Source organism: Streptococcus sp. CF8_Ac1-9 (assembly GCF_024295565.1).
GTDB lineage: Bacteria > Bacillota > Bacilli > Lactobacillales > Streptococcaceae > Streptococcus > Streptococcus parasanguinis_X.
Map to the genome: position 1 here is coordinate 1 of NZ_JANCOY010000005.1, position 56,316 is coordinate 56,316.

Below are 56,316 nucleotides of genomic sequence, written 5' to 3' on the forward strand. Positions count from 1 at the left end.
TTTATTTTTTTGAAAGTTTTTTTTGAAAGTAATAAAGAAAAGCCTGTAAAAAGGCTTTTCTATTAGTCTAGTTCTTTGGTAATGATAAGAAATTTTTCTTCCTTGTAGCCTCTTTTCATTAAACCTGCTTCAGCTATGTCTAGAAGATCTTTTGAAAAGGATTGGATCGCTTCTTTTTCTTCTTTACTTAGAATTTTCTTTGAATATTTCTTTCTAAGTTTTCGATAGTCCTGTTCTTCATTTTTAAAAAATGAAGAATCTTCTAAATAGTTTTCCAGTTTTTCTAATTCTACAAACAAGCCCAACTCAAAGGCAATCGGGGCAAAGGTGATTTCTAACGGTTGCGTACAAACACTTCTAAATTCCACAGTCCCACGAGCAGTTAAATCTTGAAATTGGTAACTTCGATGTTGTTTTAGATCTTCTTTTACAGGCTTAATGATCTTCTCATTTCCATCAGCCGTATAGGCTGTAATTTCTTTTTGATCTAGATAGTCCTCCACTCGAATTGGTTTAAAATAATATGATTTGCCCTCTCTAGTTGCCGTAAAAATAGCCGTTCTAGCGAGATTATTAAAAAACTCTTCTTCGCTTTGGTAGTCCTTAGGATAAACCCCTACATTTTCCTTATAATAACCATGTAAGGATTCTTCCCAGAAAATATCTCTGGAAATTCTTGTATCCCAAACCTCTGCTGAAAATTCTGAGTTAGAAAACAAATATGCTTTTGCTGCTTCAATTTTATTAAATGCATTAATGATGCGAAGATAGTTATCGCGCCTTACATCCAATTGAACCTGGTTTCCGCATATAAATGCTCCGTACAAAGGATAGGAGTGTGTCTTCATCCCTGTACCATTCATTGCAAGGAAAGCCATTAACATCTTGTATCGTTCGATTTTCACTGGGCTATTATCATTTTCTTTCCACAAAGGATGGATTCCGTGCCCTTGAATTTCGTGATTATTTTCTTGTAAAATCGGTTGAATGATCTTCAAATAGTCCTCAAAACGTTTGGCCACCTCATTTATAGAACGAGCTCTCTCAAATGCAAATTCAATTGTATTGTAACTCAACTCGAATAGAATACGATCTTTAGAAGAGCAGTGAATCAATTGAATGGGATTTTGATTGTCATCTATTTTTTCAACTTCAAAATCTGATAAGTTTGCTAAGATTCGAAAAAGATTTTTCGTCACCTCTATATTTGTTTTGTTTCCATTTGTTTCTACAATCGGAAACTCTAATTCAACTCCGACAAAGAGTTCCGAATCCTCTTTCATATTACTAAGGTACTTCTCTTTTAGTAATTTAATTGCTTGTTGTTTTGTCATTGAATCCTTTTTCTTCTATTGGAGATATGGGTTCCATTATATCATTTTTTGCTATTCTCGACTACTCATGAAAAGCAAGACAAAACGCCTGCTTACGAAATTGTTTTAAATTAAAGCAATTTCGTAAACAAGCGTCTACCATTCATTCAATATGATGAGTGTTCCCGCTGGGGAAAATCCCCAGCGGTAGACCAGAGCTAGACTAAGAATAACAGTGTATTCCATCATCATAACACTCAACAAAATTGATGATATTATACCAATTCGATGATAGCCATTGGCGCAGCATCACCACGACGTGGTTCAGTTTTAAGGATACGAGTATATCCACCATTGCGCTCAGCATAACGAGGTGCTAATTCAGAGAACAATTTTTGAAGTGCAGTTGTTTCTGAGTATTTACCTGTTTCTTCATCAAAGTTTTGTGATGCAACTTCGTTACGTACGAATGCAGCAGCTTGACGACGTGCATGCAAATCACCACGTTTACCCAAAGTAATCATTTTTTCAACTGATTTACGGATTTCTTTCGCACGTGCTTCAGTTGTTACAATTGCTTCATTGATGATAAGATCTGTAGTCAAATCGCGAAGCATCGCTTTACGTTGTGAGCTAGTGCGTCCTAGTTTACGGTAAGCCATGTATTCCTCCTCTATTTATCGTTTTTTAACCCAAGGCCTAAGTCGGCAAGTTTGATTTTAACTTCTTCAAGACTCTTACGTCCTAAGTTACGAACTTTCATCATTTCTGCTTCTGATTTTTCAGTCAAATCGTAAACAGTATTGATGCCAGCACGTTTCAAACAGTTATATGAACGAACTGAAAGATCTAATTCTTCGATTGTACGTTCTAAAATGCGATCATCAGAAGTTGTATCTACTTCTTTCATAACATCTGTTGCAATAGCAATTTCAGTTAAGTTTGTAAATAGATTTAGGTGTTCTGTCAAAATACGGGCAGACAAACCTAAGGCATCTTCTGGAATAATAGTCCCATTTGTCAAAATTTCAAGGGTTAGCTTGTCAAATCCATCGTTGCTACCAACGCGAGCTGGTTCAACTTGGTAATTGACTTTAGTCACTGGCGTATAGATTGAATCTACAGCAAGTGTTCCCACTGGTGCATCATCTTTTTTGTTTTGATCAGCCGGAACATAGCCACGTCCACTGTTTACAGTAAGCGTCGCTTTCAAAGATGCTCCTTCTCCGATCGTAAATAGATAATGATCAGGGTTTACAATTTCGATGTCACTATCCGTAAGAATGTCACCGGCAGTTACTTCTGCTGGTCCTTCTACATCAAGTTCAATAATCTTTTCGTCTTGGACGTAAGATTTAACGGCGATTCCTTTAACGTTAAGAATAATTTGCATAACGTCTTCACGGACTCCTGGAACCGTATCAAATTCGTGGAGTACACCTTCAATATTGATTGAAGTAACAGCCGCACCTGGAAGTGAAGCTAGAAGTACACGACGAAGTGAGTTTCCAAGTGTTGTACCATAGCCACGTTCAAGTGGTTCTACGACAAACACGCCATAATCTTTGTTTTCATCAATTTTTGTTATATTTGGTTTTTCAAACTCAATCATTTGCTATACTCCCTCTTAAACGAAAAGCTGTGTAATTGTTGATGATTATACACGGCGACGTTTTGGAGGACGAGCACCATTGTGTGGTACAGGAGTTACATCGCGGATTGCAGTTACTTCAAGACCAGCAGCAGCAAGTGCACGAATAGCAGACTCACGACCTGAACCAGGACCTTTAACAGTTACTTCAACAGATTTAAGTCCGTGTTCTTGAGCAGCTTTTGCAGCAGCTTCTGATGCCATTTGAGCAGCAAATGGTGTAGATTTACGAGAACCTTTAAATCCAAGTGCACCTGCAGATGACCAAGCGATTGCGTTACCATGCACATCAGTAATCATAACAATTGTGTTGTTAAATGTAGCGTGAATATGAGCAATACCAGATTCGATATTCTTTTTCACACGACGTTTACGTGTTGGTTTAGCCAAGATTTTTACCTCCTTATTTTATTTTATTTTTTCTTACCTGCAATCGCAACAGCTTTACCTTTACGAGTGCGAGCATTGTTTTTAGTGTTTTGTCCACGAACTGGAAGTCCACGACGGTGACGGATACCACGGTATGAACCGATTTCCATCAAGCGTTTGATGTTCAAGTTTACTTCACGACGAAGGTCACCTTCAACTTTGATTGCGTCAACTTCACGACGGATAGCATCTTCTTGATCTGGTGTAAGATCGCGAACACGAATATCTTCAGAAACGCCTGCAGCAGCAAGGATTTTCTTAGATGTTGGAAGTCCGATACCGTACACATAAGTCAATGAAATTACTACACGTTTGTCATTTGGAATGTCAACTCCAGCAATACGAGCCATATTTTCTCCTTTCTATCTTATCCTTGACGTTGTTTGTGTTTTGGATTTGCTGGGCAAATTACCATAACACGACCATTACGACGAATTACTTTACAGTATTCGCAAATTGGTTTGACCGATGGTCTTACTTTCATTTTTATCCCTCCAAGTTTTTCGATTATTTAAAGCGGTATGTGATACGTCCACGTGTCAAATCGTACGGACTCATCTCCACTGTAACACGATCTCCCGCTAAAATACGAATATAGTTTTTACGAATTTTACCAGAAACTGTTGCTAAAATCTGATGTCCATTTTCAAGTTCAACCGTAAACATAGCATTCGGCATTGTATCGACTACTTTGCCTTCTACTTCAATCACATCGTCTTTTGCCACGCAAAAGTACCTCCATAAATTTCGATTCATTCCTCTGAGCACAGAGGTAACAATTATAAGTCAGACTAACTAATTGTAACACTAGTTGTCCAATATTGCAAGTGACTAAAACGTTTTTATTTCAAATTCTCCAAGACTTTTTGGATATCTTTGAAGACGTCGTTGATGTCTTGATTTCCTTCAATATCATGGACCAATCCTTTTGCACGGTAATGAGCAAGAATTGGCTCACCTTGAGCAATATTTACATCCAAACGGCGTTTCACTGTTTCTGGTTTGTCATCTTCACGTTGGTAATAGTCTTCTTCCTTGTAGTCAGCTGGTGGGTTAAATACTTTATGGAAGGTTTCACCTGTTTCACGATGGATGATACGACCACTTAAGCGCTCGAGGAGGCAGGATGGATCCACTTCAATATTGATCACTCCTTCAAGCTCCAAACCAAGGTCTACCAAGATTTGATCCAAGGCATGAGCTTGTTCAATCGTGCGAGGAAAACCGTCCAAAAGGAATCCTTTTTCCTTAATGTCGTCTTGAGCCAAACGTTCTTTTACAATCCCGTTTGTCACATCATCTGGCACCAATTCACCTTTGTCGATGAATGATTTTGCCAATACACCCATTTCAGTTTGGTTAGCCATTGCTGCGCGGAACATATCGCCGGTAGAGATATGCGCTACGTGAAACTCTTCAACGATTTTCGCCGCTTGGGTCCCCTTACCTGCTCCAGGCAATCCCATAATTAAAAGATTCATGATGAATCCTCCTTATTTTGTTTTTAAATGGAAGCAGGAGCGAATTCCTATTTCCATTTAAAAACAAAATAGAAGGCTGACAAAGTCAACCTTATTCTATTCTGTTGTTGTGTCCATAAATCCGACATACTTACGTTTTAATAAGTAGCCTTCTAATTGTTTCATTCCTTCAATACCTGTTGAAATAATGATTAACAAACTCGTTCCTCCAAGAGCAACTGCATCTGTCAAACCAAATAAATCTCGGGCTAAGATTGGAATGATAGTAATAAAGCCAAGGAATACTGATCCGACACTTGCTAAACGACGTAGCAAACGAGACATAAACTCTTCTGTTCCCTTACCAGGGCGAACACCTGGGATATAGGCACCACTCTTTTGAAGGTTTTCTGCTGTTTTTTCAGGATTGATCTGAACAAACGTGTAGAAGAACGTGAAGAGAATGATCAACAAGGCATACATAGCGACACCAGTTGGTGTGTTTGTAGCCAACATGGCTTGGGCTGTTTTCACCCATCCTGCATTGTAACCCATAGCGCTAATTACTTGGAAAATGGCAGCAGGTGCTGCTGTAATCGAACTAGCGAAGATGACAGGAATAACTCCTGCTGGGTTCACTTTTAAAGGAAGGTAAGAACTTGATGGAGCTCCTTGAGCAATCTTAGTATATTGGATTGGAATCTTGTATTGTGCTTGCTCTACAAAGGTTGTAAAGTAAACAATAACCAAGACAGCAAGGATTAATACCCCAACAAAAATAAGGGAATTGGTCATTTGACCAGAACGTACGTTCACAAATGCATTTTCATAGATTTCTTTAATCATCTCAGGAATTGATGACACAATTCCTGCAAAGATAATCATTGAAACACCATTTCCGTACCCTTTATCTGTGATTTGTTCTCCAAGCCAAGTCACAATCATGGAACCGGTTGTCAGAATTGCACCGATTAACAGATAGGTCTTGGTATTTGGAGTTGCGACTAATTTCGCCTGAGACAAGGTATGGAAGGTCGCTGTAATCCCAATGGATTGAACAAAAGCTAGAACCAAAGAAATATAGCGTGTTGCTTGGTTGAGCTTTCTTCGACCAACTTCTCCTTGTTTGCCCCATTCAACAAACTTAGGTAACAGATCCATTTGCAAAAGTTGCACGACGATCGAAGCTGTGATGTATGGGCTAACCCCTAATGCGAAAACTGAGAAGTTCCTCATAGCATTCCCAGATACTAAACTGAGCATGTTCAAGAAGGACACATCTTGAAGGTTGTTCAGAATTTTCGCATTTACACCAGGTACTGTAATCGTGGTTCCAATGCGGAAGACAAGAATGATGAAGATCGTAAACAAAATCTTCGACCGAACTTGTTTTACCTTAAATGCATCTTTTAATAATTTAAAAAACATAGGTCACCTCACTTAGATGACTTCAACTGAACCACCTTTAGCAGTGATAGCTTCTTCAGCTGATTTAGAGAATTTAGCTGCTTTAACAGTCAACTTCTTAGTCAATTCTCCGTTACCAAGAATTTTGATACCTGACTTTTCAGCTTTTACAATTCCTGATTCTACAAGTACTACTGGAGTTACTTCAGCACCATCTTCAAAGGCGTTCAATTGATCAAGGTTCACAATAGCATATTCTTTAGCGTTGATGTTTGTAAATCCACGTTTTGGAAGACGACGGAACAATGGAGTTTGTCCACCTTCAAAACCAAGACGTACACCGCCACCGCTACGAGCTTTTTGACCTTTTTGACCACGGCCAGAAGTTTTACCATTACCAGATGAAGTACCACGACCAACACGGTTGCGGACTTTACGTGAACCTGTAGCAGGTTGTAATTCATGAAGTTTCATTATTTATTTTCTCCTCTTTTGTAAATTGCTAACGCATGTAATCAGGAAAAGGTGTCCTAACTACAAACTCGCCTATACTTATATTTAGTTTTAGGGGATGAGAACTTCTCATACCCCTGAAAACTTTGTTTCTATTTTAAATAGATTATTTTACTTCTTCAACTGTTACCAAGTGAGATACAGCAGTGATCATACCACGTACTGCTGGGTTATCTTCTTTGATAACAGAGCTGTTCAATTTGCCAAGTCCAAGTGCTACAACAGTTTTACGTTGTGACGGGATGCGTCCGATTGGAGACTTAGTCAAAGTAATTTTAATTTGAGCCATTTGAATCTCCTTTCTTAAGCCAAGTCAGAAACTGAAATACCACGAAGGGCAGCAACTTCATCAGCGCGTTTCAATTGTGCCAAACCGTTAACAGTAGCACGAACGATGTTGATTGGAGTGTTTGATCCAAGTGATTTAGATGTAACATCTGCAATACCTGCCAATTCGACAACGGCACGAACTGCACCACCTGCAGCAACCCCAGCCCCTTCGATAGCTGGTTTCAACAATACACGAGCTCCACCAAATACGGATGTTACTTCGTGTGGAATTGTTGTTCCAACCATAGGAACTTCGATCAAGTTTTTCTTAGCATCTTCAACAGCCTTACGGATTGCTTCTGGAACTTCTTGAGCTTTACCAGTACCAAATCCAACACGGCCATTACGGTCACCAACAACTACAAGAGCTGCAAAACGAAGACGACGTCCACCTTTAACAACTTTTGTAACACGGTTGATGGCAACTACGCGTTCTTCAAGTTCAACTGCATTATCTTTAAATGCCATTTTCTAGTGTCCTCCTATTAGAATTTCAATCCGTTTTCACGAGCTGCATCAGCCAAAGCTTTAACACGTCCGTGATATAGATATCCACCGCGGTCGAACACCACTTCAGAAATACCTTTAGCAACTGCACGTTCAGCAACAAGTTTGCCGACAACAACGGCTTGTTCAGTTTTAGTTCCTTTTGAAACTTCTTTGTCAAGAGTTGAAGCGCTTGCGAGCGTTACACCCGCTACGTCATCAATTACTTGAGCGTAGATGCCTGTATTAGAACGGAATACGTTCAAACGTGGGCGATCAGCAGTTCCAGAGAGTTTTCCGCGAACGCGACGGTGGCGTTTTTGACGGATTTTGTTTTTATCTGGTTTCGAAATCACAATTTTCACCTCTTAATTTTAAAATCATGTGCTAAGCACTGAGTTGGTAAGATGAAGGTTGGTTGAAAAACAACCAAACTACATTATTTACCTGTTTTACCTTCTTTGCGGCGAACGTATTCACCAACATAACGGATCCCTTTACCTTTGTATGGTTCAGGTGAACGAAGGCTACGTACATAAGCAGCTGTTTGACCAACTACTTCTTTTGAAATTCCGCTAACAACGATTGTTGTTGGGTTTGGAAGTTCAAAAGTAATTCCTTCTGGAGCTTCAACTTCGTCTGGGTGTGATTTACCAACAGCCAAAACAAGTTTTGATCCTTGAAGTTGTGCACGGTATCCAACCCCGCGCATTTCAAGTTCTTTCTTGAATCCTTCTGATACACCAGTAACCATGTTGTTCAAAAGGGCACGAGTTGTTCCGTGGATTGTTTTCATTTCTTTTGAATCGTTTGGACGGTGAAGAGTTACTTCAGTACCTTCCACACGAATTTCAATATCTTTTGAGAACGTACGAGTAAGTTCTCCTTTAGGTCCTTTTACAGTTACAACGTTGTCATTGTTAGTGATTTCAACACCAGCAGGCAACACGATAACTTTATTACCAATACGTGACATGTTTTCTATTCTCCTGTTAAATTGTCAGGCCTTTACGGGCCAGTTTTCACGGGGTTTAAGATACTTATTTAGTTCTAGAGCTGAACTGAACACGCTCTAAGAACTTTGTATCTTGATTTGAGTTCGAGCTAAGAATTTGGTGAAAAAGATAAGTTTGTCTTGGAGCATCGCTCCTACTACAAACTTCCTATTTTCACTGCATTCTTTTAACGCTCTCACATCATCAATTACCAAACGTAAGCGATAACTTCTCCACCAACATTCTTTTGGCGTGCTTCTTTATCAGTAAGCAAACCTTCAGAAGTTGAAAGGATAGCAATTCCAAGTCCGTTAAGAACTTTTGGAAGATCTTCACGTTTTTTGTAAACACGCAAACCTGGTTTAGATACACGTTTCAAGTTTGTGATAACTTTTTCACCGTTTTGTCCGTATTTCAAGAATACACGGATGATGCCTTGTTTGTCATCTTCGATGAATTCAACGTTTTTTACAAAACCTTCGCGTTTAAGGATTTCAGCAATCCCTTTTTTGATGTTTGATGCAGGTACTTCAAGTACTTCGTGTTTTGCTTGGTTAGCGTTACGAATACGTGTAAGGAAGTCTGCGATTGGGTCAGTCATAACCATTATAATTTCTCCTCTTACTAGTAGTTTGCAAGTTGCACTTGCTAGTTAATACATGATACAGAGAGCGTAACAGCGAGAGCAAAAATAGGCAATTTGATGCAGGGAGCGATGCTCCAAAGAAAATTGGTCTTTTTTGCCAAAGCTGTAGCTCGTGTTCAAATTGGCAAGCCCAACTGAACCCGGGCTAAACTCTGTGTGAAAAAGATAAACTTTCCTAGAAACTAAAGTTTCTTCGTCAAGTTTCCTATTTCCACTTGGAGTTTTAACGCCCTTGATATCTTAAATTACCAAGATGCTTTTGTTACACCTGGGATTTGACCTTTGTATGCCAATTCACGGAAGCAAACACGGCAAAGTTTAAACTTGCGGTAAACTGAGTGTGGACGTCCACAACGTTCACAGCGAGTGTATGCTTGAGTAGAGAACTTCGCTGGGCGTTTGTTCTTAGCAATCATAGATTTTTTAGCCATTAGTTTTACCTCCTATATTATTTTGCAAACGGCATACCGAGGCCAGTAAGCAATGCACGTGATTCTTCGTCTGTGTTCGCTGTAGTTACGATTACGATATCCAAACCACGAGTTTTATCAACATCATCAAAGTTGATTTCTGGGAAGATCAATTGTTCTTTCACACCAAGTGTGTAGTTTCCGCGTCCATCAAATGATTTTGTTGGAACACCATGGAAGTCACGTACACGTGGAAGTGAAACTGTTACCAATTTATCCAAGAATTCGTACATACGTTCACCACGAAGGGTAACTTTTGCACCGATCGCAACACCTTCACGAAGACGGAAGCCGGCGATTGATTTTTTAGCCTTAGTGATCAATGGTTTTTGACCTGAGATCAAAGCAAGCTCTTCAGCAGCTTTTTCAAGGTTTTTAGCATTTGATACTGCGTCACCAACACCCATGTTCAAAACAATTTTATCAACTTTTGGCACAGCCATAACTGATGAATAGTTGAACTGTTCAGTCAATGATGGTACTACTTCATTAAGGTATTTTTCTTTTAAACGATTAGCCATTATACTTCTCCTTTCCTTCGTGATTAGTCAAGCACTTCGCCTGATTTTTTGTTGTAGCGAACTTTTTTGCCGTCTACAAATTTGTAGCCAACACGTCCAGCAACACCGTTTTTGTCCAAAACTTGAACGTTAGAAGCATGGATTGGAGCTTCTTTTTCAACGATTGCACCTTGAGGGTTTTCGTTATTTGGACGTTGGTGTTTCTTGATGATGTTTACACCTTCTACAACAACTTTATTTACTTTTGGAAGAGCAGTAAGAACAACAGCTTCTACGCCTTTGTCTTTACCAGCGATAACGCGAACTTTGTCGCCTTTTTTTACAAACATTTTATTCTCCTTTTATTCTTACGCCCGACGGGCACCCTGGCTGAGCCAGGGGACTGTGTTTGTTTTTTTATTGATTAAAGTACTTCTGGAGCAAGTGATACAATCTTCATGAATCCACCGTCACGCAATTCACGTGCAACTGGACCGAAGATACGAGTTCCGCGAGGAGTTTTGTCGTCACGGATGATCACTGCTGCATTTTCGTCGAACTTGATGTATGAACCATCTTTACGACGAGCACCTGATTTAGTACGAACGATAACAGCTTTTACAACGTCACCTTTCTTAACCGCACCACCAGGAGTAGCTTGTTTTACAGATGCAACGATTACATCACCGATGCTCGCGAATTTACGTTTTGAACCACCAAGAACTTTGATTGTCAAGATTTCGCGTGCGCCACTGTTGTCAGCGACTTTCAAACGAGTTTCTGTTTGAATCATTTACGTTTTCTCCTTTCAGGTATGATTAGATGATGACCGCTTTTTCAACGACTTCTACAAGACGGAAGCGTTTTGTAGCTGAAAGCGGACGAGTTTCCATGATACGAACGATATCGCCTTCTTTAGCAACATTGTTTTCATCATGAGCTTTGTATTTTTTAGAATAGTTGATACGTTTACCATAGACTGGGTGGTTACGTTTAGTTTCAACTACAACTGTGATTGTTTTGTCCATTTTGTCAGACACAACGCGTCCAACAAGAACTTTACGATTATTGCGTTCCATTGAAATTCTCCTTCCCTAGTCTATTATTTAGCTTCTGATTGAACAGTTTTGATACGAGCGATTTGTTTTTTCACTTCTTTCAAACGTCCAGTTTGTTCCAATTGACCAGCAGCTGCTTGGAAACGAAGTTCAAACAATTCTTTCTTCAATTCATTTTCACGCTTCGCGAGTTCTTCTTGAGAAAGACCACGAAGTTCTTTAACAAATTCTTTTACTTCTGTAAGTTTCATGACCTCTCCTTATTCTGCTTCACGTTTCACAAATTTAGTTTTAACTGGCAATTTGTGGCTAGCAAGACGAAGTGCTTCGCGTGCGATCTCTTCAGATACACCAGCGATTTCGAACATTACTTTACCACGTTTAACTGGTGCTACCCAACCTTCAGGAGCCCCTTTACCAGATCCCATACGTACCCCGATAGCTTTAGCGGTGTATGATTTGTGTGGGAAAATCTTAATCCAAACTTTACCACCACGTTTCATGTAACGAGTCATGGCGATACGAGCAGCTTCGATTTGACGGTTTGTGATCCAGTGGCTAGTTGTAGCTTGAAGACCGTATTCACCGAATGCTACTTCTTTTCCACCTTTTGCTTCACCGCGCATTTTACCACGGAATTCGCGACGGTGTTTTACACGTTTAGGTACTAACATTGGTTATTTACCTCCTTTAGCGTCTTTACGAGCTGGAAGAACTTCACCACGGTAGATCCATACTTTAACACCAAGTTTACCGTAAGTAGTGTCTGCTTCTTCCCAAGCGTAATCGATATCAGCGCGAAGTGTGTGAAGTGGAACAGTTCCTTCAGAGTATCCTTCTGCACGGGCAATATCTGCACCGTTCAAACGACCTGATACTTGAGTTTTGATTCCTTTAGCTCCAGCACGCATAGCACGTTGGATTGCTTGTTTTTGTGCACGACGGAAAGCAACACGTTGTTCCAATTGACGAGCAATTCCTTCACCAACAAGGTGAGCATCCAAGTCAGGACGTTTGATCTCAATGATGTTGATGTGTACTTGTTTACCAGTCAATTTGTTAAGAGCTGCACGAAGTGCATCAACGTTTGCTCCACCTTTACCGATAACCATACCTGGTTTAGCAGTGTGAAGAGAAACGTTAACTTTGTTTACTGCGCGTTCGATTTCAATAGTTGAAACGGCTGCGTCAGCCAATTCTTTTTGAATGAATTTACGGATTGCAAGATCTTCATGAAGGTAATCCGCGTATTCTTTTTCAGCATACCATTTGGCATCCCAATCACGGATGATACCAACACGCATACCAATTGGATGTACTTTTTGACCCACGAGTTTACCTCCTTATTTTTCTGCAACAGCTACTGTGATGTGAGCTGTACGTTTGTTGATTGGTGAAGCTGAACCTTTCGCACGTGGACGGAAACGTTTCATTGTTGGTCCTTCGTTTGCGAATGCTTCAGATACTACCAAGTTAGCTTTTTCCAAACCAAAGTTGTTTTCAGCGTTTGCTACTGCTGAGTTCAACACTTTAAGGATGATCCCTGCAGCTTTGTTTGGTGTGAATGTCAAAATAGCGATGGCATCGGCTACGCTTTTACCACGGATGTTGTCAAGAACAAGACGTGATTTACGAGGTGAAACACGCACTGTACGAGCCATTGCTTTAGCTGAAGTAATTTCTGCCATTTATGTTCTCCTTATTTTCTACGTGTCTTCTTGTCGTCTGCCGCGTGACCTTTGTAAGTACGAGTTGGTGCAAATTCACCAAGCTTGTGACCTACCATGTCTTCTTGGATGTAAACAGGTACATGTTTACGTCCATCATAAACTGCGATAGTGTATCCGATGAAACTTGGGAAGATCGTTGAACGACGTGACCAAGTTTTAATTACTTTTTTCTTTTCGTCGTTTGCTTGAGCTTCAACTTTTTTCATCAAATGCTCATCGACGAAAGGTCCTTTTTTAAGACTACGTCCCATTTTGTAATTTTCTCCTTTAAAATTTAGTACCACAGCGGCTTGCGCTGCTAGGCAGCGCTACCGAGCTGGCGGAAAGTGTAAGCTAGTTGCTTATGATTATTTTTGGTTGCGACGACGAACGATAAGTTTGTCAGATTTCGCTTTCTTGTTACGAGTTTTAAGACCAAGCGCAGGTTTACCCCAAGGAGTAGATGGCGCTTTACGTCCAACTGGTGCTTTACCTTCACCACCACCGTGTGGGTGATCATTCGGGTTCATTACAGAACCACGAACTGTAGGGCGAACACCTTTCCAGCGGTTACGTCCCGCTTTACCAAGATTTACAAGTCCATGTTGTTCATTTCCGACAACACCAACTGTAGCACGGCAAGTTCCAAGAATCATACGAACTTCGCCTGATTGAAGGCGAACAAGTACATATTTACCTTCAGAACCCAATACTTGAGCAGAAGCTCCAGCAGCACGTACCAATTCTCCACCTTTACCAGGTTTCAATTCGATGTTGTGGATCAAAGTACCAACTGGGATGTTAGCAAGTGGAAGAGCGTTTCCGACTTTGATATCTGCTTCTGGTCCTGATACGATGCGTTGACCTACTTCAAGACCTTTAGGGGCGATGATGTAAGCTTTCACACCGTCAGTGTAGTGTACAAGCGCGATGTTAGCTGAGCGGTTTGGATCGTATTCGATCGTTTTAACGACTGCTTCAACTCCATCTTTGTTACGTTTGAAATCGATCAAACGGTAATGACGTTTGTGTCCACCACCTTGGTGACGAACAGTGATACGACCGTTGTTGTTACGACCCGCTTTGTTTTTAAGAGAAACAAGCAAAGTTTTCTCAGGTGTGTTTGTTGTGATTTCAGCGAAATCCAAAGAAGTCATATTACGGCGACCGTTTGTTGTTGGTTTATAAACACGAATTCCCACGATATTTCCTCCTTAGATTATTCAGCTTCAGTAGCAAACAACTCGATTGCTTTAGAATCAGCTGCAAGCGTGATGATAGCTTTTTTAGTTTTTGAAGTAAAACCAGTGTAACGTCCAACGCGTTTTGCTTTAGGTTTTACGTTTACAGTGTTCACATTCGCAACTTTTACACCTTCAAACGCAGCTTCAACAGCTTGTTTGATCAAAAGTTTGTGAGCGCGAGTGTCAACTTCAAATACATATTTGCCTGCTTCAAGTTGAGCCATTGACTTTTCAGTGATAACAGGTTTTTTGATAACATCATACAAATTCATTATGCAAGAACCTCCTCGATTTTAGAGATAGCTGCTTGAGTAACAAGAAGTTTGTCACTATTTGCGATGTCAAGAACACTTGCAGTTGTAGCAGTCGCAACTTTCACGTTTGGAAGGTTACGAGCTGAAAGAGCTGCGAATTCATTTCCTTCTTCAAGAATAACAAGGACTTTAGAATCGATGCTCAAAGCTGCAAGAACTTTTGCAAATTCAGCAGTTTTTGGAGCTGTAAATTCAAGAGAATCAACGGCTACAAATTTGTTTTCAGCAACTTTTTCTGAGTAAACAGATTTAAGTGCAAGGCGACGAACTTTTTGAGGAAGTTTGTACGCATAGCTACGTGGAGTTGGTCCGAAGACGATTCCACCACCACGCCATTGTGGAGAGCGGATAGAACCTTGACGAGCACGTCCAGTTCCTTTTTGACGCCATGGTTTGCGTCCGCCACCTGAAACGGCTGAACGGTTTTTAACTGCGTGAGTTCCTTGACGAAGGCTAGCACGTTGGCTGATGATCACATCAAATACAACTGCTTGGTTTGGTTCGATACCAAAGATCGCATCGTTAAGAACAACTTCGCCCGCTTGTTTACCAGTTTGGTCGAATAATGTTACATTTGCCATTTTGACTGTATTCCCCTTTCCTTATTATTTACCAGCTTTAACTGCTGACTTGATAGTGATAAGAGATTTCTTAGCACCTGGTACGTTACCTTTGATAAGGATAACGTTCTTTTCTGGAACAACTTGTACAACTTCAAGGTTTTGAATTGTTACACGATCGCCACCCATGCGTCCTGCAAGGTTTTTACCTTTGAATACGCGGTTAGGTGCAACAGGTCCCATAGAACCTGGACGACGGTGGTAACGAGAACCGTGAGCCATTGGTCCACGTGATTGTCCGTGGCGTTTGATAACACCTTGGAAACCTTTACCTTTAGAAGTACCAGTTACATCAACAATGTCTCCAGCTTCGAAAGTGTCAACTGTGATTTCAGCACCAACTTCCAAGCCTTCAACGTTTTTGAATTCACGAATGAAGCGCTTAGGAGCCGTGTTAGCTTTTGCTACATGTCCTTTAGCAGGTTTGTTGCTCAATACTTCGCGTTTGTCATCGAAACCAACTTGGATAGCGTTGTAACCATCTGTTTCAACAGTTTTAACTTGAAGAACAACGTTTGGAGTTGCTTCGATAACTGTTACAGGGATCAATTCGCCAGCTTCAGTGAAGATTTGAGTCATTCCCACTTTTTTCCCTAAGATTCCTTTTGTCATGAGAAAATAGTTCCTTTTCTATAGTTTTTTATTCAAAAAGTTTTTAACGAGCGTTTTTTATGCTCTAGATCAAGCTTTAGATTAAAGTTTGATTTCTACGTTTACACCACTTGGAAGATCCAATTTCATCAAAGCGTCAACTGTTTTTTGAGTTGGGTTGATGATGTCGATCAAACGTTTGTGTGTACGCATTTCGAATTGTTCGCGAGAATCTTTGTATTTGTGAGTCGCACGAATGATTGTGTAGAGGCTACGTTCAGTTGGAAGTGGGATTGGCCCCGCAACTTGTGCACCTGTACGAGTAGCTGATTCTACGATTTTTGCAGCCGCTGTGTCGAGTGTACGGTGTTCGTACGCTTTCAAACGGATGCGGATTTTTTTGTTTGCCATCTTTTTCTCCTTTTCGTCTATTTAAGATAATAGGCTAGCTCCACAAGAAAACCGACGCGCGTTGCGTGGCAATGCAACCGAGCGTGTCGCAACCTCTTGCATCAAAGCTAATAGCTGTTTTTCACAGCACCATAGTAGTTTAACACAAACAAAGGCCCAATGCAAGGGATTTGAGAAGATTTTTTTCGTTTTTTTGATGAAAGTGTTTTCGAAAGAAAAAGCGTGCTAAAAAAGTTCCTATTATATAGGAAAAAGGGAGCGAGACAGAACAAATTTATATCCAATTTGTTCGTCGTCTCGCCCCCGCACAGTTGATTAGGTTATCTTTGGAGCTTAACAAGCGAACAAAGATACCAATCAACCACTGCGTCTAGCAGTTATTCCTATTATTCTCAGATGGCTGTAGTCTTTTTTCTTCCTATTTATCTATTTCTAGAAATTCCGTCCTGACTTGTTATAGCCATATTTTTCGACGAAATGCTCACGGAATTCTAAGAGATTGTCATCCATGATGGCTTGACGGACCTGCTTCATGAGGTTGATCAAGAAGTATAGGTTGTGGTAGCTAGTCAAGCGAATGCCGAAGGTCTCATCTGCCTTGAGGAGGTGGCGAAGATAAGCCCGGGTGTAATTCTTACAAGTGTAGCAATCACATTCGGGATCTAGCGGTGTAAAGTCTTCTGCAAATTGCGCATTTTTCACTACTAGGCGTCCTTGGCTAGTCATACAGGTACCATTTCGCGCAATCCGCGTCGGCAAGACACAGTCAAACATATCCACTCCACGAATAACGCCATCGATCAGACTGTCTGGAGCTCCTACTCCCATGAGATAGCGTGGCTTGTTCTCTGGTAAGAGCGGCGTTGTGAAATCCAGCACCGCATTCATCTCTTCATGGCTTTCCCCAACAGCTAAGCCACCGATGGAATAGCCTGGGAAGTCCATGCTGACCAGATCTTGAGCAGACTGACGGCGCAAGTCTTCAAATCCAGCCCCTTGGACAATCCCGAAAAGACCTTGATCATGAGGGCGACGGTGAGCCTTAAGCCCACGTTCTGCCCAACGACTGGTCCGTTCGATTGATTTTTTTACATAATCATAGGGTTGATAGAACTGAGGGCATTCATCAAAGGACATCATGATGTCGCTCCCTAGATTGTTTTGGATGGAGATGGCCTTTTCTGGAGAGAGGAACATCTTCGAGCCGTTGAGGTGATTTTTAAAAGTTACCCCTTCTTCAGTGATATTGCGGGTATCCGCTAATGAATAGACCTGGAAGCCTCCACTATCTGTCAAAATCGGCTGGTCCCAGTTCATGAACTGGTGCAGTCCTCCTGCTTTTGCGACCAAGTCGTCCCCGGGACGAAGCCAGAGATGGTAGGTGTTGGCCAAGATAATGCCGGAACCCATTTCCTTGAGTTCTTCTGGCGATTGGGTCTTAACGGTTGCCTGAGTCCCTACAGGCATAAACATTGGGGTTGGGAAGGTCCCGTGAGGGGTGATAATTTCTCCCAGACGAGCACCTGTATGCTTTTCTTTTTTGATTAATCGATATTGAATCGGTGAATCTGTCATGGTTACCTCCGTACTGGGAAAAACAGTCCCAGCCTTCTTATTCCTGTCACAGTTTTCCTGTGAGCACCTGTACGATTGTACCAAATTTTACCAGCTCTGTCACGGACTTATGTTATAATAAAAAGTACTACTATGAAGAGAGTGTCATCTATGAACCTTAAACTGATTCGCCTCCGGGCACGTACCATGCAAATCCAGCAACCGGGCTTAGCTATCCTTTTTGCTCTTCCGGTCCTGTTGACCATTCTTGCTAACTTTCTCTTAAGTGGGCAAGATCTGGTCGATCTACTACCGGATATGACCTTGCAGCAAGCAAGTATCTACATGATCCAGCGGCAGCTCTTTCCTTCTGTCGTCTCCTTTGTCATCTCCATATTAGTGGTCGGTGCGACTTTTAGCTATTTAGATACGATTAATCCCAAGATCGAACACCGAACACGCGTCTTAGATATCTTTAAACAAGATCGCTTTACCTCTGTATTTGCCACCTTGATCTTAAAGCAAGTCGTCCTCTTTTTATGGGGACTCATCCTCTATGTAGGGAGCCTCATCAGCACCTACGCTAGCATTCGATTTTTGGCGATCTACGATAAGGTGAGCAACCCGAGCACTTTGAGTGCTTCTAGTCCTGAATTCCAATCTCTCATGCAACAAATGCCTCTGATGACTGCTGGCATCGTACTTGGCCTGATCGGCCTCCTCTTTTACCTGCCACAATACTACAGTCTTAGCCTGGTCGAATTGATCCTCTACGAGCAATTACGAGACGGCGACTACAAGGGAGCCTTTGGAGTCCTTCGCCAAAGTCGTGAAACCATGAAAGGGTTCCGCAGCAATCGCTTGGTGCTCGATCTAACCTTGATTGGTTGGTACTTCTTGAATTACTTCACGCGCGATGTCATCTGCTTTTATACCATGCCTTACTTTATCAACTGCCAAATTGCCTTTTATGATCAAATCAAGCAGATTAAACAAGGGCCTCGCCATTTTACAGGCCATCCAAGCCATGAAACTGAATAAGAGTAAGAAGAAAACCCCAGCTTGCTGGGGTTTTCTTCTATGTCAATTGTTTATCATTTATAAACCGTATAGGGAGTCTCCTAAGATCAGTCGGGTGTGTTCCCGTTTGATACAGCGGTTCATGACGATATCTTCTCGTCCAGCTCCACGAAGGATTTCTTCTGCTTCTTGATTTTCCAGCTCCAATTGTGCCCAGAAAATTTTCGCATCCGTCTCAATAAAATCACGTGCCACATCTGGTAAAAACTCACTGCGACGGTACACATCAACGATATCTACTGGGAAAGGAATTTCCTGTAGGCTAGCATATACCGTTTCTCCAAGGATCTGGCCACCAGCTGCACGGGGGTTGACAGGAATAATCCGATAGCCCCGCTCTTGCATCTCCTTGCTGACACGATGACTGGTTGTGTCTTCACGATCAGATAATCCAACTACAGCGATGATCTTGCTGGTTTCTAGGTAATGTTTGATAATACCATCACTAGGATTGCGAAATGAATAGGCCATATGAATCTCCTTTTTGTATGCGTTTCCTTTCTTTAAATAGTATAACAATACGGAAGGCATTGCAAGTGTTTGTCGTTAAAAACGGTAGGAAACTGAAAAGTCTCCTACCGCTTTCTGTTTTGGACAAACTCAATCTTATTTGGCTTCATACCATGTTTTGCCTTCATTCTCATCAGCTTCCAGTGGAACTGCAAGTTCGATAGCGGATTCCATAGTCTCTTTGACGAGTTCTTTGATCGCTGCCAGTTCATCACTTGGTACTTGCAGAACGATTTCATCGTGCACCTGAAGAAGCATCTTGGTCTTGTATGCTCCTCTTTCTAGCGCTTGGTCCAAGTGGATCATGGCAATTTTCAAGATGTCTGCTGCAGATCCTTGGATGGGTGAGTTAATAGCTGTCCGTTCCGCAAACCCTCGAACATTGAAGTTGCGAGAATTGATATCTGGAATCTCCCGACGGCGCTTGAAGAGAGTCTCCACATAGCCTTTATCACGCGCTTCCCGTACCACTCTCTCCATATAGTCCTTGATGCCAGGGTAGCGTTCGAAATAGGTCTCAATGTAGGCCTTGGCTTCTTTTCGACTGATCCCCAGGTTGTTAGACAGGCCAAAGTCGGAAATTCCATAAACCACACCGAAGTTTACTGCTTTTGCATTGCGGCGGTCATTTGGCGTCACATCTTCTGGTTTTTCAATGTTGAAGACGCGCATAGCAGTCGATGTATGGATATCTGCCCCATGCTTAAAGGCATCAATCAAATGCTCATCTCCTGAAATATGGGCCAAGACGCGCAGTTCGATCTGTGAATAGTCCGAACTCAACAAGACACTGTTTTCCTCTTCTGGGACAAAGGCCTTACGAATAAGACGACCTTGCTCCAAACGGACAGGAATGTTTTGCAGGTTGGGATCCACGCTGGACAAGCGGCCTGTCTGCGTCAAATCCTGTACATAACGGGTATGGATCTTCCCATCTTCCAAAATCCAATCTTGAAGACCGATGACATAGGTTGACTGGATCTTAGCAATTTGGCGGTATTCAAGAATCTTAGACACGATCGGTGCAATTGGAGCCAGGCGTTCCAAGACATCAACAGCTGTTGAATAGCCGGTTTTGGTCTTCTTGGTGTATTCAAGAGGGAGTTCCAATTTTTCAAAGAGGATGACGCCCAATTGTTTTGGAGAATTGATGTTGAACTCTTCTCCTGCAAGCTCGTAGATTTCTTGGGTCAAGCGCTCCAAGACCACTTCGTTTTCCACCTGCATGTCTTCTAGGGTCTGGCGCTCTACCTTGATCCCCGCGATTTCCATCTTGGCCAAAACAGCTGCTAGCGGTTGCTCCATATCATAGAGCAAATCTAGTTGATCATGGGCCTGCAACTGCTCTACCATGGGTTCTTCCGTGTCTAGTAAAACAGCGACTTTCCGTGCCAAATGCTCTAATAGGACCGCCTTTTCTGGGATAGCTTTTTTGGCTCCCTTGCCATAAACGACTTCATCCAGCGGCAGCGCAATCTGACTATAGAGACTCGCAATGGTTGAAATCTCATTGTCCTCTACGGTCGACAAGAGATACTTGGCCAATCGACTGTCAAACGCGGGATTTTGAAGGGGAATGCCCAAGTGGCTGAGCAAGACCTTGGCCCGCTTGAAGTCATAGACCTTGAGGGGCGTTTTTTCGAGAAATTCTTTGAAAATCGGTGTTTGTAAAAGACCAGTATCTGTACTCGCGTAGAGCTGACCTTTGGTCCCCCATGCGAAACCGATGATGGATTCCGTATGGTAATTGTCCCCAAAAATCTCAAAATGGAAGAAACTATCTTCCGTGAGCATATCTGAAGCGACTTGCTCGACTTCTGTATAGTCAATGGCTACAGGAGCCGCTTCTTCTCCACTAAGATCCAAGGCCTGACGGAGTTGCTTGAAGCCCATCTCCTCATAAAACTTGGCAAGATTTTCTAGATGAGGGCCCGTATAGGTGATATCGTCCAGCCCAATTTCAATGGGAGCATTGGTATCGATGGTTGCGAGAGTCTTAGACAGATAGGCCTGCTCCTTGTCGTTGATGAGGTTTTCCTTCATCTTAGAAGCCTTCATCTCGTCGATATGCTCGTAAATGCCATCAAGAGAGCCGTACTCTAGGAGTAGTTTGATCCCGGTCTTTTCTCCGATCTTAGTAACACCTGGGATATTATCCGACTTATCTCCCATCAAGGCCTTGAGGTCAATAAACTGCTCTGGTGTCAGTCCCATCTTTTCTTTGAGATAGGCTGGAGTGAATTCTTCAAACTCTGCCACCCCTTTTTTGGAAATTTCAACCACCGTATTATCATCTGTCAGCTGGATTAAATCCTTATCCCCAGAGACAATGGTCACATCAAAGGGCACCGAGCTAGCTTCGGCCATCTTATCTAGTGTTCCAATAATATCATCCGCTTCATACTGGGCCAGCTCATAATGGCAGATTCCCAAATGATCCAGTTGCTCACGAATGAAAGGAAACTGCTCACGGAACTCATCTGGAGTTTTTGCACGGCCCCCTTTGTAGTCGGCATACATCTCCGTCCGAAAAGTCGTCTTTCCTGCATCAAAAGCAACGAGGACATGGGTTGGTTGGATGCGCTCCAAGAGATGGCTCAACATGAGATTAAAGCCATAGACCGCATTGGTATGCAGACCATTAGCATTTTTGAAGCGATCAATTTGATTATAGAGTGCAAAAAAGGCACGAAAAGCGACGGAAGACCCGTCGATGAGTAGTAATTTGTTCTTTTTTTCCATAGGCTTATTATACCACGAATCACAAGGTCTCTGGTACATAAAAACTCTACCCTTTCGGGTAGAGCCTTCTTTAGGAGTTTCTTATGAAAAATGAAGAGAAGTGTTTATTCGCCGTAACAAGAACCTTGTTGTGGCAATTTCTTAAAGCGTTTTGGATAATTAACTGAGATTTTCATTTTCTGTACCTCATTTCTTATTGGATGAGTACAGTATACTAGAGAAACCTAAACGATTCCTTATAGAAAGCTTCAAGAAAACTAAAAGCTGAGGCGCAAAACACGCGGTTGTTTTTTCCTACAAGCTGGTAACTGAAGATGGAGCCCTGTCTCATCTTGGCTCCAAGAAAGAAGCTGACTTTCTCCAAGGAGTTCCACCTTTTGAATGCGCGCATGAAGGATTCTCGGTTGCTTGAGATCATAGGCGAGAGACGGCAAGGTCAGCTCTTCTATCCTTCCACTTGGTTCCAGCTGAATAGCATAAAGCAGGCCTTCACGCATGGTATAGCGGAAATCTTGGCTGGTATAGAGTGGCGCTTTCCCGTCTGAGAAGGAACCTTCCTGGGCCTCGGTCGGTCCGTCCGATGACACCCGCCAAGGCCGACTCTGATAAATGGCTTCTCCATTTACCGCCAGCCAGTCCCCGATCTCTGTGAGGATGTCTTGGTCTTGCTCAGGGATAGTGCCATCTGCCTTGGGTCCAATATTGAGCAGAAGATTGCCATTTTTGGCCACAACATCGACTAAATTTTGTAGCAATTCCTTACTGGTCTTGTAGGCTAGATCCTGGGTATAGCACCAAGAATTACGGGCGATCGCGGTATCCATTTGCCACGGAAAGGCTTGCGTCTCTCCGTATCCTCCCCGCTCCATCTCAACGATTCCTGAACAGAAAGGGAGGGCATCCTGTTTGTAACAAACAGCCACCTTGCGATCCTCTTGTGCTGCTAGATTGTAATAATACGCCAAAAAGCGCATCAAGTAAGGACGGAAACTCTCATGCTGGATCCACCAGTCAAAATATAGGAGCTCTGGCTGGTAGTCCCGCACCAGTTCACAGGTTCGCAACAGCCAATCTTCCAAGAATTCTTTACTTGGATAAGGCTTGGAAGTCAGATCAAAATGATCCTTTGGCTCTGGCTCGGCTGGCCAATAAAGGCTGTCTCTTGGGATTTCTTGCGGAATGTCACTAGTGAATTCCTTGCCATGTGAAAAGAAAAACTGGTGCTCTGCCCGGTGAGAGGACGTACAGAAGTGCAGGCCACGTTTTTCTGCTTCCTCCCTCAACTCTCCTAAGACATCTCGTTTCGGCCCCATTTCTAAGCTATTATAAGGCGAGAGAGTAGAGGCATACATCTGAAAACCATCGTGGTGCTCCGCAACTGGAAAAAGATACTGGACTCCCGCTTTTTGAAAGAGATCCAGCCAAGATGCTGGATCAAATTGATCGGCTGTAAATAGAGGAATGAGATCCTTGTAGCCAAAGCTAGCCTGGTCTCCAAAATGCTCTCGATGATAGTCATAGCAAGGATTCCCTTGGATATACATATTTCGCGAATACCATTCCGAACCAAAGGCAGGTACACTGTAGACGCCCCAGTGGATAAACATTCCAAATTTGGCATCCCGATACCAATCCGGACAGACTTGATGGCTAAGAGAGTCCCAGGTTGGTTCAAAAGGACCTGACTGGACAACTTGATCAATCTCTTCAAGGCTTATCATTCTCTTCTCCTCTTTTCTTGTTACTACCTCTATTGTAACGAGAAAGCCTCGTTTGTAAAGGCCAACGAGGGGAATGTTTAAAATAGTAGACAAAGAGCTTGATCTAGGAGAATCAAGCTGATGATGAATGAAATGAAGCTTCTAGACTTTCACTGCTTGAGAAATGAAACGAGCGATGGCATCTGTCTCCCCTTGGTGAAGAGCCTTAACAATTTTGGACCCCACAATCACTCCATCCGAGACCTTGTTGAAACGGTGAACATCCTCCATGCTGGAAACTCCAAAACCTGTTAAAACAGGAATGGACGCTATTTCGTGTAATTGGGCCAAGTGGTGGTCCAAGTCATCTCGATAGCTACCAGCTTTGCCCGTCACTCCATTGACAGCAACGGCATAGATAAATCCTTCTGCATCATGGATCAATTTCTTCTGGCGCTCGATTCCTGTGGTTAAGCTCACTAGCGGCACCAAAGCGATGTCTTTATCCACTAAGAGAGGCTCTACCAGATCCGCATGCTCATGAGGAAGATCGGGAATAATTACTCCCTTGACCGCTGTTCCTTCTACATCTCTAAAGAAGTTTTCGAGCCCATATTGGAATAAGGGGTTGAAATAGGTCATGATGACCAAAGGAACACTTGTCTCTAAGTGCTGGATCGTCTGCACCAGTTCCTCTGTTGTCGTCCCATGGGCTAAACTTCGTAGTCCCGCCTCTTCAATCACAGGACCATCTGCCACCGGATCTGAAAAAGGAATACCAACCTCAATAGCTGAGACACCAAGCTCCTCCAAAAATTGGATGGTTTCCTGCAAACCTGCCAAGCCTTTTTCATTATCTCCTGCCATAATATAAGGAACAAAGATCCCTCGCTGCTGGTCTTTCAGCTTTTGTAAATGCTCTGTTAAGGTCTTTCCCATCTTACTCTCCCCTCTCTTGTTCTAGGCGGTCTTTGACTTGTACCACATCTTTGTCCCCACGACCTGACAAACAAACGATCATGGATTTTTCAGGTCCCATCTCCTTAGCCAATTTCACCGCATAGGCGATAGCATGGCTCGATTCCAGGGCCGGAATAATTCCTTCTACTTTTGAAAGCAATTGAAAAGCTTCTAGGGCTTCTTGGTCTGTCACAGGCACATAGGTTGCCCGCTTGATTTCATGGAAATAAGAATGCTCTGGCCCAATTCCTGGATAATCGAGGCCTGCTGAAATCGAGAAGGCTTCTAAAATCTGTCCATGCGCATCCTGTAAAACATCCATCAAGGCGCCGTGAAGGACTCCCGGACGTCCCTTGGTCAAGGTTGCTGCATGCTGGTCTGTATCTACTCCAAGCCCAGCAGCTTCTGCCCCATACATGGCAACAGATGTATCTTCAACAAAAGGATAAAAGAGCCCAATGGCGTTCGATCCGCCTCCTACACAGGCTAAAACTGCATTTGGTAATGCACCATCATTTTGCTCTGCAAATTGGCGTTTGGCTTCTCGGCCAATGACACTTTGAAAATCACGGACAATTTCTGGGAATGGGTGAGGTCCTAGAGCAGAACCCATGATATAGTGGGTATCCTCCACATTTGCTACCCAGGCTCTAAGGGCAGCATTGACTGCATCCTTGAGAACACGCGATCCATCTGTTACCGATTGAACCTTTGCCCCCAACAACTCCATCCGAAAGACATTAAGGGCTTGGCGTCTGACATCTTCTTCCCCCATGTAGATGGTACATTCCATATCAAATAAAGCAGCGGCTGTTGCCGTTGCAACACCGTGCTGTCCAGCCCCTGTTTCTGCGATGATCTTCTTTTTACCCATTCGGTGTGCCAGCAAAACCTGTCCTAGGGCATTATTAATTTTATGAGCCCCTGTGTGGTTGAGATCTTCTCTTTTTAGAAAGATCTTGGCTCCACCGACATACTTGGTTAGATTCTTGGCGTAATAGAGCGGTGTTTCCCGACCGACATATTGTTTCAGAAGCTGATCCAATTCTGCTTGAAAAGAAGGATCTGCTTGACTTTCTCTGTAGGCCTTTTCTAATTCTAAAACTGCTGTCATCAAGGTTTCAGGGACAAATCGTCCCCCGAACCGCCCGTAAAATCCGTTTTTATCTGGTTGTTTATATGCCATGCTTGACCCTTTCTATAAATCGTTTTATCTTTTCTTGATCTTTTATTCCATTTGTCTCGACCCCACTGGATACATCCACCGCATAAGGATAAAAGAAGCGAATGGCATCTGCTACATTGTCTTCCGTCAAGCCTCCTGCAATAAAGAAGGGCTTTGTGAAGTTTTGACTTTCGAGTTCTTGCCAGTTAAACGTCTCTCCACTTCCTGCTACAGGAGCATCAAAGAGCAGATAATCGGCACTGGTCTCAGGAAGAGTCGCGTCTTTCCCCACTTGAACAGCGCGAATCATTTGTTGGGGAAGGTCTTGCAAGATGGTTTCATCCATCGGTCCATGCACTTGTATCAGGTCCAAACCCACAACTTGGCAAGCTTGCTCCACTTCTTCTCTTTGTGGCGATACAAAAACACCGACTTTTTGAACCCCCTTTGGAATCCCTGTAGCCAACTGCCGAGCTTGTTCCAACGTGACTTGCCGTTTGCTTGGTGCAAAGACAAAACCAATGTAGTCCGCACCGGCTTCAACAGCCGTCTGCACGGCTTCTGGAGTGGACAATCCGCAAATTTTAACCTTTGTCAATCTGCAACTCCTTTACTTTTTCAGCCACATTGTCTGCCTTCATGAGCGCTGTCCCAACAAGAATGCCATTAAAATCAGGAGCCAGCATGCGCGCGTCTGCTGCTGCGAAAATAGCAGACTCAGAGATATAGACCGGTTCTTGTTCAAAGCTTGTCGCCAATTCAAGGCTTGTATAAAGATCTGTCTCAAAGGTCACCAAGTTGCGATTATTGACCCCGATGATCTGAGCCCCAATCCGGTGAGCGACCTCTAGTTCTGTCAGATTATGGGTCTCCACCAAGACCTCCAGGCCAAGATGGGTCGCAAAATCGAAGAGTTCTTTCAGACGAGTCTCTGATAAGGCTGCAACTATCAACAAGATCACGGTCGCCCCTGCGTTTCGCGCCCGAATTATTTGCTTTTCATCCACAATGAAATCTTTGTTGAGGGTGGGGATACGTACTTGACTAGATATTTCCCGGAGATACTCGATACTGCCCTTGAAAAACACTTCATCAGTCAAGACAGAAATCATCACGGCCCCATTTTCTTCGTAAGTCTTAGCCTGCGCGACGATATCCACATCGACATGAATATCTCCCAGACTCGGACTAGCCTTTTTCACTTCCGCAATAACCTGAAGCTTTTCTGGATGACTCTTTAGGTAATCATACAAGCGGTAGGTCTCGCGCAAAGGTTGGAGTTCCTCTTCTTTCAGCACAGCCACTTCACGCGCCTTTTCCTTTAGAATCTTTGGCAAGAATTCTTGACTCATTTTTGATACTCCTGTAATAATCTCAATTTCTCAAGGGCGGCCCCACTGGCAATCACTTCACGTGCCAAGGCAATTCCCTCCTTGATAGAATCTACCTTGCCGTTGGCATAAAAACCAAGGCCAGCATTCAAGACAGTCACCTCTAAGAAGGGACTCGCTTCATTCTTCAAGACACTGAGCAAAATTTCCGCATTGCATTTGGCGTCTCCACCTCGTACTTGATCTATTTTAATGCGCTCCATTCCGATATCTTCTGGTTGAACGCTGGATAAGGTAACCTGTCCATTTTCCAGAATAGCGAGCTGGGTTTCTCCATCAAGGCCTGCCTCATCCAAACCTTGTGGACCACTCACTACCACTGCGCGTTTTCGACCTAAATTCTTTAGAATCTCTGCCGTACTTTCCAGCATATCCGGACGACTGGTTCCCAATAGCTGGGTTTCTAGAGGAATCGGATTGATAAGAGGACCAGTTAAGTTCATCACCGTTGGAACCCCTAATGCCAAGCGAGCGGGCATAATATAGCGCATGCCAGGATGTAGATTTTTGGCAAATAGGAAGACAATTCCCGCCTTTTCAAACACTCTTCCCAAATCTTCTGGACCCAAATCAAGGTTAATCCCTAGAGCTTCTAGCACATCCGCAGAACCAGATTTAGAAGAGATCGAACGATTTCCGTGTTTCGCCATCTTGATGCCACCACCAGCAAGGACGAAGGCAGCTGTTGTTGAAATATTGAAACTATACGAACGATCGCCCCCCGTTCCACAATTGTCCATCGCTCCTTGAACTTCTGTAGGAATAGCGACTGCATAGGCCTGCATCACTTTTGCAATAGCCGTCCGCTCTTCAACCGTTTCTCCCTTCATTTTGAGACCTAGAAGAAGGGCCGTTACCTGTGCTTCTGAAGCACGACCAGCAACAACTTCCTCCATGGCAGCTTCTAACTCTGCACTGGTTAGATCCATTCTTTCCGCTACCTTTGCAAGCACTTGTTTCATCTTCCGCTCCTTGACTAGTTTGACAAAATTTTCGATGGTCTTGAGCCCATCTGGCGTCCCGATACTTTCTGGATGGTATTGAAAACCATAAATCGGTAAGCTACGGTGTTGAATTCCCATAATGGCTTGATCATCCGTCGTACGAGAGGTAATGACAAAATCCTCTGGCATGTCTTCAATCGTCAGCGAATGGTAGCGCATGACTGGGACTTCTTTTGCGACACCCGCGTATAGCGGAGAGGGAGCTTCTAGCTGGATCCGGCTTTGTTTGCCATGCATGACCTGTGGTGCCAATCCCAAGCGCCCTCCAAAAACTTCCGCAATCGCTTGATGCCCCAAGCAAATCCCCAAGATTGGTTTGATCCCCGCGAAATCTCGGATCATGTCCTCCATCTTGCCCGCATCCTTTGGCCAACCTGGACCTGGAGAAAAGACCAAGGCATCTGCTTCTTGGGCAACTTGGTACAAATCCGGATCATCATTTCGAAGCACCTGGACCTCATCAAATTTTCCGATATACTGTGCTAAATTGTAGGTAAATGAATCGTAATTATCTACTAATAAAATCATCCTTCTTCTCCAATCCTTGTCATCGATTTTGCCTTATTGACGGTTTCTTGGTATTCATTTTCAGCGATCGAATCATAAACGATTCCTGCTCCAGCCTGCACATAAGCCTTCTTATTTTTGAGGATCATGGTTCGAATCGCAATAGCAAAATCGAGATCCCCCGTCACAGAGAGATAGCCAATAGCACCCGCATAGACGCCACGTTTCTCTTTTTCTGCCTCATAGATTCGCTTCATGGCTCGAATCTTGGGAGCACCCGAAACGGTCCCAGCTGGAAGAGTTGCCTTCAGAGCCTCAATAGAGGCTAGTCCAGGAAGCAATTGACCCTTGACCACACTCGTCAGGTGCATCACATAACGGAAGAACTCCACCTCCATATATTTGGTCACTTCAACCGACCCATTTTGGGCGATACGCCCAATATCGTTTCGCCCTAGATCCACCAACATCCGGTGTTCTGCGACTTCTTTTGGATCCCCTGCCAAATCAGCTGCCAATTGCCGATCAGCCTCTTCATCGATCCCTCTTGGACGCGTGCCAGCAATAGGATTGGTTGTCACCACTCGATCCTTGACCGACACCAGACTTTCTGGACTAGCCCCGATAATTTGGTACTCCCCAAAATCATAAAAGTAGAGATAATTCGAAGGGTTGGTCACGCGCAAATTGCGGTAATAATCTAGCGGTTTTCCTGAAAAATCAGCTGAAAAACGTTGACTGAGCACGCATTGGAACATATCTCCTTTTCGAATATAGTCCCGCGCTAGGGTCACCATTTCCTCAAACTCTTTTTGCTCCAAATGATTGTGGAAATGAAGCGCATGCAGGTCCTTGTCCTGAAACTCTTCTTTTGCAGGTCTTGCCAATTGTGCTAATACTTGCTCCAAGCTCGATGCTTGCTCTGCTTCACTCCGTCCACTATAGTGGTTCTCTTCCACCACATAGACCTTTTCCTTTTTGTGATCAAAAATCACATAGCTCTCATATAAGAAAAAGTGGAGATCTGGGGTGCCGATCGTATCTTCAGGAATGGAGCCAATGTTCTCATAGAGGCCAATCAAGTCATAGCCGACAAATCCAATCGCCCCACCGTTAAAAGGAAGCTCTTCAGAAGTTTTCGTTTTGACCGTGATGCGATTCAAAAAGTCCAAAGGATCCTCTTCGATAATTTGATCATTGTAATAGAGGACACCATTTTCAAACTTGACTTCACTGACCGGCCGATAGGCTACAATTGAAAAACGCGCATTCTCTTTTTCACGAGGGATCGACTCTAAGATCATTTTATGGGGCGCATTCAAACGCATATAAGCCAAAATTGGACTCAACACATCAGCAGATAAAACTTTTTTCATATCAGAAACCTCTCTTTTAGAACTCTTTTATTCTAATAAATTCAGCCGCACCCTGCTTCGCTTGCTAAACACATAGAAAAGCCCTCACACAAAAAACTGTGTGAGGGCGTGTTGTCCGCGGTGCCACCTCTTTTATAGGGAAAAATAGCTGGTCTTTCCCTACATCTCTATCTCCTCTATCAAGGAGTTGCACGGTAAGGGGTGCCAACCGAATTCACATGGGTTAGAATTCATTGATCATAACAGTCCAATTTTCATCAGTCGCTATTGCTTGTTCGCAATTCCCACAAGCTCCCTGAAAATAGCTGACTCATTACTTTTCTGTTGCTACCATTATAACCCTTTTTCTTAGAAAGTCAATAAAATTTTTAGTCTTTTTTTATACTTTTTTCTACACTTATTTAATAAAATCAGCTCAAAGAGCCCTAGCGTCCCGTCCTTTTTATCCCAACAATAGGATACTCAATAAAGCTAAAATTGCAGGACCACCTTGGGTCAAGATAATCTTTTTATTGGCTGTCATCGCACCGTAGGCTGCAGCTCCAATAATAAAAAGCACAAAAATCGTAACAACTTCACTATTTTTAGAGACAAACAATCCATACAAGAGAAACACCCCAATCAAGGCATTGTATATCCCTTGATTCTTAAATAAAGAGGTCACAGATGGGCGAGCGAGTTCTTCTTTATCCATGTTGAAAACCCGACTTGTGGTATCAGATGTGGTTCTGATGCTCTCCAAATAAAAAATATACAAATGCTCCAGTGCAGCAAGACTTGCTAAAATAATCGTCAGTAATGACATCGTAGATTCTCCTTTTTATTCAACTGTTATTTGTTCAATGCCAGATACTAATTTGTCCAGCAGGTAAGAAAATTGCTCTTGTTCTTGAGCAGTCAAAATCCGACTCATCTGTTCTTTCACCGTCACATGATGGCAAGGGGGATGTTTGACCAAACGATTATAGGCCGTATCCGTCAAATGAATTATGATTTCCCGCTGATTCTTTGGATTTCGACTCCGATGGACAAATCCTTCCTTTTCTAATATTTTGAAATGCCGGGTTAAAGCCGCTGGATCAATCTGCAAGCGCTCCTGAACCGCGATCTGATTGCAAGGCGCTTGTTCTAACAAATCCTGCAAGATTTGGTAACGCGTTAAGCTAATCCCTAGGCGCTTTTCAAAAAGTTGCGTAGTTGATTGATCTGCCAAACGTAGTTGGTAGAGCAAATCATTTATTTCTGCCATATTCCTTCTCCGTATTATTTTTGATAAATCAATAATTGATAAGTCAATTATAAACTTTTTCTTCTATCCTGGCAAGAAAAAGAGCTTGCACTATTCTTTCGCACAAAAAAAGCCGCCTGATTGGGCGACTCTTAGGGAGATTATTATGAAAAAGAAAAGTTTTAGGATTTTTCTAAACAAAGTTAGGAGGTCTTTGTTTATGCTTCTATTATAGCGGACATTTCTTAAAGAAAGCTTACGACTTTATTTCAAAATGAAAACAAATTCTTTACAGATTCTTTTCAGCGTTTAAAATACCTGGAATATCTAGTAAGGTGTTCATATGATGATTGCCTTGATAGTCAGACGTCAAGAAATTGATACTCTGAATCTGGCTATTTCTTGCAAAGTCAATATCCAGGCTCCGATCCCCAATATAGTAGGTCTTTTCTGGCTCCAACCCGTACTTCTCCATCAGATACCTAGCAGCTTCTGGGTCAGGCTTGCGGGCAAAACCACTTTGACTGGTCAAAATCTCTGTAAAAAAAGATTCCAAACCCAAGTCCCGCAGGATGACAAAGGCATTCTCTCCCTTATGGGTATAGACAAACTGCTCAATTCCAGCTTCTTGTCCCCAAGATAGGACATCACGCGCCCCATCCATCAGAAGGAGCTGGGCATTTTTCTCTGCTAGACTTTCTGCTCGGCGATGATTTAAGTCCGTCACATCCAGATGATACTCCTCTGCCACAGCTACTAAAAGATCTTGAACCGAATGCTTTAAGATGTAGTCTTTAATGCTGGCTCGGTCAAATGGGAGCTGATAAGTTGCATAGGTCTCCTCAAGACCTGCCAGAATAGCATCATAGGAATCCAGCAAGGTCCCATCCAAATCCCAAATAAAGGCTCGTTTTGTCATTTTCTCTCTCCTACTTTTCGTCTATATAGTTGACTCAAAAATAGCCAACGAAAGCCATTGTCCAGCAGCGTTCCCGTCCAGACCCCTGGAAGGCCAAAACCAAGGGTTACTCCAAGCAGATAACCGGCTCCAATTCGAATGACCCACATGCCAATCGTCGTTGCATAAAATGGAAGTTTCCCATTTCCCAAACCTTGCCAAACTGCTGTATAGATGACCGTTCCTGCTGTAAACGGCGTTCCCAACAAAGAAAAGAGGACAACCGATAGACTAGCTTCGACTGCTTTTGTATCTTGTGTGTAGAGATGGGTCAGAAGGGTGCCCCCAAAAAAGATTCCCAAGGCAATGGGTAACATTAACACGAAGGACAACCAGTAAGACTGCTTTCGAAGGCGGGCAATCTGCTCAAGATCACCTTCACCCAGGCTCCGTGCCACGAGCATAACCGTCGCTGTGGCCACTCCAAATACAGGCATGTAGTTGAACTGGGTCAAGGTCTCTCCGATGGCATTTCCTGCGACTGCCTCGGTCCCAAAAGCAACCACGATCGCAATGATCACCACATCTCCGGCCCGCATCATCAGCCGCTCCCCGGCAGCTGGAAGTGCTAAGTTCAAGAGCTTACGATCCAATCCCCAACCAAGGGGGGCAAAGGGTAGCCGGACCTTTTGCCACAAGAGGATAACGCCCACCAGACGAGCCAGCACCGTCCCCAAAGCTGCGCCGACAATCCCCCAACCAAAAAGGAAAATGGCCACAGAGGAGAACAGAGCGTTTAATAGATTGGTCAACAGGCTCACATACATAGGAATACGTGGATTGTTGGCCACCCGAACCAAGGAGCCCAAGGTCGTCATCAAGCCTAAGAGAACTATGGTCCCGCCGACCAAGGAAAGGTAAATCCCCCCGCTTTCGGCTACTGCAGCTTCAGTCCCCAACAGCGAAATCATCTGGCGTCCAAATAACAGCGAAGCCCCTCCTAAGAGAGCACTCAACAACAAGGTCACCTTCAGTGACTCTGTCGCATGGTAGGCAATGTTGGCTTGATTTTTTTCACCCAAGCTTTTGGACATAACACTGGCAACTGCCGCACCCAGTGCCAAAAAGATGGCTTGATAGATGGTGATGATATTCCCTGCGACGGAAACACCTGAAATGGCAATCAAGCCCAGGTGAGCCACTAAATAAGAGTCCACCATGCCCATCAGCATTTGTAAGAAATTTTCACCCATGGCAGGAAGGGCGATGTTTAAGATTTTTTTGTATGAATTCATGCGTATAGAAAAGAGCCAAACGGCTCTTTTGATCTTTCTAATAGGAAGAATTAAAGTCCCAAGTAGTCTTCTACGGCCGCTTGCATGTCTTTGGCTGCCACGCTTGTACGATGGCGAACCGGTGCAGTTTCAAGGCCGTCTACAGCCGGTGGCACAGGAACACCTGAGAGTGTGTGTAATTTAGCCAAGGCTTCGAAATCACCTAGACCTGTCTCGCCCGTCACCGCTTCTACTGCCACAACTGGGAATTTATAAGGACTTGCTGTAGAGGCAATGACTGTTTTAGCAGTATCCCCTGTTTGGCTCCGGTATTTTTGATAAACGGCTGATGCTACGGCTGTATGAGGGTCTTCGATGTAATCAGACGCTTCATAGACCCGCTTGATCTCTGCAGCAGTTTCTGCTTCATCTGCGTATGCAGCCGCAAACAAATCTAAGATGTCTGCATCAAAGTTGGACAATTGGTACTGACCTGTTGCAACAAGGCTTTCCATCAATTCTTTGGTCTTTGTGGCATCATTGCCAACCAAGTGGAAAATCAAGCGTTCCAAGTTTGAAGACACTAAGATATCCATCGATGGACTAGTGGTCACCTTGAACTCACGTTTCTTATCATAGACATGTGTTTTGAAGAAGTCTGTCAAGACATTGTTTTCATTTGACGCACAGATCAATTTTCCAACTGGAAGACCGATTTGTTTGGCATAGAAAGCTGCCAAGATATTTCCAAAGTTTCCTGTTGGGACGGTAAAGTTGACTTTTTCTCCCGCTGTGATTTGGCCTGTCTTGACCAATTGCGCATAGGCGTATACGTAATAGACAACCTGAGGCACCAAACGACCAATGTTCATAGAGTTGGCTGATGAAAATTGCATCTTGTTGGCTGCTAATTTTTCACGAAGTGCCACATCATTGAACATGTGTTTGACATTGGTTTGGGCATCGTCAAAGTTTCCATCAATAGCGATCACATGAGTATTGTCCCCAGTTTGAGTCGTCATTTGCAACTCTTGTACCTTGCTGACACCGTCTTTTGGATAAAAGACAATAATTTCAGTACCTGGAACATCGGCAAAACCTGCCATGGCAGCTTTACCAGTGTCCCCTGATGTCGCTGTCAAGATGACGATTTTATTTTCCAGACCGTGCTTTTTAGCTGCTGTTGTCATAAAGTAAGGCAAGATCGACAAAGCCATATCTTTAAAGGCAATGGTTGAACCATGGAAAAGTTCCAAGTTGTATTGGCCATCGAGTTTGACAAGCGGAGCAATGGCTGGCGTATCAAACTTGCTGTCATAGGCATGAGAAATACAGTAGTCCAATTCTTCTGCCGTAAAGTCGTCCAAAAAGGCTGACAATACAAGCTTAGCCACTTCTTGGTAAGAAGCGTCTTTGAGGGTGTTAAAATCTAGCTCCACTTGAGGATAAGAGACCGGAGTAAACAAGCCGCCATCTGTTGCCAAACCTTGAAGGATGGCTTGACTAGCTGTTACAGTATTTTTTTCATCTCGTGTTGATTGGTAAACTAATGTCATGACTGTTTCATTCCTTTACTAGTAGTCTTCTCATTATATCATAAATGTCAGAAAATTTAACGGCTTTTCGCCAAATCTTGGCAAAGGTCGGCAAACAGAATCAAGATAAAAGAGAGCAGGAGCAACCATTTTGCCCCTACTCCCAGATAAATTTTGTCTATACTTGTCCTTCAAGCTCGATTAGGCCAATCCCAACTCTGCTAAGACAGATGGGAAGTCTTTCTTCAAGCTTTCAAGAGCTACCGTCACTTCTTGACGAGTTTGGTTATTTTTCACAGTAACTTGACCGCTCTCAACTTCACTACTTCCTAAGGTAATCAAGGCTTTGGCCGCAAAGACATCTGCTGACTTAAATTGTGCCTTGAGCTTGCGTCCAAGGTAATCACGTTCTGCCTTGAAACCTTGGATTCGAAGGGCCTGAACCAAGCTAAGCGCTGCTTCATTGACTTCATCTCCTAGGACGGCAATATAGGCATCTAGGCCTGTTTCGATCGGTAATTCAATGCCTTTCTTTTCAAGAACGAGAAGGATCCGTTCCACACCGATACCAAATCCAAAACCAGCTGTCGCAGGGCCACCGAAGTATTCAACCAAACCATCATAGCGACCACCCGCACAAACTGTCAATTCATTGCCTTCAATTTCTGTAATGAACTCAAAAATCGTGTGGTTGTAGTAATCCAAGCCACGCACCATATTGGTATCGATGACATAGGCTACACCTAAATCTTCTAACATCCGACGAACCGCATCAAAATGCGCTTGGCTTTCTTCATCAAGATAGTCTAGGATGGAAGGAGCCTGTTCAACCGCGGCCTTGTCTTCTTTTTCTTTTGAATCCAAGACACGAAGCGGATTTTCTTCTAAGCGACGTTGGCTGTCCTTAGACAATTGATCCTTCATTGGCAAGAGATAATCAATCAAGGCTTGACGATAAGCCTGACGACTAGCAGGGCTTCCCAAGGTGTTCAAGTGCAAGGTCACATTATCAATCCCTAGTTCTTTCAGGAATTGCGCTGCCATGGCAATGGTTTCGACATCCGTTGCAGGATTGCTCGATCCAAAGCATTCTACCCCAATTTGGTGGAATTGACGCAAACGACCTGCTTGAGGACGTTCGTAGCGGAACATTGGGCCTATGTAATAGAACTTACTTGGTTTTTGTACCTCAGGCGCAAAGAGTTTATTTTCTACATACGAGCGGACAACAGGAGCTGTTCCTTCTGGACGAAGCGTGATATGACGGTCTCCCTTGTCATAGAAGTCATACATTTCTTTGGTAACGATATCCGTCGTATCCCCTACTGAACGGCTGATGACTTCATAATGTTCGAAGATCGGTGTGCGGATTTCATCATAATTGTATCGCGCAAAGACCTTGCGTGCAAAGCCTTCTACATATTGCCATTTCGCTGAATCGCCAGGAAGGATATCCTGGGTCCCTTTTGGTTTTTGTAATTTCATAGCCTTCATCCTTTGTCTTACTTTTGCCTCTATTTTACCACAAATTCGAAGAGAAATGGAGACTGGACCGAATTTCCTTCGTTCGACACGTTCAAATTCTCTTTCTCTTCTTGCCTTATCAGCCGAATTATGAGAAAATGGAAGCCATACTACACTGAAAGGATCTTGCGATGAGAGAGGATATCAAAATCAATGACCGCGCCCTGGCACTAGAGAAGCCGTTAATCGAACAATTGGAGCTTGTATTTGATACCGATGTTGAGTTAGACGTCTATAACCTAGGACTGATCTACGAGATCCATCTAGATGAAGCCGGTACTTGCAAGGTGGTCATGACCTTCACCGATACGGCTTGTAGCTGTGCTGAGAGCCTTCCGATCGAAATCGTCGCTCGCCTAAAAGAAATTGAGGGGATCGAAGATGTCAAGGTTGAAGTGACTTGGTCACCCGCATGGAAAATTACACGAATCAGCCGATACGGGCGCATCGCCCTTGGCCTTCCGCCACGATAATAAGCATTGCCTTTTTAAAAATGCAGTCAACTAATGAAGGAATGCCTCTTTGGAAATCCAATCCACAATAAAAAAACGAGGAACACCAGCTCTGCCATCAGAGTCTGTTCCTCGTTTTTTATGATGATTGAATCCATTAAAACTTTTTCAACACCAGAATGGACTAAGCCTCATCAGCTTTTGGTTCTGGAAGGATTTGATACAACACAATCCCAAGAATGGTTGACGTTGCCACACCCGTGATTTGAAGACCACCGAGGTCAATCATCAAACCACCGATCCCTGATACTAGTATCACACTTGCAATCAAGAGATTCTTTTTATTATCAAAATCAATCTTATGTTCAACTAAAATTTTCAAACCGCTAGCAGCGATAACCCCAAAGAGGGCAATAGACAAACCTCCCAATACAGGAGTTGGAATAGAGTGCAAGAGTGCTGATAGCTTCCCAATAAAGCTCATGACAACCGCAATCACTGCTGCGCCTGAAATAACGTAAACTGAGTAGACCTTACTAAGGGCCATAACCCCAATGTTTTCCCCATAAGAGGTTACCGGAGGAGCTCCAAAGAATCCAGCAATAATCTGTGCCAAGCCATCACCAGTAAGCGTATGGTCAAGCCCTGGATCCTTGAAGTAATCACGCTCCGTCAAACTATTTAAAACCATGAGGTGACCAAAATGTTCCGTCATGGTCACAAAGGCAATCGGAGCCATGGTCAAAATCGCACTTGGATAGAGCTTAAAGCTATAATCCACAAATGGAATGTCAAAGTTTGGAACTTGAATCCAATGCGCCGCACTTACCTCTGAGAAATTGACAAAACTATGTCCTGTCATCAAACCAAGAGCCAATGAGAAAATATAGCCCACAATTAATCCAAGTAAAATTGGGACGACACCGACAATCTTCTTGCCATACATGTTAAATAGGATAACCGCAAAAAGGGTCACCATCGAAATCAATAGAGCATAACCACTATAGCTTTTATTTAAGGTTGTCGCATCAGTGACTGCATTTGCCGCAAGACTCAAACCAATTACCATGATAATGGGACCAACCACGATTGGTGGAAGGACCTTATTAATCCAATCTTTACCCGCATGCTTAACAATCAGAGCTACAAACAAGTAGACCAAACCACCCGCCATAGCACCCTGGGCAACTGCCGCGATCCCATCTGACTTCATCAGCATTTGCATCGCTGCAATATAAGCAAAACTAGATCCCATGTAGGCTGGAATCTTATACTTGGTCACGGTTAAGTGAGCCAAGGTTCCCAAACCAGATGAAAACAAAGCAATGGCAGGATCAATCCCAACCAAAATCGGCACCAGCACTGTCGCCCCAAACATGGCAAACAAATGCTGGAAAGATAAACCAACCAATAAACCAGGTTTTGGCATATCATTCACATCATATTTAACGTCATTCACGATCGTAAAAACCTCCTAAAATTAAGATGCGACAAGCTATGGCTGAACAAAAACGTCTACCTTCGATGACTAAATCGTAAGGGAGTGCTTCATGCTCCATCATCGACGATTTCTTTTTTATCAAACCACTTTTCAATATACAAAAAAATCCCCCACAACAAGGAGATACACAAAATATAGGCTGGTCTTCCCAGGCCTTTCATTTCCATAGCTCCTTGCCTGCCTCTCTGGACAGTATTAAAGGATTGATTCGATTAGTCACAATTATAGCAGATTATAGACGGATTTACAAGAAAAATGACAGATGATACACCCAAATCCCCCAAAAAGTAATATTCATACGTTTCAGCGACAGGGTTGAAAATAGCGACTTTGAGCCAAAAAAGAGGCTGGGACAAAAGTCCTAGCCTCTCAATTATTTTTGGATTGTCGAGCAAGACGCAATGGTTGAGTGGGCTCTACTACACTGATTTCATCAGCTTTTACAGCCCTACTCAACTGTGCGGAGGTGGGACGACGAAATCGAATTCTAACGAATTACCGATTTCTGTCCCACTCTCTCTTTGGACAAAGTCGTCCTTGCAATTACTGTTTACCAGACTGTTCCATATTCCAGAAGTCGGTCACAGCACCACGTGATGCTGAAGAAACGATGTGGGCATATTTACCCAGAACCCCACGGCTATACAGCGGTGGCAAGGTTGTTTCAGCCTTGCGTTTTGCTAACTCTTCGTCTGAAACGTGCATGGTGATTTCTTTGGTATCTTGATCAACCGTTACCATGTCCCCTGTGTGGAGGTAGGCGATTGGGCCACCAACCTGAGCTTCAGGCGCAATGTGACCGACAACGAGACCATAAGTACCACCAGAGAAGCGTCCGTCTGTCAAGAGGGCTACCTTGTCTCCTTGGCCTTTCCCAACGATCATGGATGACAAGGAAAGCATTTCCGGCATACCAGGACCACCCTTGGGACCTACGAAACGGACAACAACAACATCACCATCCACGATTTCGTCTGAAAGAACGGCTTCAATGGCAGCCTCTTCTGAGTCAAAGACCTTAGCAGGACCCGTGATATTACGAACTTTCACACCTGATACTTTGGCAACCGCTCCTTCAGGAGCCAAGTTCCCTTTCAAGATAATCAATGGACCATCCGCACGTTTTGGATTTTCAAGTGGCATGATAACTTTTTGACCCGGTGTCAAATCAGCAAAGGCTTCTAAGTTCTCAGCCACCGTTTTACCAGTACATGTGATGCGATCCCCATGAAGGAAACCATTCTTAAGAAGGTATTTCATGACAGCTGGCACACCACCAACATTGTAAAGGTCTTGGAAGACATATTTCCCTGAAGGTTTCAAGTCCGCCAAGTGAGGCACGCGCTCTTGGAAATCGTTGAAGTCTTCCAGCGTCAAGTCCACGTTAGCTGCGTGAGCGATCGCAAGCAAGTGCAGAGTCGCATTGGTGGAACCACCGAGCGCCATGGTGACAGTAATGGCATCTTCAAAGGCTTCACGGGTCAAGATATCTGATGGCTTCAGTCCCATTTCCAGCATCTTGACAACAGCACGACCTGCTTCTTCGATATCGGCCTTCTTATCTGCTGATTCAGCAGGGTGAGAAGAGGAACCTGGTAAACTCATCCCAAGGACCTCAATCGCTGTCGCCATGGTGTTGGCCGTATACATTCCACCACAGCCACCAGGGCCAGGGCAGGCATTACATTCCAGTTGCTTCACTTCTTCAGCGGTCATATCACCGTGGTTCCATTTCCCGATTCCTTCGAAAACAGAAACCAAGTCGATATCTTTTCCATCGAGATTCCCTGGAGCAATGGTCCCACCATAAGCAAAGATCGCTGGGATATCCATATTGGCAATGGCAATCATCGAACCAGGCATGTTCTTATCACAGCCCCCGATGGCCACAAAGGCATCCACGTTGTGACCGCCCATAGCCGCTTCGATAGAATCCGCAATGATATCACGTGACGTCAGGGAGAAGCGCATCCCAGGCGTCCCCATAGCGATCCCGTCCGCAACCGTAATGGTGCCAAATTGGACCGGCCAAGCACCTGCATCTTTCACACCTTCTTTGGCCAATTTTCCAAAATCGTGGAGGTGGATGTTACAAGGGGTATTTTCCGCCCATGTCGAAATCACTCCGACAATCGGTTTCTCAAAACTTTCATCGGTCATTCCCGTCGCGCGAAGCATGGCACGGTTGGGAGATTTTACCATGCTATCGTAGACACTACTACGATGGCGTTTGTCTAATTCTGTCATGTCATTCCTCTTGTTATATTTTTTACCATTATAGCATAAAAGAAGGCCCAAAGACAGATCCAAACTTTGAGATCAACCAGGGAGAAGAAACTTTTCCCAAAAATTTCAATTTTTTTGTCAAGTAACTTTACTTTACAAAAAAGTTTTGTTATACTGTTAAAGTTGATGAAAATCAAACCTAATTGAATTTATATCTTAAAAGGAGAATAACGAAATGGCAGTACCTGCACGTCGCACATCAAAAGCGAAGAAAAACAAACGTCGTACGCACTACAAAGTAACAGCTCCATCTGTAAACTTTGACGAAGCAACTGGAGATTACTCACGTTCACACCGTGTATCACTTAAAGGATACTACAAAGGACGTAAGATCGCTAAAGCTGCATCAGCTGAATAATAGAAGGGAGATACCATGCGCGTAAATATTACACTTGAACACAAAGAATCTGGTGAACGCTTGTACCTTACTTCTAAAAACAAACGTAACACTCCAGACCGTCTTCAATTGAAGAAATACTCACCAAAACTTCGCAAACACGTTGTGTTTACAGAGGTGAAATAGGGGTTCACTACACGTCAATAGATGTTAGAAACCTTGATTTTAAGCGATTCTTGAAATTCTAAATTTCACTACATTGCAATATAAATCAACCGAATCACTACCTTTTTCACTACCTTTTTTGAAATAAGAATAATGATTCGGATATATAAAAGAAGAGGAACTTTATTGTGAAGCTCCTCTTTTTGTTATGTGTTCTTTTTCTCACAGATCGTATGACCTGGTTTGACACAGTTGGATTTCAGGTACTTTCAGTTTAGCTTTATATCAACCATCATCAAAATCCAACTATTTTCTTATTTTAAAAAATATGAATAAGTTTGATTGAATGAGGGAATTTCTTTAAATTTTTTCTTAGCACCTATAAGTTAATAATACTATTCTTTAAATTATAGTTTATAATTATCTGATGTTTCAATGACCACAAAACAAAGTACAGCGAATCACTTCCTTTAGTCAAACATATAACTGAACAACATTGTTTATCTTCCTGCACTTTCATATTTTTTCAATCCTTTTCTAAAAATTGTACGACTGATAATAATCAAAAAAACTGTAAAAACTATTTGATAGAAAAATAGGTTCAATGTATCTTTCCCTAAAAATATTAATACTGCAGGATTGGCAATTAATAAATTGGGAACAAATAACATAGTGATCAATCTGTTAATACCTGTAAAAATATTATATGGATACTTAGAAATTCCAATATAATTCAAAAATACATCTACTTTTGAAAATTTAGTTGGGAACCAAAATGAACTAATCGTTATTAGAAACCAAATTGAATAATATATAATACAACCACACATTAAAGAAAGGATATAAAATAATATTTTTAATGAATTTAAATGTACATTTAAATTTCCATAACTTATAAAAATGATCGCAAGACCAAAAAAAGTATTCACGAATTGAACTAAATTAAATGATCTAAAAATATAGAACAACTGAGTATCAAACGGCCTCAATAAAATTTGATCCAAGTTACCACTCAAAATATCTGATTCTAAAATTCCCATACTTCTAATTAACAATCCCATCATAACTCCATCTACAATAGTGTAGGAACCTACCAAAAATAAAATTTGATAATAGTCCCAACCATTAAAAGAGTCTATGTTTAAGAAAATCAATCTAAAAAATACAATAGGTAAACCAATCCACAGTATCGACGAAAATAGACCACAAAAGAAGTCAAAATGAAAATTCATATCAGATTTAAAACCAAAATGAAGTAGCCTAAAAATTACTTTTATTCTAAACATTTTATCCTCCCACATTTGAGAAGTGCTCCACTCCTTTTCTCAATATGAATCTTGATATAATATAAAAAATGATGCACCAAATCAATTGAATACAAATAATTCTCAAATAGTCTATTAATTTATATGTATCATTACTAAACATCTGAAGCGGTTCATATACTAAGTATTTAAAAGGTAATACATCTAAAAACAGACGAAAATTATTTGAAAAAAAACTTAAAGGCAATAATATTCCTGATAAAAACTGAATTACTATTTCTTTAACAGTAAGGACAAAAAATATATTTTCTAACCAAAAAGAAAGCATACCTACACAACATGATATTAAAAACCATAGAACCATAGATAGAATAATTGCAATACTTCCTAAAATAAGAATTTCAATGGTTAATAACTCATTCTTGTAATAAACACTGGAGAATAAAATGACAGGAATGATGATAAATAATAAATGAGCAAGCCTATCTCCAAGCATTTTACAAAAATAATACTTATAAAAAGTAACAGGTTTTATTAATATGCTAAAAAAATTTCCTGAATGAACATCGTCATTGATTTCCCAATCAACTGGATAAAAAACAAAATATGAAAAAATTATAGTCCCCAAATAGTATTGAACCATTGAGGTAAAATCATATCCTGCTATATTTATCTGGTTACTCTGATATATATACGTCCATAAAAATACTGATATCATAATTTGTATACTTGCCTGTAACATTAACAATAGTACACTTGATTTATAGTTCAAAATAGATCGAAATGATATCAGAATAATAGACATTTCTTTTTTCAATTGTGCTCCTTTTTTGTAAAATAGTTTTGTAAAATAATTTCTTCTAAAGAAAGATTTGATATTTCAAAATCTTCTATATCTACAAGCTTATTGATTGATTCTAATGTCTCAAAGACAAAATCTCTAGGTATTTTTAGTATACATTCCGATTTTGTTTGAGAAATGACTACTACTCCTTTAACAGAGCATAACTCTGGTACCAAATCTAATGTCATTTTTATCTTTAAATATTTAAAATCAGAAAATTTAGATAAAATAACATCCATTGACTCCTGCAAAATAATTTTTCCTTTGTCAATGACGATTAATTCGTCACAAACAGACGAAATATCATCCATATCATGACTCGTTAAAATAATAGTAGTATGACATTCTTCATTCATTTTCTTTAAAAATGTTCTGATATCTTTTTTAGACTGTATATCTAACCCTATAGTAGGCTCGTCTAAAAATAATATTTCCGGACTTGTTAAAGATGCCGCGATAAACTCCATTTTCATTTTTTGTCCAAGAGAGAGGGTCCGGACCTGCTGGTAAAGCTGATCTTTTACATTCAACAAATTGCTTAATTCCTGAATTCGTTCTTGTAAAATCGCCGGTTCTACCTCATATAAAGTACCAATCAATTGAAAATAATCCATAGCCGAAACATCTTGAAATAACTGTAATTTATTTCCTACTACTATTGAAATTTTTTTTCTAAAATTTATACTTCTTTTAAATGGAATTTCTCCATTCACTTCTAATTTTCCGGAACTAGGATAAAGAGTCCCAGTCAACATTTTAATCGTTGTGGATTTACCAGCTCCATTACTCCCAATAAAGCCAACTATACTCCCTCTCTTAATCGTAAAACTAATATCTTGAACAGCTCGAATCGTTATTTGATTACGTTTCAAAAATCTCTTGATAAATGGGAGTCTTGAATCAAAATTATAAAAATTTTTAGATAAATTCTGAGCATTAATAACTATTTCACTCATATATCTCTCCTTTCGATAAAATATATTTACTTGTACTTTTTCCATACTTTACCAAAATGCTAAAGATTGAGCTAAAATCTTCGGGATGGGTAAAATAATTTTTGTCTTTAAAAAGTTTCTCAAAACCTTCAAGGCGATTATTGAAATCATTAAATTTTGTATTGTCTAGCTGGTTGAATGTCTCTTTAATATCCATAAACTTTCTCCGTGATTCTTTATTTCACTTTATAAATAGAAGAGTGTCTATATATTTATAGATCCTCAAGAACTTGCATTTTATCAAGTATAAGTAGAATAGTATGTAAGGGTTTACATATTCATATTATATGATTATGTAAGGAATCCGTCAATTTTCCACATTATTATATGACAAAATGTATTTTTTAAAAATGCAAAAATCTATGAGCAAGATGTTTGACTTCCTTTTTTAAAGTATATATACTTATATTAACCTTAGAAAAAAATGTTTGAACAGATATTCAATAATAATTACTTTTTTTAAAATTAAAATTCGAACTTTAAATTTTTATCTTTTTTATATTATTGAGTAACCTAAATTGCCCAATTTGTAAAATTTAGCTAGACAAAAAAAGACATCCAAGAGAAATTTCTTAAATGTCTGTAAACGTTGATATAAGCGTGTTGATTAACGTTTTGATAATTGTGATGCTTTACGAGCTTTCTTAAGACCTGGTTTGGAAAGCATGGGTTTCAGTTGGACTAAAAACAATGTAATACCAAGGATTTTCAGAACGATATCTACTGATTAATTTCATAAAATATGAATAAGTTTAAGCGAAATAGGGAAATTACTTTAAATATTTTATTTACAATTATAATTTATCAATGGTTTTCCTTCAATAATAGTATATAATGGAAGAAAACTGAGTCAACTATCCAGAAAGATACTATTCTGTCTGAAAATAGAATATAGTAGCCAAGTGTAAAGAATATACTATAAGCTTTCCGAAAAATTCGTATTTTCCTGAACGTTTTGAATTTGAAACGATGAACAAACAAAAACAACCGGAAAAGAAACCGTTCCCGACTGGCTTCTTCTCTGGTTGTTTTTCATACTAACGATTTTTCCGACTTAATTGATAAGAGTACACCATAGGGATAACCACAATGGCGAGGATGACCAGCACCAAAACATAAGAAAGCGCGAATTGAAGTCCTGCTTCAAGTAGAAGGATCAAACCTCCGAGGACCCACAACTTCCCTGCCAAGCGATGGGTTTTGTGCCAGTTATCTTCACTCTGCAAAGTCCAAGGCAGACGTATTCCAACCGTGTGATTCACTTTTAGCTTCGGCATGTAATTGCCCATGATCACAAAGATGAGACCCAGCAACACCGAAACAAAAACTGATGGATTGGTAGTAGATCCTAGCGCCTTGCTATAGATGAGATAGGAGGTACTTAAGGAAACGATTGGGGTCAACCAGTAAATCGCTCTGATCATTTTCTCATTCATCGTGCGATTCTTAGGATCACGTCCGATCACGAAAATCATAAACAGATGCACCATGAGATCGAAAATAGGAAGACCAAACACAACCAGGGGTTTCGATTGGAAGTTATTGGCCTGGCCAGCAAAATTGAAGTGAATCGGGATTTGGTTAGGCAATTGCGACCAAATCATCAGCCCCCAAAGCATGGGGAAAAGGATCACCATAGAAGTTAATAGCAATAGTTTTTTATTCGTTTTCATCAGTAGAGTCTCCTTTCAAATCAACGAGCCAGACCATTAAATCCTCCAAGACAGAAGTATTGAGTTCATAGTAGATAAAATTCTTCTCTTTTTCCTCTCGAATTAAATCTGCCTGCTTGAGGAGGCTTAAATGATGGGAAATCGTCGCTCCTGCTACATCAAAGTGGCCAGCGATATCACCAGCAGATAATTTCCCCGCCTTTAGCAGTTCTAAGATACTTCTTCTTATCGGATTCGATAAAGCTTTAAATGTTTGCGCAAAATTCATTCTCTATCTCCTCTATTCTATTTAGAAATGTTTCTAAATAGATTCTAGTACTTTCGGATGGATTTGTCAACTCTATTTAGAAAAAAATCTAAATAGTTTCTGTTGTAAAAAATTATCAGACCTAAGACCGATTCTTATAAACAGCGTCTTTTCTTAAGTTTTCTTTAAGAAATCAGCCTTATAATAAAACCATCAAATGAAGACCTCCTAACTTTGTTTGATAGAAAATCCTAAACTTTTTCATAATAATCTCCCTATAAGAGCCACCAAAACCGGTGGCTTTTTCTATGGACCTTAGTGAGTTAAGTCCAATAGGGGCTTGTACGAACTTAGGTACATGGATGCAGTTTAAGCAGAGCGGAAACTACATACTTTAAAAAGAAAAAGTTATTATAAATAAAAACACAGCTTATTTGTGATGCTAGCTAATGTATTTTCTCAGACTTCAGACCGATTCTTTCGATCAGCGCCTTTTCTTAAGTTTTCTTTAAGCAAACCGCCTTATAATAAAACCATCAAATAAAGACCTCCTAACTTTGTTTGATAGAAAATCCTAAACTTTTTCATAATAATCTCCCTATAAGAGCCACCAAAACCGGTGGCTTTTTCTATGGGAGTGAGACAGAACAATTTTATAAAATTGTTCGTTGTCTCACCCCCGCACAGTTGATTAGGTATTCTTTGGAGCTATAAGAGCGAACAAAGATACCAATCAACCACTGCGTTATGCAATTGTTACTAATCTATTTTTGTGAACCAGACCTAGTAAGGGCGTAGACGAACTTAGGTACGTTGACGCAGTTCGAACGCTAGTGAGAACTACGTTCCTTCTCCTTCATTTGTACTAATACTCCAATTTATGCTCGATCTATGTTATAATGAAGAGAATTTTTGTCTGAGGAGGATTTATGAAAAAAACACATTCTATGCTATTCATCCCGGGCATCATTATGCTTGGGATTGTTTTACGAACACCATTTACTACGCTTCCGACGGTCTTGTCTGACATCGCTGCTGGTTTGGGGGTAGATGTGAGCTCTCTGGGACTATTGACTAGCTTGCCACTTCTCACCTTTGCCATTTTCTCACCTTTTGCGATTCAATTTGCTAAAAAGTTGGGGATTGAGCGCCTCTTTTTCTTAGTTTTGATCGCGATTACGATTGGATCTGCCATTCGAATTATCAACCTCCCCTTCCTCTATCTGGGAACCATCTTGATTGGGGCTGGCATCGCCTTTCTCAATGTGCTGCTTCCAAGCCTGATTCAGGCGAACAGACCCCGCCAACTAGGCATTCTGACCACCTTGTACATCACTTCTATGGGGATGTCCACAGCGATCGCCTCTTCTGTCGCTGTTCCGATCACCAAAGCCACTTCTTGGCAAGGTTTGGTCAACATCTTGACAGCCTTGTGTGCTCTTGCTTTGCTCATCTGGATTCCTAACCTTCGCTACAACCACCATCTAAAAAAGACGGCTACTACGGAATCTAGTAGCAAATGGTATACCAATAAATATGTCTGGGCTATCATGATTTTTGGAGGCTTGCAGTCACTGCTTTTCTACACAAGTATGACCTGGCTTCCGACCATGGCTGTTCAAGCTGGCCTTTCAAAGGTTGAGTCTGGACTACTGGCCTCCGTGTTCACCCTGATCAGTCTCCCATTCTCCTTGACGATCCCAAGTTTAACGACACGGTTATCCGATCGCAATCGACGCTTGATGCTGACGATTGTTGTCGGAGCAGGGATTCTGGGGGTAGCCATGCTCTTAATCCCGACCAGCAACTTCTTCTACTGGTTGGTATTAAATGCCCTAATTGGAAGTTCCGTTAGTTCGCTCTTCCCTTACCTCATGGTCGCTTTCTCTATGAAATCCAGCACACCTGAAAAAACAGCTCAACTTTCTGGACTTGCCCAAACCGGAGGCTACGTCTTTGCAGCCTTTGGTCCCATCCTCTTCGGCTACAGCAAATCTCTCTTCCACTCTTGGACACCTGCCATTCTTATGCTCCTGGTCTTAACCATTATCATGGCGATTGCCCTTTATCAGGTGGAAAAAGTCGATCATATTTTATAATCATCGTCTGGCTGGAAGATTCGTCTTCCGGCCTTTTTTGTGCATACAAAAAAAGAACTAGGCACTTGTCCTAGTTCAAAGTTTTATTATCCGTTAAATGAGATATGTACGTGGTCGTTATGGTTTGCTGTATCTCCACCACGGTCCGGCATTTGGTTCCATGTATTAGCTGGTCCGTAAATGTTATTTACTGGCATGTAGAATTGTTGTTTCCAGATAATATATGAGATACCTGCACGGTCCATGTTATCAATCGCATACTGTGCAACTTGATCTCCAAGCTCTGAATTTGTTGGAACCATCACGTCTACTGCAAGTCCTTTACCATGGTCTTCTGGATCCCCTTCACGGTAACCACCGATGTTTGTGATACCGAATTTCGCTGCAATTTCTTGACGGAAAGCTTCCGCTTGAGGTTGAAGATTTGGATCAGTTGGAATAGTATTTCCGCTTGTTGGAGTTGATGCTACTGGTTGCACTTCAGGTGCTGCAGCAGTTTCTACTGCTGGTTGTGCTGCTGGAGCTTCAGGAGCAGAAGCTGGTGTTTCTGCAGGAGCTTCGGTTGCTGGAGCAGATTGAGGAGCAGCTGGCGCTACTTCTTGATTTTGAACTTCAACATTGACAGCTGGAGCACCGTAGTTTGGTGTTTCTGGAACAGCTGGTTGTGCTGGTGTTTCTGCTGCTGGTACTTCAACTACAGGAGCTTCCGCTGGGGCTTCTTGAGTTTCAGCTGCTGGAGCAACTGGAACAGCTTTGTTATCTTCGTTTACTGGTTTAGACAAATCGTTGACAGCGACTGTTTGGTCATCAACTGTCACTTGGTTTGTTGTCAAGTCAGCACTTGCAACGGTTGCATCTGTCGCACCTGCTTGAGGAGTTTGGATTTCAACTGAAGTTACTTCTTTTTGATCATTTACTGTTGTTTTCAAAACAGTACCTGGGTAGATCAAATCCATGTTGCTGATGTTGTTTAAGTTTGCCAACACATGTACATCGATTCCAAGCGCTTCTGCGATCGAACTCAATGTATCACCATATTTGATGGTATAAGTTTGTTGGTTTTCACCGCTTTGTTGGATATCATGTTTGATTTCATCTACTGAGCGAGCTACCCAATCTTCAAGTGTTTCTGCAGTGGCTTTTGTAAATGGAATCACTGCAAGAGCTACTGTTGAAGCGATCAAGGCTTTCGTATTAACTTTTAATTTCATCTTTTATCCTCTTTTTTCTTTGTTTTTTGTTCAAGATTTTCTTGAACAAATGAACTACTATACTATCTTATCACAATTTAAAAATAATAAAAGGCCTTTTTGGCTATTTAACAAAACTGTATTTTTCTTGTAACATTTCGTCTTTCTTGTCACATTGTTATAAACTAGTAACATAAAAAGAGGGTGGTGGAAGAAGAGGGCGAGGGCGTAAAAAAGCCTCATCAAGGAGCGGTTCCTCGATGAGGTTCTTGTCTTTTTTAAGTAATTGAGGCCGGCTGAAAAGCTGGGTGAAAAACGCAAACTGTAATAGTACTAACTTCAAAGGCACAGTAGCTGATTGGATTTTTCTCTCGCTTTAAGAGCTCGGAAAAATCCTAATCAGCCTTGTGGGGGCAGGACAACGAAGCATTCTATACAACAGTGCTTCTGTCCTGCTCCCTATTTTCACTTTGCATTTTACGGGCTTTGTATCTTATTTTACCTTCATGATTCTGACGAGGTTGGCGCGTTCGGCTTCTTCGAGTTTCATTTCGATATAATAGATAGTCTCTTTGAGGTCTGGGATGGTCGCATACTCGAGTCCGTTCACTCGACGGCGGGTTTTCTCGATTTCATCTGCCATGAGTTGGCAGCTTTTTTCGATTTCCGCTAACTTGAGCAAATCTGGGAGTAGATCCCCCATTTCTTGGATGGTGCTGTCCATTTGACTGTTGGAGGCGAGGTAGCTATAAACCACGTCCCCTTCATCATCTCCGTATGGATTATCGATACGGGCATGGAGCTTGGGCACGCGCACACTCATGACATTTTCTTCCTCGATATGGAGCATCACTTCTCGAGTCGGTACAGCGAAGATTTCTTCTACCATAAGGTCACTCTCTAAGGACTTGGCCATCACGAAATCTTGCATATTGCCCACCAGCGCTGCCTCCACCTTTTGGCGCAGACGATTATTCTCTCGCACAGCTTCAATAAAACGGCGCATAAGTTCATCCCGCTTATCCTTGAGCAACTTGTGCCCCCGGGTTGCTGTCTTGAGGCGCTCTTTGAGAATATTAAGCTCCATCCGAGTTGGTTTTACATTTAATCGTGCCATAGGCTAATCCTCTTTGTTTGGCAGATACTTGTCAATCATCTCATCCTTGATCCGTTTAAGCTCTGTTCTTGGAAGGATGGATAAGAGTTCCCAACCGAGATCCAAACTTTCCTCAATCGTCCGATTGGTAGTGAAACCTTGGTTGATGTATTCCTGCTCAAAGCGGTCCGTAAATTTAACATAAAGCTTGTCGGTATCTGACAAGGCAGATTCCCCAAGCACTACAGCCAGTTCTTTGGCTTGTTTTCCTTGGGCGTAAGCCGCAAAGAGCTGGTTCATGGTCGCCGCATGGTCTTCCCGAGTCTTGCCTTCACCAGAACCCTTGTCCTTCAAACGAGAAAGGGATGGAAGAACATTGATCGGTGGGCGGTAACCACTGTTGTAGAGATCACGGGACAGGATAATCTGACCTTCTGTGATGTAACCTGTCAAGTCAGGGATGGGGTGGGTGATGTCATCTTCTGGCATGGAGAGGATCGGAATTTGGGTCACAGATCCTTTCTTTCCAACCAAGCGTCCTGCACGTTCGTAGAGGGTTGAGAGGTTAGTATAGAGGTAACCTGGATAGCCCCGACGACCTGGAACTTCCCGGCGGGCAGCAGATACTTCCCGAAGGGCTTCACAGTAGTTGGTCATATCCGTCATGATGACCAAGACGTGCATATCTTTTTCATAAGCCAAATATTCGGCAGCAGTCAAGGCGATCCGAGGAGTGGCAATCCGTTCGATAGCTGGGTCATTGGCTAGGTTGATGAAGAGGACAGAGCGATCAATCGCCCCTGTTTCCCGCAGGTCGTTCATAAAGAACTCGGCTTCTTCAAAGGTAATTCCCATAGCCGCAAAGACCACGGCGAAGTTTTCTTCCGAATTAAGAACCGTCGCTTGACGAGCAATCTGGGCCGCCAACTCCTTGTGAGGAAGACCAGAACCTGAGAATACTGGGAGTTTTTGGCCCCGAACCAAGGTATTCAAATGGTCAATGGCTGAGATCCCTGTCTGGATAAATTCATCCGGATAGTCCCGTGAAACAGGATTGATGGCTTGTCCATCAATGTCCAAGTACTTCTCTGGTATAATCTCTGGACCACCGTCGATCGGTTTGCCCATCCCGTTAAAGATGCGGCCCACCATGTCTTCAGACACAGGGAGTTCTAGGGGACGTCCGGTAAAGCGAACCTTGGCTTTTTCCAAGTTGATCCCGCTAGACCCTTCAAAGAGCTGGACCATGGCCTTGTCTTCTTGGACTTCGAGGACTTGTCCCTGACGGGTTGTTCCGTCATGGAGCTTGATTTCTACGAGTTCATTGTAGTGAACCCCCTCGACCTGATCGACAATCATCAAGGGGCCAACAACTTCGCTGACAGTACGGTATTCTTTAATCACGCTCATTGTCTACTCCTCCTTTTGCGACGATTTGGTGTAGGGTTTCTACGATTTCTTCTTTCAAGGCTTGAATGGTTGCCAACTGATCCTCATGGATGAACTTGCTCCGGGCAATGCGGTCTCGAAGGGCCACGGTTCCTTCCATGATTTCTGTGAAGTAGGCCCCTAATTCCAACGCTTTTTGACTTTCTTGGTCAAAGGTCAAAATGTTGGTCAACAAGGCCACCTGCTTGCTGAAAGAGGTATAGGTATCGACCTCATCAAAGGCATTTTGTTGCAGGTAGTCTTCGCGGATCATCTTGGCCGCATTCATGGTCAAGCGGTCCTTTTCAGACAAGGAATCCAGACCAACCAGGCGAACGATTTCTTGCAATTCACTTTCCTTTTGAAGCAAGTTCATGGCACGGGTCACTTTTTCAGACCAGCTGATTTGTTCATGTAGATCGATATAGCGACCAACTTCATCTTGGTAAAGAGAATAAGAACTCAACCAGTTGATGGCTGGGAAGTGGCGGCGTTGGGCCAATTGAGCATCTAAGCCCCAGAAGACCTTAACAATTCGCAAGGTATTTTGCGTTACCGGCTCTGAAATATCTCCACCTGGAGGAGAAACGGCACCGATGGCGGTAATCGAACCTTCACGCGCAGTGGTTCCAAGTGTCTTGACCCGACCTGCACGCTCGTAGTATTCAGCGATCCGGCTACCAAGGTAGGCTGGGTAGCCTTCATCCCCTGGCATTTCTTCTAGACGACCAGACATTTCACGGAGAGCTTCTGCCCAACGAGAAGTAGAATCCGCCATGATGGCAACGGAATAGCCCATATCACGGAAGTATTCGGCAATAGTAATCCCTGTGTAGATGGAAGCTTCACGCGCCGCTACTGGCATGTTCGAAGTGTTGGCGATCAGAACAGTCCGTTGCATGATGGATTGACCAGTCGTTGGATCGATCAATTCTGGAAATTCATTCAGAACGTCCGTCATTTCATTTCCTCGTTCCCCACAACCAACGTAAATTACGATGTCTACATTGGCAAACTTAGCCACCTGGTGTTGCACAACTGTTTTCCCAGCTCCGAAAGGACCAGGAACAGCTGCAGCTCCACCTTTAGTCACAGGGAAGAAGGTATCGATGACCCGTTGACCGGTGACCAAAGGCTCTACTGGAATCAGTTTTTGTGCAAAAGGACGGCCTCGACGAACCGGCCATTTTTGCATCAAAGTACCAGTAAAGAGGCTGCCATCTGCCTGCTCGATCTCATAGACCGGCTCTTCCACTGTGTAAGAACCTGCTGCGATCTTGGTCACACGTCCACTGACACCAAAGGGTACCATGATGCGGTGTTCCACCATATTGGTCTCTTGAACGGTACCGACGATGTCTCCAGCGACCACTTCTGTCCCTTCAGTCACACTTGGTTCGAAGGCCCATTTGGTGTCCCGATCTAGATTTGGAACTTGCACCCCACGAACCAAAAAGTCACTGGCAGTCACTTCTTGGAAGCGTTCCAAGGGGCGTTGGATCCCGTCAAACATCTGAGAGATCAAGCCTGGTCCCAATTCAACAGAAAGGGGAGCTCCGGTTGTGACCACTGGTTCTCCTGGACCGACTCCAGATGTTTCTTCATATACTTGGATAGAGGCTTCATCCCGCCGCATCTCAATAATTTCGCCAATCAAACCAAGATCGCCGACCCGGCAAATGTCTTGAATATTGGCCTCCTGCATCCCTGATGCAACCACCAAGGGACCGGAAACTTTGATAATTTTTCCTTGAGTCATGTATTCCTCCTGGGAATCCTTTGTTTCTTTGTTTTACTTTTGTGCCATCTCTCTTAGAGATTGCTTTTGTTGGCCATTGGCATCGAAATTGCTTGGATCCAACCAAGCTTCTAGCCGCTGTTTGATAGCTGGCCATTCTTGGTCAATGATGGACAACCAGTCTGTATCACGGGTCCGACCTTTATAAACAACAGCCTGACGGAAACAGCCTTCATAGGTAAACCCTAAGCGCTCAGCTGCTTTTCGAGAAGCTTGGTTTAAGGCATCGCATTTCCACTCATAGCGGCGGTAGCCTAACTCCTCAAACACATAGCGTGCTAATAGATACTGGGCTTCCGTAGCCATGCGAGTCTTTTGGAGCGCTGGTGAGTAGGTCACTGCTCCGACTTCGATCACCCGGTTGGCTTGATCGATCCGCATGAGAGAGAATGTCCCCAAAGCCTTACCTGAATCTTTGTCTACAATCGCATAGTAAAAGCGACCTTGGGCTGTCATGAGATCATCTAATAAGTGGTCCCACTCCTCTTCATTGTGGGCAGGGCCTTTGAACAGAAAGGTCCACATCGCTGCTGGAGAGTCCGGCCCGTAGACCTGATAAAGATCTGCTCCATGTTTTTCTTTTGAGAGGCGCTCGATCACGGTATAGCGACCTTCGATCCTCTCAATAGCTGGCAAGCGCCCCGGTGTAAACTCCGGCAGTGCATCGCCAATCGCTTGGCCAAATTCATTTGTTCTCATAAAATATCCTGTCCTACTGCTTTTTCGACATTATCACGAATCCGCTGTTGGCCCAGTCCTGTAGTCCCTCTATGGGTCGGGATAAGAATCAAGGCCGGTGTCAGCTGCTGGTCGTAAAAAGCCACTGTTTCTGGAATAGCTTGAGCAATATCCTCTGTCAGGTAGATAATCCCGAAGTTTTCCCGACTGAGTTTTCGCAAGGTATTGATCGCTTCTTGCGGCTCTGTGACCGGATAGGTTTGAAAGCCAATCAGGCGAAAAGGAAGGATGGCGTCCCGATTGCCCACAACGGCGATCTTATAGGTCTGTTTGTCCATAAATCGGTCTCATCCTTTCTTTGATTTCTGCTAGCGGAAAACCATTGTCCAAACCAGAGAGGACCAAACGAAGATTGGTCACCTCTAACTCTTTTCCGTAAAGATAACGAACAAGAGGGAGTGGCCCATCGACTTCAAAACGGCCAGCGTCTAAAAGACTGAATTTCACCAAGCTTTCTAGATACTCCAACTCTGTTGTCTTAAGTTGACCGGTGCGCATCTTTTCTTCATAAGTCTCTAAGGCGAGATCGTACTCCAGCGGATTGACTTGATAAAACCAGGTCAACCACTGACCCGATTCTAGCAGGTCGATCACCTGATGGGCACTGAGGCTTCCTTCATCCGAGAGCAATTGGTGCATAAAACTATGCGGTTTTTGCTGATCCAAGGCCCGTTTGACCGTAATCGCATTGTAAAAGTCAATGGTCACGTCTACCAACTGCTTCAAAATCGGATGATCTAGGCTGTCTCCTAAGTATCTCAGGTGTTTAAAATAAGCTAAGTCCATCCCGATTTCGAGGACCCGCAAGTCCTGATAGTCTTGGAATTCTTGCCAAGTTGCAGCCACTTCTTCCGCCATAAAGGCCGGACAATGCTCCGCAGAAAAGGTCGCCACCAAATGCTCGAGCACATCAAGAGAATAAGGACCGATAGGGATCAATAAATGCCCCAACTTGCGCTCTGTCGCCTTATTTTTCAGATAAACCTTGAGATTATGATAGGTGTACTTCAAGGTGAAGAGGCTAACTAGGTCTGACTGAGGGGCCACTTCAAAAGCCCATTGGTATTCCGCCAACAAGGCTGCCATCAGGCGCTTTTCAAGGGCTGCTAAATCCTTGATCTCGTGGCTGTCTAAAGCATAGGACGTTCCTTGCAGCAAGCCTTCTCGGCTCTCACTAGAGGGACTTGCAAGCAACTGCTCGAACTGACTGGGACTGACAAAACTGGCCTCACGTACGCTGATTCCTGTATTCACTTGAGAATAGGTCCGTTCGCTCATTGCAACCTCCTAGTTCTCTTCATCGGTGAAAATGCTGGCTGCCATCTGGTAGCTTTCTTGCTCCCAAATGGAATCCACCAAATCACGGTAGAGATAGTTGTCATCAATCTTCCCAACCGACAAGACAAAGCCTGCCTGAGCTGGAATCGTCGCATCCGCAACTGTCACATTCTGATGAGTTTGCTTTAATTTCTCGAGAGCTGCTAGATCAAATTTGTTAGCACTCACCGCCCCAAAGGTCAGAGTCACAACTTGCCCTTGATAGCGGTCTAAAATCGCATCTACAAACTGCAATTCCTTTTCAAGGGGCCAAGCCGCCATTGCTTCAT

The 56,316-nt window shown here is 42.7% G+C and carries 67 protein-coding genes and 1 pseudogene (1 of these 68 only partly in view); 5 read left to right on the forward strand and 63 right to left on the reverse strand.

Annotation, left to right across the window (positions count from 1 at the left end):
* Positions 1-62: 62 nt before the first annotated feature.
* From NML76_RS08170 to tgt, 31 genes are all read right to left on the reverse strand, one after another.
* Positions 63-1,334 (reverse strand): gamma-glutamylcysteine synthetase, encoded by a 1,272-nt coding sequence (locus NML76_RS08170; RefSeq protein WP_254733274.1) that lies wholly within the window; start codon positions 1,332-1,334, stop codon positions 63-65.
* Between the two features lie 254 nt (positions 1,335-1,588).
* Positions 1,589-1,975, reverse strand: coding sequence for a 50S ribosomal protein L17 (rplQ, locus tag NML76_RS08175; RefSeq protein ID WP_003002399.1), 387 nt, complete (start codon positions 1,973-1,975; stop codon positions 1,589-1,591).
* Positions 1,976-1,986: 11 nt separating this feature from the next.
* Positions 1,987-2,925 (reverse strand): DNA-directed RNA polymerase subunit alpha, encoded by a 939-nt coding sequence (locus tag NML76_RS08180; protein WP_003009635.1) that lies wholly within the window; start codon positions 2,923-2,925, stop codon positions 1,987-1,989.
* Between the two features lie 45 nt (positions 2,926-2,970).
* Positions 2,971-3,354 carry a 30S ribosomal protein S11 gene (gene rpsK / locus NML76_RS08185; RefSeq protein WP_003002390.1) on the reverse strand — a complete coding sequence of 128 codons (384 nt, stop codon included), beginning with the start codon at positions 3,352-3,354 and terminating at the stop codon, positions 2,971-2,973.
* Positions 3,355-3,377: 23 nt separating this feature from the next.
* Positions 3,378-3,743 (reverse strand): 30S ribosomal protein S13, encoded by a 366-nt coding sequence (gene rpsM, locus NML76_RS08190; RefSeq protein ID WP_003009631.1) that lies wholly within the window; start codon positions 3,741-3,743, stop codon positions 3,378-3,380.
* Positions 3,744-3,760: 17 nt separating this feature from the next.
* Positions 3,761-3,877 (reverse strand): 50S ribosomal protein L36, encoded by a 117-nt coding sequence (rpmJ, locus tag NML76_RS08195; RefSeq protein ID WP_001808836.1) that lies wholly within the window; start codon positions 3,875-3,877, stop codon positions 3,761-3,763.
* 23 nt (positions 3,878-3,900) lie between these two features.
* Positions 3,901-4,119 (reverse strand): translation initiation factor IF-1, encoded by a 219-nt coding sequence (infA, locus tag NML76_RS08200; RefSeq protein ID WP_001029883.1) that lies wholly within the window; start codon positions 4,117-4,119, stop codon positions 3,901-3,903.
* A gap of 116 nt (positions 4,120-4,235) precedes the next feature.
* Entirely contained in the window at positions 4,236-4,874 is a 639-nt protein-coding gene (locus tag NML76_RS08205; RefSeq protein ID WP_003009627.1) for an adenylate kinase, read from the reverse strand.
* Positions 4,875-4,970: 96 nt separating this feature from the next.
* Positions 4,971-6,281, reverse strand: coding sequence for a preprotein translocase subunit SecY (gene secY / locus NML76_RS08210; protein ID WP_023920186.1), 1,311 nt, complete (start codon positions 6,279-6,281; stop codon positions 4,971-4,973).
* A gap of 12 nt (positions 6,282-6,293) precedes the next feature.
* Positions 6,294-6,734 (reverse strand): 50S ribosomal protein L15, encoded by a 441-nt coding sequence (gene rplO / locus NML76_RS08215; protein ID WP_003002405.1) that lies wholly within the window; start codon positions 6,732-6,734, stop codon positions 6,294-6,296.
* Between the two features lie 145 nt (positions 6,735-6,879).
* A complete protein-coding gene (gene rpmD, locus NML76_RS08220) occupies positions 6,880-7,062 on the reverse strand; it encodes a 50S ribosomal protein L30 (RefSeq protein ID WP_002894509.1) in 183 nt (60 codons plus the stop codon).
* Positions 7,063-7,076: 14 nt separating this feature from the next.
* Positions 7,077-7,571 carry a 30S ribosomal protein S5 gene (gene rpsE / locus NML76_RS08225; protein ID WP_003009617.1) on the reverse strand — a complete coding sequence of 165 codons (495 nt, stop codon included), beginning with the start codon at positions 7,569-7,571 and terminating at the stop codon, positions 7,077-7,079.
* A gap of 17 nt (positions 7,572-7,588) precedes the next feature.
* On the reverse strand, positions 7,589-7,945 hold the full coding sequence (rplR, locus tag NML76_RS08230; protein ID WP_003010871.1) for a 50S ribosomal protein L18: 357 nt from the start codon (positions 7,943-7,945) through the stop codon (positions 7,589-7,591).
* Between the two features lie 83 nt (positions 7,946-8,028).
* Positions 8,029-8,565, reverse strand: a complete 537-nt coding sequence (gene rplF, locus NML76_RS08235; RefSeq protein ID WP_003010839.1) for a 50S ribosomal protein L6 — start codon at positions 8,563-8,565, stop codon at positions 8,029-8,031.
* Positions 8,566-8,792: 227 nt separating this feature from the next.
* Positions 8,793-9,191 (reverse strand): 30S ribosomal protein S8, encoded by a 399-nt coding sequence (rpsH, locus tag NML76_RS08240; RefSeq protein WP_003010897.1) that lies wholly within the window; start codon positions 9,189-9,191, stop codon positions 8,793-8,795.
* A gap of 284 nt (positions 9,192-9,475) precedes the next feature.
* Entirely contained in the window at positions 9,476-9,661 is a 186-nt protein-coding gene (locus tag NML76_RS08245; RefSeq protein ID WP_001085699.1) for a type Z 30S ribosomal protein S14, read from the reverse strand.
* A gap of 17 nt (positions 9,662-9,678) precedes the next feature.
* Entirely contained in the window at positions 9,679-10,221 is a 543-nt protein-coding gene (gene rplE / locus NML76_RS08250; RefSeq protein ID WP_003009606.1) for a 50S ribosomal protein L5, read from the reverse strand.
* A 23-nt stretch (positions 10,222-10,244) separates the two neighbouring features.
* Positions 10,245-10,550 (reverse strand): 50S ribosomal protein L24, encoded by a 306-nt coding sequence (rplX, locus tag NML76_RS08255; RefSeq protein ID WP_003002315.1) that lies wholly within the window; start codon positions 10,548-10,550, stop codon positions 10,245-10,247.
* A 74-nt stretch (positions 10,551-10,624) separates the two neighbouring features.
* Positions 10,625-10,993, reverse strand: a complete 369-nt coding sequence (gene rplN, locus NML76_RS08260) for a 50S ribosomal protein L14 (protein ID WP_003002384.1) — start codon at positions 10,991-10,993, stop codon at positions 10,625-10,627.
* A 25-nt stretch (positions 10,994-11,018) separates the two neighbouring features.
* Positions 11,019-11,279, reverse strand: coding sequence for a 30S ribosomal protein S17 (gene rpsQ, locus NML76_RS08265; RefSeq protein WP_003009600.1), 261 nt, complete (start codon positions 11,277-11,279; stop codon positions 11,019-11,021).
* A 23-nt stretch (positions 11,280-11,302) separates the two neighbouring features.
* A complete protein-coding gene (gene rpmC, locus NML76_RS08270; RefSeq protein ID WP_003002350.1) occupies positions 11,303-11,509 on the reverse strand; it encodes a 50S ribosomal protein L29 in 207 nt (68 codons plus the stop codon).
* A gap of 9 nt (positions 11,510-11,518) precedes the next feature.
* Complete coding sequence (rplP, locus tag NML76_RS08275) at positions 11,519-11,932, reverse strand: 50S ribosomal protein L16 (protein WP_000960947.1); 414 nt, start codon at positions 11,930-11,932, stop codon at positions 11,519-11,521.
* 3 nt (positions 11,933-11,935) lie between these two features.
* Positions 11,936-12,589, reverse strand: coding sequence for a 30S ribosomal protein S3 (gene rpsC / locus NML76_RS08280; RefSeq protein WP_003002336.1), 654 nt, complete (start codon positions 12,587-12,589; stop codon positions 11,936-11,938).
* A 12-nt stretch (positions 12,590-12,601) separates the two neighbouring features.
* A complete protein-coding gene (rplV, locus tag NML76_RS08285) occupies positions 12,602-12,946 on the reverse strand; it encodes a 50S ribosomal protein L22 (RefSeq protein ID WP_000818139.1) in 345 nt (114 codons plus the stop codon).
* 11 nt (positions 12,947-12,957) lie between these two features.
* Positions 12,958-13,239, reverse strand: coding sequence for a 30S ribosomal protein S19 (rpsS, locus tag NML76_RS08290; protein ID WP_000533766.1), 282 nt, complete (start codon positions 13,237-13,239; stop codon positions 12,958-12,960).
* A 96-nt stretch (positions 13,240-13,335) separates the two neighbouring features.
* On the reverse strand, positions 13,336-14,169 hold the full coding sequence (rplB, locus tag NML76_RS08295; protein ID WP_000512900.1) for a 50S ribosomal protein L2: 834 nt from the start codon (positions 14,167-14,169) through the stop codon (positions 13,336-13,338).
* A gap of 17 nt (positions 14,170-14,186) precedes the next feature.
* Positions 14,187-14,483 (reverse strand): 50S ribosomal protein L23, encoded by a 297-nt coding sequence (locus NML76_RS08300; RefSeq protein ID WP_003009593.1) that lies wholly within the window; start codon positions 14,481-14,483, stop codon positions 14,187-14,189.
* Positions 14,483-15,106: a 50S ribosomal protein L4 gene (rplD, locus tag NML76_RS08305; RefSeq protein WP_003009591.1), complete on the reverse strand. Its 624-nt coding sequence runs from the start codon at positions 15,104-15,106 to the stop codon at positions 14,483-14,485. The genes NML76_RS08300 and rplD overlap by 1 nt, the downstream gene beginning before the upstream one ends.
* Positions 15,107-15,130: 24 nt before the next feature.
* On the reverse strand, positions 15,131-15,757 hold the full coding sequence (gene rplC, locus NML76_RS08310) for a 50S ribosomal protein L3 (protein WP_003010846.1): 627 nt from the start codon (positions 15,755-15,757) through the stop codon (positions 15,131-15,133).
* Positions 15,758-15,838: 81 nt separating this feature from the next.
* Positions 15,839-16,147: a 30S ribosomal protein S10 gene (rpsJ, locus tag NML76_RS08315; RefSeq protein ID WP_003009585.1), complete on the reverse strand. Its 309-nt coding sequence runs from the start codon at positions 16,145-16,147 to the stop codon at positions 15,839-15,841.
* Positions 16,148-16,579: 432 nt separating this feature from the next.
* The gene (tgt, locus tag NML76_RS08320; RefSeq protein WP_003010858.1) at positions 16,580-17,722 is read right to left on the reverse strand and encodes a tRNA guanosine(34) transglycosylase Tgt; all 1,143 of its coding nucleotides are present in this window, start codon (positions 17,720-17,722) and stop codon (positions 16,580-16,582) included.
* A gap of 150 nt (positions 17,723-17,872) precedes the next feature.
* Here tgt and NML76_RS08325 point away from each other — a divergent pair, with 150 nt between their 5' ends.
* Entirely contained in the window at positions 17,873-18,742 is an 870-nt protein-coding gene (locus tag NML76_RS08325) for a DUF975 family protein (protein ID WP_254733277.1), read from the forward strand.
* Between the two features lie 57 nt (positions 18,743-18,799).
* On the opposite strand, the gene NML76_RS08330 is transcribed toward NML76_RS08325, so the two are convergent.
* The 16 genes and pseudogenes from NML76_RS08330 to hisS all read right to left on the reverse strand — a co-directional run bounded on the left by NML76_RS08330 (position 18,800) and on the right by hisS (position 36,556).
* Complete coding sequence (locus tag NML76_RS08330) at positions 18,800-19,252, reverse strand: CoA-binding protein (protein ID WP_021154247.1); 453 nt, start codon at positions 19,250-19,252, stop codon at positions 18,800-18,802.
* 135 nt (positions 19,253-19,387) lie between these two features.
* Positions 19,388-22,033 (reverse strand): DNA polymerase I, encoded by a 2,646-nt coding sequence (polA, locus tag NML76_RS08335; protein ID WP_254733279.1) that lies wholly within the window; start codon positions 22,031-22,033, stop codon positions 19,388-19,390.
* A gap of 257 nt (positions 22,034-22,290) precedes the next feature.
* Positions 22,291-23,754: an alpha-L-fucosidase gene (locus NML76_RS08340; protein ID WP_254733281.1), complete on the reverse strand. Its 1,464-nt coding sequence runs from the start codon at positions 23,752-23,754 to the stop codon at positions 22,291-22,293.
* A 141-nt stretch (positions 23,755-23,895) separates the two neighbouring features.
* Positions 23,896-24,672, reverse strand: a complete 777-nt coding sequence (gene trpA, locus NML76_RS08345) for a tryptophan synthase subunit alpha (RefSeq protein ID WP_254733283.1) — start codon at positions 24,670-24,672, stop codon at positions 23,896-23,898.
* 1 nt (position 24,673) lies between these two features.
* Positions 24,674-25,879 carry a tryptophan synthase subunit beta gene (gene trpB / locus NML76_RS08350; protein WP_254733285.1) on the reverse strand — a complete coding sequence of 402 codons (1,206 nt, stop codon included), beginning with the start codon at positions 25,877-25,879 and terminating at the stop codon, positions 24,674-24,676.
* Positions 25,869-26,456, reverse strand: coding sequence for a phosphoribosylanthranilate isomerase (locus tag NML76_RS08355; protein ID WP_254733287.1), 588 nt, complete (start codon positions 26,454-26,456; stop codon positions 25,869-25,871). Before NML76_RS08355 ends, trpB begins: the two co-directional genes overlap by 11 nt.
* Positions 26,443-27,210 carry an indole-3-glycerol phosphate synthase TrpC gene (trpC, locus tag NML76_RS08360; RefSeq protein WP_254733289.1) on the reverse strand — a complete coding sequence of 256 codons (768 nt, stop codon included), beginning with the start codon at positions 27,208-27,210 and terminating at the stop codon, positions 26,443-26,445. Before trpC ends, NML76_RS08355 begins: the two co-directional genes overlap by 14 nt.
* The gene (gene trpD / locus NML76_RS08365) at positions 27,207-28,211 is read right to left on the reverse strand and encodes an anthranilate phosphoribosyltransferase (protein ID WP_254733314.1); all 1,005 of its coding nucleotides are present in this window, start codon (positions 28,209-28,211) and stop codon (positions 27,207-27,209) included. Before trpD ends, trpC begins: the two co-directional genes overlap by 4 nt.
* A gap of 9 nt (positions 28,212-28,220) precedes the next feature.
* Positions 28,221-28,781: pseudogene (locus NML76_RS08370) on the reverse strand (aminodeoxychorismate/anthranilate synthase component II); the annotation flags it as partial.
* Complete coding sequence (trpE, locus tag NML76_RS08375; protein ID WP_254733291.1) at positions 28,778-30,136, reverse strand: anthranilate synthase component I; 1,359 nt, start codon at positions 30,134-30,136, stop codon at positions 28,778-28,780. The pseudogene NML76_RS08370 and the gene trpE, both read right to left, overlap by 4 nt.
* Before the next feature lie 442 nt (positions 30,137-30,578).
* Complete coding sequence (locus tag NML76_RS08380) at positions 30,579-30,941, reverse strand: DUF1304 domain-containing protein (protein ID WP_003009544.1); 363 nt, start codon at positions 30,939-30,941, stop codon at positions 30,579-30,581.
* Between the two features lie 15 nt (positions 30,942-30,956).
* Entirely contained in the window at positions 30,957-31,385 is a 429-nt protein-coding gene (locus NML76_RS08385; RefSeq protein WP_254733293.1) for a MarR family winged helix-turn-helix transcriptional regulator, read from the reverse strand.
* Between the two features lie 268 nt (positions 31,386-31,653).
* Positions 31,654-32,283, reverse strand: coding sequence for an HAD-IA family hydrolase (locus NML76_RS08390; protein ID WP_254733295.1), 630 nt, complete (start codon positions 32,281-32,283; stop codon positions 31,654-31,656).
* On the reverse strand, positions 32,280-33,557 hold the full coding sequence (locus tag NML76_RS08395; protein WP_254733297.1) for an MATE family efflux transporter: 1,278 nt from the start codon (positions 33,555-33,557) through the stop codon (positions 32,280-32,282). The genes NML76_RS08390 and NML76_RS08395 overlap by 4 nt, the downstream gene beginning before the upstream one ends.
* Before the next feature lie 50 nt (positions 33,558-33,607).
* Positions 33,608-35,092, reverse strand: coding sequence for a threonine synthase (thrC, locus tag NML76_RS08400; protein ID WP_254733299.1), 1,485 nt, complete (start codon positions 35,090-35,092; stop codon positions 33,608-33,610).
* A gap of 180 nt (positions 35,093-35,272) precedes the next feature.
* Positions 35,273-36,556, reverse strand: a complete 1,284-nt coding sequence (gene hisS, locus NML76_RS08405) for a histidine--tRNA ligase (RefSeq protein ID WP_003010893.1) — start codon at positions 36,554-36,556, stop codon at positions 35,273-35,275.
* A gap of 170 nt (positions 36,557-36,726) precedes the next feature.
* Here hisS and NML76_RS08410 point away from each other — a divergent pair, with 170 nt between their 5' ends.
* The gene (locus tag NML76_RS08410; protein ID WP_049515067.1) at positions 36,727-37,068 is read left to right on the forward strand and encodes a metal-sulfur cluster assembly factor; all 342 of its coding nucleotides are present in this window, start codon (positions 36,727-36,729) and stop codon (positions 37,066-37,068) included.
* 163 nt (positions 37,069-37,231) lie between these two features.
* On the opposite strand, the gene NML76_RS08415 is transcribed toward NML76_RS08410, so the two are convergent.
* The gene (locus NML76_RS08415) at positions 37,232-38,506 is read right to left on the reverse strand and encodes a uracil-xanthine permease family protein (RefSeq protein ID WP_049522925.1); all 1,275 of its coding nucleotides are present in this window, start codon (positions 38,504-38,506) and stop codon (positions 37,232-37,234) included.
* Positions 38,507-39,091: 585 nt separating this feature from the next.
* A complete protein-coding gene (gene ilvD / locus NML76_RS08420) occupies positions 39,092-40,795 on the reverse strand; it encodes a dihydroxy-acid dehydratase (RefSeq protein ID WP_003009522.1) in 1,704 nt (567 codons plus the stop codon).
* 214 nt (positions 40,796-41,009) lie between these two features.
* Between ilvD and rpmF the strand changes: the two genes are divergently transcribed.
* Together rpmF and rpmG are read left to right on the forward strand one after the other, a co-directional pair.
* The gene (gene rpmF / locus NML76_RS08425) at positions 41,010-41,192 is read left to right on the forward strand and encodes a 50S ribosomal protein L32 (protein ID WP_003009516.1); all 183 of its coding nucleotides are present in this window, start codon (positions 41,010-41,012) and stop codon (positions 41,190-41,192) included.
* Positions 41,193-41,207: 15 nt separating this feature from the next.
* On the forward strand, positions 41,208-41,357 hold the full coding sequence (gene rpmG / locus NML76_RS08430; RefSeq protein WP_001265622.1) for a 50S ribosomal protein L33: 150 nt from the start codon (positions 41,208-41,210) through the stop codon (positions 41,355-41,357).
* A 479-nt stretch (positions 41,358-41,836) separates the two neighbouring features.
* On the opposite strand, the gene NML76_RS08435 is transcribed toward rpmG, so the two are convergent.
* From NML76_RS08435 to NML76_RS08460, 6 genes are all read right to left on the reverse strand, one after another.
* Positions 41,837-42,622 (reverse strand): ABC transporter permease, encoded by a 786-nt coding sequence (locus NML76_RS08435; RefSeq protein WP_003013947.1) that lies wholly within the window; start codon positions 42,620-42,622, stop codon positions 41,837-41,839.
* Between the two features lies 1 nt (position 42,623).
* Entirely contained in the window at positions 42,624-43,418 is a 795-nt protein-coding gene (locus NML76_RS08440; RefSeq protein ID WP_003013825.1) for an ABC-2 family transporter protein, read from the reverse strand.
* Positions 43,415-44,401, reverse strand: coding sequence for an ATP-binding cassette domain-containing protein (locus NML76_RS08445; protein ID WP_003010129.1), 987 nt, complete (start codon positions 44,399-44,401; stop codon positions 43,415-43,417). Before NML76_RS08445 ends, NML76_RS08440 begins: the two co-directional genes overlap by 4 nt.
* The gene (locus tag NML76_RS08450) at positions 44,394-44,597 is read right to left on the reverse strand and encodes a hypothetical protein (RefSeq protein WP_049472641.1); all 204 of its coding nucleotides are present in this window, start codon (positions 44,595-44,597) and stop codon (positions 44,394-44,396) included. The genes NML76_RS08445 and NML76_RS08450 overlap by 8 nt, the downstream gene beginning before the upstream one ends.
* An 880-nt stretch (positions 44,598-45,477) precedes the next feature.
* A complete protein-coding gene (locus tag NML76_RS08455) occupies positions 45,478-46,113 on the reverse strand; it encodes an SdpI family protein (RefSeq protein ID WP_061455895.1) in 636 nt (211 codons plus the stop codon).
* Entirely contained in the window at positions 46,100-46,381 is a 282-nt protein-coding gene (locus tag NML76_RS08460; protein WP_003009465.1) for an autorepressor SdpR family transcription factor, read from the reverse strand. The genes NML76_RS08455 and NML76_RS08460 overlap by 14 nt, the downstream gene beginning before the upstream one ends.
* Before the next feature lie 908 nt (positions 46,382-47,289).
* Here NML76_RS08460 and NML76_RS08465 point away from each other — a divergent pair.
* Complete coding sequence (locus NML76_RS08465; protein ID WP_118398146.1) at positions 47,290-48,459, forward strand: MFS transporter; 1,170 nt, start codon at positions 47,290-47,292, stop codon at positions 48,457-48,459.
* 86 nt (positions 48,460-48,545) lie between these two features.
* Here NML76_RS08465 and NML76_RS08470 read toward each other — a convergent pair whose 3' ends face one another.
* The 8 genes from NML76_RS08470 to NML76_RS08505 all read right to left on the reverse strand — a co-directional run.
* Positions 48,546-49,670: a LysM domain-containing protein gene (locus tag NML76_RS08470; protein WP_118228636.1), complete on the reverse strand. Its 1,125-nt coding sequence runs from the start codon at positions 49,668-49,670 to the stop codon at positions 48,546-48,548.
* 472 nt (positions 49,671-50,142) lie between these two features.
* Entirely contained in the window at positions 50,143-50,766 is a 624-nt protein-coding gene (locus tag NML76_RS08475; RefSeq protein WP_003002380.1) for a V-type ATP synthase subunit D, read from the reverse strand.
* A gap of 3 nt (positions 50,767-50,769) precedes the next feature.
* The gene (locus tag NML76_RS08480) at positions 50,770-52,155 is read right to left on the reverse strand and encodes a V-type ATP synthase subunit B (protein ID WP_003002370.1); all 1,386 of its coding nucleotides are present in this window, start codon (positions 52,153-52,155) and stop codon (positions 50,770-50,772) included.
* On the reverse strand, positions 52,142-53,932 hold the full coding sequence (locus tag NML76_RS08485) for a V-type ATP synthase subunit A (RefSeq protein ID WP_041826169.1): 1,791 nt from the start codon (positions 53,930-53,932) through the stop codon (positions 52,142-52,144). Before NML76_RS08485 ends, NML76_RS08480 begins: the two co-directional genes overlap by 14 nt.
* A 33-nt stretch (positions 53,933-53,965) precedes the next feature.
* Positions 53,966-54,670: a GNAT family N-acetyltransferase gene (locus NML76_RS08490; RefSeq protein WP_254733301.1), complete on the reverse strand. Its 705-nt coding sequence runs from the start codon at positions 54,668-54,670 to the stop codon at positions 53,966-53,968.
* Positions 54,667-54,987, reverse strand: coding sequence for a V-type ATP synthase subunit F (locus NML76_RS08495; RefSeq protein WP_031572747.1), 321 nt, complete (start codon positions 54,985-54,987; stop codon positions 54,667-54,669). Before NML76_RS08495 ends, NML76_RS08490 begins: the two co-directional genes overlap by 4 nt.
* Complete coding sequence (locus NML76_RS08500; RefSeq protein ID WP_195190046.1) at positions 54,968-55,987, reverse strand: V-type ATPase subunit; 1,020 nt, start codon at positions 55,985-55,987, stop codon at positions 54,968-54,970. Before NML76_RS08500 ends, NML76_RS08495 begins: the two co-directional genes overlap by 20 nt.
* Before the next feature lie 9 nt (positions 55,988-55,996).
* A protein-coding gene (locus NML76_RS08505) for a hypothetical protein (protein ID WP_195190045.1) crosses the window boundary here: on the reverse strand, positions 55,997-56,316 show its 3' portion. The gene runs 271 nt beyond the window's last position; only the last 320 of its 591 coding nucleotides appear in the window; the start codon falls outside the window, past its right edge; its stop codon occupies positions 55,997-55,999.

Bases quoted from the DNA above. Each gene is read 5' to 3' on its own strand.
- NML76_RS08170 (WP_254733274.1), bottom strand. From the start codon at position 1,334: ATGACAAAACAACAAGCAATTAAATTACTAAAAGAGAAGTACCTTAGT.
- rplQ (WP_003002399.1), bottom strand. From the start codon at position 1,975: ATGGCTTACCGTAAACTAGGACGCACTAGCTCACAACGTAAAGCGATG.
- NML76_RS08180 (WP_003009635.1), bottom strand. From the start codon at position 2,925: ATGATTGAGTTTGAAAAACCAAATATAACAAAAATTGATGAAAACAAA.
- rpsM (WP_003009631.1), bottom strand. From the start codon at position 3,743: ATGGCTCGTATTGCTGGAGTTGACATTCCAAATGACAAACGTGTAGTA.
- rpmJ (WP_001808836.1), bottom strand. From the start codon at position 3,877: ATGAAAGTAAGACCATCGGTCAAACCAATTTGCGAATACTGTAAAGTA.
- NML76_RS08205 (WP_003009627.1), bottom strand. From the start codon at position 4,874: ATGAATCTTTTAATTATGGGATTGCCTGGAGCAGGTAAGGGGACCCAA.
- secY (WP_023920186.1), bottom strand. From the start codon at position 6,281: ATGTTTTTTAAATTATTAAAAGATGCATTTAAGGTAAAACAAGTTCGG.
- rplO (WP_003002405.1), bottom strand. From the start codon at position 6,734: ATGAAACTTCATGAATTACAACCTGCTACAGGTTCACGTAAAGTCCGC.
- rpmD (WP_002894509.1), bottom strand. From the start codon at position 7,062: ATGGCTCAAATTAAAATTACTTTGACTAAGTCTCCAATCGGACGCATC.
- rpsE (WP_003009617.1), bottom strand. From the start codon at position 7,571: ATGGCATTTAAAGATAATGCAGTTGAACTTGAAGAACGCGTAGTTGCC.
- rplF (WP_003010839.1), bottom strand. From the start codon at position 8,565: ATGTCACGTATTGGTAATAAAGTTATCGTGTTGCCTGCTGGTGTTGAA.
- rpsH (WP_003010897.1), bottom strand. From the start codon at position 9,191: ATGGTTATGACTGACCCAATCGCAGACTTCCTTACACGTATTCGTAAC.
- NML76_RS08245 (WP_001085699.1), bottom strand. From the start codon at position 9,661: ATGGCTAAAAAATCTATGATTGCTAAGAACAAACGCCCAGCGAAGTTC.
- rplE (WP_003009606.1), bottom strand. From the start codon at position 10,221: ATGGCTAATCGTTTAAAAGAAAAATACCTTAATGAAGTAGTACCATCA.
- rplX (WP_003002315.1), bottom strand. From the start codon at position 10,550: ATGTTTGTAAAAAAAGGCGACAAAGTTCGCGTTATCGCTGGTAAAGAC.
- rplN (WP_003002384.1), bottom strand. From the start codon at position 10,993: ATGATTCAAACAGAAACTCGTTTGAAAGTCGCTGACAACAGTGGCGCA.
- rpsQ (WP_003009600.1), bottom strand. From the start codon at position 11,279: ATGGAACGCAATAATCGTAAAGTTCTTGTTGGACGCGTTGTGTCTGAC.
- rpmC (WP_003002350.1), bottom strand. From the start codon at position 11,509: ATGAAACTTACAGAAGTAAAAGAATTTGTTAAAGAACTTCGTGGTCTT.
- rplP (WP_000960947.1), bottom strand. From the start codon at position 11,932: ATGTTAGTACCTAAACGTGTAAAACACCGTCGCGAATTCCGTGGTAAA.
- rplV (WP_000818139.1), bottom strand. From the start codon at position 12,946: ATGGCAGAAATTACTTCAGCTAAAGCAATGGCTCGTACAGTGCGTGTT.
- rpsS (WP_000533766.1), bottom strand. From the start codon at position 13,239: ATGGGACGTAGTCTTAAAAAAGGACCTTTCGTCGATGAGCATTTGATG.
- NML76_RS08300 (WP_003009593.1), bottom strand. From the start codon at position 14,483: ATGAATTTGTATGATGTTATCAAAAAACCTGTTATCACTGAAAAGTCA.
- rplD (WP_003009591.1), bottom strand. From the start codon at position 15,106: ATGGCAAATGTAACATTATTCGACCAAACTGGTAAACAAGCGGGCGAA.
- rplC (WP_003010846.1), bottom strand. From the start codon at position 15,757: ATGACAAAAGGAATCTTAGGGAAAAAAGTGGGAATGACTCAAATCTTC.
- rpsJ (WP_003009585.1), bottom strand. From the start codon at position 16,147: ATGGCAAACAAAAAAATCCGCATCCGTTTGAAAGCGTACGAACACCGT.
- tgt (WP_003010858.1), bottom strand. From the start codon at position 17,722: ATGACAGATTCACCGATTCAATATCGATTAATCAAAAAAGAAAAGCAT.
- NML76_RS08325 (WP_254733277.1), top strand. From the start codon at position 17,873: ATGAACCTTAAACTGATTCGCCTCCGGGCACGTACCATGCAAATCCAG.
- NML76_RS08330 (WP_021154247.1), bottom strand. From the start codon at position 19,252: ATGGCCTATTCATTTCGCAATCCTAGTGATGGTATTATCAAACATTAC.
- polA (WP_254733279.1), bottom strand. From the start codon at position 22,033: ATGGAAAAAAAGAACAAATTACTACTCATCGACGGGTCTTCCGTCGCT.
- NML76_RS08340 (WP_254733281.1), bottom strand. From the start codon at position 23,754: ATGATAAGCCTTGAAGAGATTGATCAAGTTGTCCAGTCAGGTCCTTTT.
- trpA (WP_254733283.1), bottom strand. From the start codon at position 24,672: ATGGGAAAGACCTTAACAGAGCATTTACAAAAGCTGAAAGACCAGCAG.
- trpB (WP_254733285.1), bottom strand. From the start codon at position 25,879: ATGGCATATAAACAACCAGATAAAAACGGATTTTACGGGCGGTTCGGG.
- trpC (WP_254733289.1), bottom strand. From the start codon at position 27,210: ATGAGTCAAGAATTCTTGCCAAAGATTCTAAAGGAAAAGGCGCGTGAA.
- trpD (WP_254733314.1), bottom strand. From the start codon at position 28,211: ATGAAACAAGTGCTTGCAAAGGTAGCGGAAAGAATGGATCTAACCAGT.
- trpE (WP_254733291.1), bottom strand. From the start codon at position 30,136: ATGAAAAAAGTTTTATCTGCTGATGTGTTGAGTCCAATTTTGGCTTAT.
- NML76_RS08380 (WP_003009544.1), bottom strand. From the start codon at position 30,941: ATGTCATTACTGACGATTATTTTAGCAAGTCTTGCTGCACTGGAGCAT.
- NML76_RS08385 (WP_254733293.1), bottom strand. From the start codon at position 31,385: ATGGCAGAAATAAATGATTTGCTCTACCAACTACGTTTGGCAGATCAA.
- NML76_RS08390 (WP_254733295.1), bottom strand. From the start codon at position 32,283: ATGACAAAACGAGCCTTTATTTGGGATTTGGATGGGACCTTGCTGGAT.
- NML76_RS08395 (WP_254733297.1), bottom strand. From the start codon at position 33,557: ATGAATTCATACAAAAAAATCTTAAACATCGCCCTTCCTGCCATGGGT.
- thrC (WP_254733299.1), bottom strand. From the start codon at position 35,092: ATGACATTAGTTTACCAATCAACACGAGATGAAAAAAATACTGTAACA.
- hisS (WP_003010893.1), bottom strand. From the start codon at position 36,556: ATGAAATTACAAAAACCAAAAGGGACCCAGGATATCCTTCCTGGCGAT.
- NML76_RS08410 (WP_049515067.1), top strand. From the start codon at position 36,727: ATGAGAGAGGATATCAAAATCAATGACCGCGCCCTGGCACTAGAGAAG.
- ilvD (WP_003009522.1), bottom strand. From the start codon at position 40,795: ATGACAGAATTAGACAAACGCCATCGTAGTAGTGTCTACGATAGCATG.
- rpmF (WP_003009516.1), top strand. From the start codon at position 41,010: ATGGCAGTACCTGCACGTCGCACATCAAAAGCGAAGAAAAACAAACGT.
- rpmG (WP_001265622.1), top strand. From the start codon at position 41,208: ATGCGCGTAAATATTACACTTGAACACAAAGAATCTGGTGAACGCTTG.
- NML76_RS08435 (WP_003013947.1), bottom strand. From the start codon at position 42,622: ATGTTTAGAATAAAAGTAATTTTTAGGCTACTTCATTTTGGTTTTAAA.
- NML76_RS08445 (WP_003010129.1), bottom strand. From the start codon at position 44,401: ATGAGTGAAATAGTTATTAATGCTCAGAATTTATCTAAAAATTTTTAT.
- NML76_RS08450 (WP_049472641.1), bottom strand. From the start codon at position 44,597: ATGGATATTAAAGAGACATTCAACCAGCTAGACAATACAAAATTTAAT.
- NML76_RS08455 (WP_061455895.1), bottom strand. From the start codon at position 46,113: ATGAAAACGAATAAAAAACTATTGCTATTAACTTCTATGGTGATCCTT.
- NML76_RS08460 (WP_003009465.1), bottom strand. From the start codon at position 46,381: ATGAATTTTGCGCAAACATTTAAAGCTTTATCGAATCCGATAAGAAGA.
- NML76_RS08465 (WP_118398146.1), top strand. From the start codon at position 47,290: ATGAAAAAAACACATTCTATGCTATTCATCCCGGGCATCATTATGCTT.
- NML76_RS08470 (WP_118228636.1), bottom strand. From the start codon at position 49,670: ATGAAATTAAAAGTTAATACGAAAGCCTTGATCGCTTCAACAGTAGCT.
- NML76_RS08475 (WP_003002380.1), bottom strand. From the start codon at position 50,766: ATGGCACGATTAAATGTAAAACCAACTCGGATGGAGCTTAATATTCTC.
- NML76_RS08480 (WP_003002370.1), bottom strand. From the start codon at position 52,155: ATGAGCGTGATTAAAGAATACCGTACTGTCAGCGAAGTTGTTGGCCCC.
- NML76_RS08485 (WP_041826169.1), bottom strand. From the start codon at position 53,932: ATGACTCAAGGAAAAATTATCAAAGTTTCCGGTCCCTTGGTGGTTGCA.
- NML76_RS08490 (WP_254733301.1), bottom strand. From the start codon at position 54,670: ATGAGAACAAATGAATTTGGCCAAGCGATTGGCGATGCACTGCCGGAG.
- NML76_RS08495 (WP_031572747.1), bottom strand. From the start codon at position 54,987: ATGGACAAACAGACCTATAAGATCGCCGTTGTGGGCAATCGGGACGCC.
- NML76_RS08500 (WP_195190046.1), bottom strand. From the start codon at position 55,987: ATGAGCGAACGGACCTATTCTCAAGTGAATACAGGAATCAGCGTACGT.